This window comes from Bacillus sp. LJBS17 (assembly GCF_019334685.1).
GTDB classification, from domain to species: Bacteria; Bacillota; Bacilli; order Bacillales; family Bacillaceae; genus Bacillus; species Bacillus subtilis.
This window is the reverse complement of sequence record NZ_CP079759.1, coordinates 862,913-920,583: the sequence shown is the minus strand read 5'-3', so window position 1 is coordinate 920,583 and position 57,671 is coordinate 862,913. Positions and strand designations below refer to the sequence as shown.

General features: G+C 45.3%; 58 protein-coding genes (1 of these 58 cut by a window edge). 16 read left to right on the top strand and 42 right to left on the bottom strand.

Annotated elements, in window-relative coordinates; all coding sequences use genetic code 11:
- The 5 genes from KXZ66_RS04625 to fabL form a co-directional block, all read right to left on the bottom strand.
- Window positions 1-1,119, bottom strand: partial view of an ABC transporter ATP-binding protein gene (locus tag KXZ66_RS04625; protein WP_009966836.1) — the 5' portion only. It extends 624 nt beyond the left edge of the window; the window shows 1,119 of its 1,743 coding nt (coding positions 1-1,119); the start codon lies at window positions 1,117-1,119; its stop codon lies beyond the left edge, outside the window.
- An 86-nt stretch (window positions 1,120-1,205) separates the two neighbouring features.
- Window positions 1,206-1,736: a nucleoside tri-diphosphate phosphatase gene (locus KXZ66_RS04620; RefSeq protein WP_003223272.1), complete on the bottom strand. Its 531-nt coding sequence runs from the start codon at window positions 1,734-1,736 to the stop codon at window positions 1,206-1,208.
- A gap of 143 nt (window positions 1,737-1,879) precedes the next feature.
- Window positions 1,880-2,140, bottom strand: a complete 261-nt coding sequence (locus KXZ66_RS04615; protein ID WP_031315502.1) for a YgaB family protein — start codon at window positions 2,138-2,140, stop codon at window positions 1,880-1,882.
- A 172-nt stretch (window positions 2,141-2,312) separates the two neighbouring features.
- Window positions 2,313-2,567, bottom strand: coding sequence for a gamma type acid-soluble spore protein SspE (gene sspE, locus KXZ66_RS04610; RefSeq protein ID WP_014476214.1), 255 nt, complete (start codon window positions 2,565-2,567; stop codon window positions 2,313-2,315).
- 68 nt (window positions 2,568-2,635) lie between these two features.
- Entirely contained in the window at window positions 2,636-3,388 is a 753-nt protein-coding gene (fabL, locus tag KXZ66_RS04605) for an enoyl-[acyl-carrier-protein] reductase FabL (protein ID WP_003223262.1), read from the bottom strand.
- 81 nt (window positions 3,389-3,469) lie between these two features.
- Between fabL and KXZ66_RS04600 the strand changes: the two genes are divergently transcribed.
- Window positions 3,470-3,694: a hypothetical protein gene (locus KXZ66_RS04600; RefSeq protein WP_003233542.1), complete on the top strand. Its 225-nt coding sequence runs from the start codon at window positions 3,470-3,472 to the stop codon at window positions 3,692-3,694.
- Window positions 3,695-3,701: 7 nt separating this feature from the next.
- Here the strand turns inward: KXZ66_RS04600 and mutY are convergent, their stop codons facing one another.
- On the bottom strand, window positions 3,702-4,811 hold the full coding sequence (gene mutY, locus KXZ66_RS04595) for an A/G-specific adenine glycosylase (RefSeq protein WP_014479222.1): 1,110 nt from the start codon (window positions 4,809-4,811) through the stop codon (window positions 3,702-3,704).
- Between the two features lie 215 nt (window positions 4,812-5,026).
- On the opposite strand from mutY, the gene KXZ66_RS04590 reads away from it, so the two are divergent.
- Window positions 5,027-6,010, top strand: coding sequence for a metal-dependent hydrolase (locus tag KXZ66_RS04590; protein ID WP_014476212.1), 984 nt, complete (start codon window positions 5,027-5,029; stop codon window positions 6,008-6,010).
- Here the strand turns inward: KXZ66_RS04590 and KXZ66_RS04585 are convergent.
- The 6 genes from KXZ66_RS04585 to KXZ66_RS04560 all read right to left on the bottom strand — a co-directional run bounded on the left by KXZ66_RS04585 (window position 6,003) and on the right by KXZ66_RS04560 (window position 12,077).
- A complete protein-coding gene (locus KXZ66_RS04585; RefSeq protein ID WP_049140589.1) occupies window positions 6,003-8,588 on the bottom strand; it encodes a YfhO family protein in 2,586 nt (861 codons plus the stop codon). The genes KXZ66_RS04590 and KXZ66_RS04585 overlap by 8 nt on opposite strands.
- A gap of 71 nt (window positions 8,589-8,659) precedes the next feature.
- A complete protein-coding gene (locus KXZ66_RS04580) occupies window positions 8,660-9,649 on the bottom strand; it encodes a glycosyltransferase family 2 protein (protein WP_038829475.1) in 990 nt (329 codons plus the stop codon).
- Between the two features lie 231 nt (window positions 9,650-9,880).
- Window positions 9,881-10,741, bottom strand: a complete 861-nt coding sequence (ephM, locus tag KXZ66_RS04575; RefSeq protein ID WP_014479220.1) for an epoxide hydrolase EphM — start codon at window positions 10,739-10,741, stop codon at window positions 9,881-9,883.
- Window positions 10,728-11,060: an SdpC immunity protein SpdL gene (gene spdL, locus KXZ66_RS04570; protein WP_049140590.1), complete on the bottom strand. Its 333-nt coding sequence runs from the start codon at window positions 11,058-11,060 to the stop codon at window positions 10,728-10,730. The genes ephM and spdL overlap by 14 nt, the downstream gene beginning before the upstream one ends.
- A gap of 84 nt (window positions 11,061-11,144) precedes the next feature.
- Window positions 11,145-11,663, bottom strand: coding sequence for an SH3 domain-containing protein (locus tag KXZ66_RS04565; RefSeq protein ID WP_049140591.1), 519 nt, complete (start codon window positions 11,661-11,663; stop codon window positions 11,145-11,147).
- 144 nt (window positions 11,664-11,807) lie between these two features.
- Window positions 11,808-12,077, bottom strand: coding sequence for a YfhJ family protein (locus KXZ66_RS04560; RefSeq protein WP_003243789.1), 270 nt, complete (start codon window positions 12,075-12,077; stop codon window positions 11,808-11,810).
- Window positions 12,078-12,201: 124 nt separating this feature from the next.
- On the opposite strand from KXZ66_RS04560, the gene KXZ66_RS04555 reads away from it, so the two are divergent.
- On the top strand, window positions 12,202-12,354 hold the full coding sequence (locus KXZ66_RS04555) for a small, acid-soluble spore protein K (protein WP_003223241.1): 153 nt from the start codon (window positions 12,202-12,204) through the stop codon (window positions 12,352-12,354).
- 31 nt (window positions 12,355-12,385) lie between these two features.
- Here the strand turns inward: KXZ66_RS04555 and KXZ66_RS04550 are convergent, their stop codons facing one another.
- From KXZ66_RS04550 to recX, 3 genes are all read right to left on the bottom strand, one after another.
- Window positions 12,386-13,579, bottom strand: a complete 1,194-nt coding sequence (locus KXZ66_RS04550; RefSeq protein WP_219144831.1) for an MFS transporter — start codon at window positions 13,577-13,579, stop codon at window positions 12,386-12,388.
- Window positions 13,580-13,721: 142 nt separating this feature from the next.
- Complete coding sequence (locus tag KXZ66_RS04545; protein ID WP_049140592.1) at window positions 13,722-14,036, bottom strand: YfhH family protein; 315 nt, start codon at window positions 14,034-14,036, stop codon at window positions 13,722-13,724.
- A 1-nt stretch (window position 14,037) separates the two neighbouring features.
- On the bottom strand, window positions 14,038-14,832 hold the full coding sequence (gene recX, locus KXZ66_RS04540) for a recombination regulator RecX (RefSeq protein ID WP_029726844.1): 795 nt from the start codon (window positions 14,830-14,832) through the stop codon (window positions 14,038-14,040).
- Between the two features lie 88 nt (window positions 14,833-14,920).
- On the opposite strand from recX, the gene KXZ66_RS04535 reads away from it, so the two are divergent.
- From KXZ66_RS04535 to KXZ66_RS04525, 3 genes are all read left to right on the top strand, one after another.
- The gene (locus KXZ66_RS04535; protein WP_032726611.1) at window positions 14,921-15,832 is read left to right on the top strand and encodes a TIGR01777 family oxidoreductase; all 912 of its coding nucleotides are present in this window, start codon (window positions 14,921-14,923) and stop codon (window positions 15,830-15,832) included.
- 54 nt (window positions 15,833-15,886) lie between these two features.
- Window positions 15,887-15,997 carry a YfhE family protein gene (locus KXZ66_RS04530; protein WP_003223230.1) on the top strand — a complete coding sequence of 37 codons (111 nt, stop codon included), beginning with the start codon at window positions 15,887-15,889 and terminating at the stop codon, window positions 15,995-15,997.
- 66 nt (window positions 15,998-16,063) lie between these two features.
- Entirely contained in the window at window positions 16,064-16,255 is a 192-nt protein-coding gene (locus KXZ66_RS04525) for a YfhD family protein (RefSeq protein WP_003233561.1), read from the top strand.
- 38 nt (window positions 16,256-16,293) lie between these two features.
- Here KXZ66_RS04525 and KXZ66_RS04520 read toward each other — a convergent pair whose 3' ends face one another.
- From KXZ66_RS04520 to KXZ66_RS04505, 4 genes are all read right to left on the bottom strand, one after another.
- Window positions 16,294-16,878, bottom strand: a complete 585-nt coding sequence (locus KXZ66_RS04520; RefSeq protein WP_015252518.1) for an NAD(P)H nitroreductase — start codon at window positions 16,876-16,878, stop codon at window positions 16,294-16,296.
- Window positions 16,879-16,965: 87 nt separating this feature from the next.
- A complete protein-coding gene (locus KXZ66_RS04515; RefSeq protein WP_038829483.1) occupies window positions 16,966-17,847 on the bottom strand; it encodes a PhzF family phenazine biosynthesis isomerase in 882 nt (293 codons plus the stop codon).
- A 114-nt stretch (window positions 17,848-17,961) separates the two neighbouring features.
- Window positions 17,962-18,993, bottom strand: coding sequence for a FecCD family ABC transporter permease (locus KXZ66_RS04510; protein WP_049140593.1), 1,032 nt, complete (start codon window positions 18,991-18,993; stop codon window positions 17,962-17,964).
- Window positions 18,990-19,991 (bottom strand): FecCD family ABC transporter permease, encoded by a 1,002-nt coding sequence (locus KXZ66_RS04505; RefSeq protein ID WP_003233570.1) that lies wholly within the window; start codon window positions 19,989-19,991, stop codon window positions 18,990-18,992. The genes KXZ66_RS04510 and KXZ66_RS04505 overlap by 4 nt, the downstream gene beginning before the upstream one ends.
- A 130-nt stretch (window positions 19,992-20,121) precedes the next feature.
- Here KXZ66_RS04505 and KXZ66_RS04500 point away from each other — a divergent pair, with 130 nt between their 5' ends.
- The gene (locus KXZ66_RS04500; RefSeq protein WP_014476203.1) at window positions 20,122-21,099 is read left to right on the top strand and encodes an ABC transporter substrate-binding protein; all 978 of its coding nucleotides are present in this window, start codon (window positions 20,122-20,124) and stop codon (window positions 21,097-21,099) included.
- Between the two features lie 18 nt (window positions 21,100-21,117).
- Here KXZ66_RS04500 and mprF read toward each other — a convergent pair whose 3' ends face one another.
- Window positions 21,118-23,688, bottom strand: coding sequence for a bifunctional lysylphosphatidylglycerol flippase/synthetase MprF (gene mprF / locus KXZ66_RS04495; protein ID WP_219144830.1), 2,571 nt, complete (start codon window positions 23,686-23,688; stop codon window positions 21,118-21,120).
- A 170-nt stretch (window positions 23,689-23,858) separates the two neighbouring features.
- On the opposite strand from mprF, the gene KXZ66_RS04490 reads away from it, so the two are divergent.
- Complete coding sequence (locus KXZ66_RS04490; RefSeq protein WP_003233577.1) at window positions 23,859-24,341, top strand: MarR family transcriptional regulator; 483 nt, start codon at window positions 23,859-23,861, stop codon at window positions 24,339-24,341.
- 111 nt (window positions 24,342-24,452) lie between these two features.
- The gene (locus KXZ66_RS04485) at window positions 24,453-26,009 is read left to right on the top strand and encodes an MFS transporter (protein ID WP_021481173.1); all 1,557 of its coding nucleotides are present in this window, start codon (window positions 24,453-24,455) and stop codon (window positions 26,007-26,009) included.
- Here KXZ66_RS04485 and bstA read toward each other — a convergent pair.
- From bstA to estB, 3 genes are all read right to left on the bottom strand, one after another.
- Window positions 26,006-26,542: a bacillithiol transferase BstA gene (gene bstA, locus KXZ66_RS04480; RefSeq protein ID WP_015252524.1), complete on the bottom strand. Its 537-nt coding sequence runs from the start codon at window positions 26,540-26,542 to the stop codon at window positions 26,006-26,008. The two genes, KXZ66_RS04485 and bstA, sit on opposite strands and share 4 nt — an antisense overlap.
- Window positions 26,543-26,653: 111 nt before the next feature.
- The gene (locus KXZ66_RS04475) at window positions 26,654-27,742 is read right to left on the bottom strand and encodes an acyltransferase family protein (protein WP_029317461.1); all 1,089 of its coding nucleotides are present in this window, start codon (window positions 27,740-27,742) and stop codon (window positions 26,654-26,656) included.
- Between the two features lie 218 nt (window positions 27,743-27,960).
- Window positions 27,961-28,593 carry an esterase EstB gene (gene estB, locus KXZ66_RS04470; protein WP_003243184.1) on the bottom strand — a complete coding sequence of 211 codons (633 nt, stop codon included), beginning with the start codon at window positions 28,591-28,593 and terminating at the stop codon, window positions 27,961-27,963.
- A 272-nt stretch (window positions 28,594-28,865) separates the two neighbouring features.
- Here estB and padR point away from each other — a divergent pair, with 272 nt between their 5' ends.
- Window positions 28,866-29,414: a transcriptional regulator PadR gene (gene padR, locus KXZ66_RS04465; protein WP_003233588.1), complete on the top strand. Its 549-nt coding sequence runs from the start codon at window positions 28,866-28,868 to the stop codon at window positions 29,412-29,414.
- Between the two features lie 72 nt (window positions 29,415-29,486).
- On the opposite strand, the gene lnrN is transcribed toward padR, so the two are convergent.
- From lnrN to glvA, 13 genes are all read right to left on the bottom strand, one after another.
- A complete protein-coding gene (lnrN, locus tag KXZ66_RS04460) occupies window positions 29,487-30,644 on the bottom strand; it encodes a linearmycin resistance permease LnrN (protein ID WP_049140595.1) in 1,158 nt (385 codons plus the stop codon).
- Window positions 30,645-30,657: 13 nt separating this feature from the next.
- Window positions 30,658-31,848 carry a linearmycin resistance permease LnrM gene (gene lnrM, locus KXZ66_RS04455; protein WP_032726620.1) on the bottom strand — a complete coding sequence of 397 codons (1,191 nt, stop codon included), beginning with the start codon at window positions 31,846-31,848 and terminating at the stop codon, window positions 30,658-30,660.
- Window positions 31,849-31,860: 12 nt separating this feature from the next.
- Entirely contained in the window at window positions 31,861-32,796 is a 936-nt protein-coding gene (lnrL, locus tag KXZ66_RS04450; RefSeq protein WP_024572985.1) for a linearmycin resistance ATP-binding protein LnrL, read from the bottom strand.
- A gap of 142 nt (window positions 32,797-32,938) precedes the next feature.
- Window positions 32,939-33,601, bottom strand: coding sequence for a two-component system response regulator LnrK (gene lnrK, locus KXZ66_RS04445; protein WP_032726622.1), 663 nt, complete (start codon window positions 33,599-33,601; stop codon window positions 32,939-32,941).
- The gene (locus tag KXZ66_RS04440) at window positions 33,598-34,800 is read right to left on the bottom strand and encodes a sensor histidine kinase (RefSeq protein WP_080351437.1); all 1,203 of its coding nucleotides are present in this window, start codon (window positions 34,798-34,800) and stop codon (window positions 33,598-33,600) included. The genes lnrK and KXZ66_RS04440 overlap by 4 nt, the downstream gene beginning before the upstream one ends.
- 117 nt (window positions 34,801-34,917) lie before the next feature.
- Window positions 34,918-35,775, bottom strand: a complete 858-nt coding sequence (catE, locus tag KXZ66_RS04435) for a catechol 2,3-dioxygenase (protein WP_049140597.1) — start codon at window positions 35,773-35,775, stop codon at window positions 34,918-34,920.
- Window positions 35,776-35,792: 17 nt separating this feature from the next.
- On the bottom strand, window positions 35,793-36,197 hold the full coding sequence (catD, locus tag KXZ66_RS04430) for a DoxX family oxidoreductase CatD (protein ID WP_049140598.1): 405 nt from the start codon (window positions 36,195-36,197) through the stop codon (window positions 35,793-35,795).
- A gap of 153 nt (window positions 36,198-36,350) precedes the next feature.
- Window positions 36,351-38,165: an ABC transporter ATP-binding protein gene (locus KXZ66_RS04425; RefSeq protein WP_219144829.1), complete on the bottom strand. Its 1,815-nt coding sequence runs from the start codon at window positions 38,163-38,165 to the stop codon at window positions 36,351-36,353.
- On the bottom strand, window positions 38,159-39,880 hold the full coding sequence (locus tag KXZ66_RS04420) for an ABC transporter ATP-binding protein (RefSeq protein WP_219144828.1): 1,722 nt from the start codon (window positions 39,878-39,880) through the stop codon (window positions 38,159-38,161). The genes KXZ66_RS04425 and KXZ66_RS04420 overlap by 7 nt, the downstream gene beginning before the upstream one ends.
- A 414-nt stretch (window positions 39,881-40,294) precedes the next feature.
- Window positions 40,295-42,628, bottom strand: a complete 2,334-nt coding sequence (locus KXZ66_RS04415) for a peptidase G2 autoproteolytic cleavage domain-containing protein (protein ID WP_043940076.1) — start codon at window positions 42,626-42,628, stop codon at window positions 40,295-40,297.
- A 123-nt stretch (window positions 42,629-42,751) separates the two neighbouring features.
- Window positions 42,752-44,335: a PTS maltose transporter subunit IIBC gene (malP, locus tag KXZ66_RS04410; RefSeq protein ID WP_042978116.1), complete on the bottom strand. Its 1,584-nt coding sequence runs from the start codon at window positions 44,333-44,335 to the stop codon at window positions 42,752-42,754.
- Between the two features lie 14 nt (window positions 44,336-44,349).
- Complete coding sequence (glvR, locus tag KXZ66_RS04405; protein ID WP_014476181.1) at window positions 44,350-45,114, bottom strand: MurR/RpiR family transcriptional regulator GlvR; 765 nt, start codon at window positions 45,112-45,114, stop codon at window positions 44,350-44,352.
- A 64-nt stretch (window positions 45,115-45,178) separates the two neighbouring features.
- Window positions 45,179-46,528: a maltose-6'-phosphate glucosidase gene (glvA, locus tag KXZ66_RS04400; RefSeq protein ID WP_219144827.1), complete on the bottom strand. Its 1,350-nt coding sequence runs from the start codon at window positions 46,526-46,528 to the stop codon at window positions 45,179-45,181.
- A 335-nt stretch (window positions 46,529-46,863) separates the two neighbouring features.
- Between glvA and KXZ66_RS04395 the strand changes: the two genes are divergently transcribed.
- Genes KXZ66_RS04395 through KXZ66_RS04370 form a run of 6 tightly spaced genes read left to right on the top strand, consistent with a single transcriptional unit; the run spans window position 46,864 to window position 50,706 of the window.
- Window positions 46,864-47,178, top strand: a complete 315-nt coding sequence (locus KXZ66_RS04395; RefSeq protein WP_003243177.1) for a WXG100 family type VII secretion target — start codon at window positions 46,864-46,866, stop codon at window positions 47,176-47,178.
- Window positions 47,179-47,183: 5 nt separating this feature from the next.
- Window positions 47,184-48,407, top strand: a complete 1,224-nt coding sequence (locus KXZ66_RS04390) for a hypothetical protein (protein ID WP_014476173.1) — start codon at window positions 47,184-47,186, stop codon at window positions 48,405-48,407.
- Window positions 48,408-48,418: 11 nt separating this feature from the next.
- Entirely contained in the window at window positions 48,419-49,186 is a 768-nt protein-coding gene (locus KXZ66_RS04385) for a hypothetical protein (protein WP_003243767.1), read from the top strand.
- A 31-nt stretch (window positions 49,187-49,217) separates the two neighbouring features.
- A complete protein-coding gene (locus KXZ66_RS04380) occupies window positions 49,218-49,775 on the top strand; it encodes a YfjD family protein (RefSeq protein ID WP_219144826.1) in 558 nt (185 codons plus the stop codon).
- Between the two features lie 9 nt (window positions 49,776-49,784).
- Window positions 49,785-50,327, top strand: a complete 543-nt coding sequence (locus tag KXZ66_RS04375; protein ID WP_063335700.1) for a YfjD family protein — start codon at window positions 49,785-49,787, stop codon at window positions 50,325-50,327.
- A 49-nt stretch (window positions 50,328-50,376) separates the two neighbouring features.
- Window positions 50,377-50,706, top strand: coding sequence for a YnfA family protein (locus KXZ66_RS04370; protein WP_010886445.1), 330 nt, complete (start codon window positions 50,377-50,379; stop codon window positions 50,704-50,706).
- 35 nt (window positions 50,707-50,741) lie between these two features.
- On the opposite strand, the gene KXZ66_RS04365 is transcribed toward KXZ66_RS04370, so the two are convergent.
- The 6 genes from KXZ66_RS04365 to acoA form a co-directional block, all read right to left on the bottom strand.
- Entirely contained in the window at window positions 50,742-50,921 is a 180-nt protein-coding gene (locus KXZ66_RS04365) for a small acid-soluble spore protein H (RefSeq protein ID WP_003244276.1), read from the bottom strand.
- A 53-nt stretch (window positions 50,922-50,974) separates the two neighbouring features.
- Window positions 50,975-52,792, bottom strand: coding sequence for an acetoin dehydrogenase operon transcriptional activator AcoR (gene acoR, locus KXZ66_RS04360; RefSeq protein WP_219144825.1), 1,818 nt, complete (start codon window positions 52,790-52,792; stop codon window positions 50,975-50,977).
- A 117-nt stretch (window positions 52,793-52,909) separates the two neighbouring features.
- The gene (acoL, locus tag KXZ66_RS04355; RefSeq protein WP_219144824.1) at window positions 52,910-54,286 is read right to left on the bottom strand and encodes an acetoin dehydrogenase complex dihydrolipoyl dehydrogenase; all 1,377 of its coding nucleotides are present in this window, start codon (window positions 54,284-54,286) and stop codon (window positions 52,910-52,912) included.
- A 20-nt stretch (window positions 54,287-54,306) separates the two neighbouring features.
- On the bottom strand, window positions 54,307-55,503 hold the full coding sequence (gene acoC / locus KXZ66_RS04350; RefSeq protein ID WP_219144823.1) for an acetoin dehydrogenase complex dihydrolipoyllysine-residue acetyltransferase: 1,197 nt from the start codon (window positions 55,501-55,503) through the stop codon (window positions 54,307-54,309).
- Between the two features lie 13 nt (window positions 55,504-55,516).
- Window positions 55,517-56,545: an acetoin:2,6-dichlorophenolindophenol oxidoreductase subunit beta gene (gene acoB, locus KXZ66_RS04345; protein ID WP_219144822.1), complete on the bottom strand. Its 1,029-nt coding sequence runs from the start codon at window positions 56,543-56,545 to the stop codon at window positions 55,517-55,519.
- Window positions 56,546-56,548: 3 nt separating this feature from the next.
- Window positions 56,549-57,550, bottom strand: a complete 1,002-nt coding sequence (acoA, locus tag KXZ66_RS04340) for an acetoin:2,6-dichlorophenolindophenol oxidoreductase subunit alpha (protein WP_003242898.1) — start codon at window positions 57,548-57,550, stop codon at window positions 56,549-56,551.
- Window positions 57,551-57,671: the final 121 nt, after the last annotated feature.

Below are 57,671 nucleotides of genomic sequence, written 5' to 3'. Positions count from 1 at the left end.
GAGAGCTACAGTTTCTCCTCTATTTACTTTTAAGGATACATCATGAAGAATATTTTCTTTGTCCTTCTCATATTGAAACGAAACGTTTTGAAACTCCACTCCTCCGCGAATCTGATCGGCCTTTATCGCATTTGGTTTGTCAGTGAGTTCATAGGGCTCGTCAATAAATTCAAATACCCTGTCCATTGATGCGATTGACTGTGTCAAAGTTGTAGAGGAATTGATCAGCCTTCTAACAGGGTTGTACATTCTGTCAATATATCCGACAAACGCGACCATTGTTCCGACTGTCAGCGGTCCATTAATGACAAAATACCCGGCGCACGCTATGACGATGAGCGGCGCCAAATCTGTAATGGTATTAACGACCGCAAAGGTTTTGGCGTTCCAATTCGTGTGTCGGATGGCTTTATCTAAGAAATGACCGTTTTTCTCATTAAATTGAGCCTGTTCATGATCTTCTATCGCAAAGCTTCTGATGACAGGCATGCCTTGAATGCGTTCGTGCAAATGCCCCTGCACTTGAGCAAGAGCCTGTGAGCGCTCCCTTGTCAGCTTTCGTAAACGGCCGTAAAAATACTTCACTGATATTCCGTATAATGGGAATAATACGATAGAGATCAGCGTTAATTTAACGTCCAGTGTGAGCATGATCGAGATTACAATCAAAATCGTCAGCATATCGAGCCATATATTCATCAGCCCTGTGATGACGAAATCCTTTGTTTGTTCTACATCATTAATCACTCGGGAAATGACTTCCCCTGTTCTTGTATTCGCGTAAAAACGCAGGCTCAGTTTTTGTATATGGTCAAACAGCTTAGCTCTTATATCATAAAGCACCTTGCTGGCAGTCCACTGGGCAAAATATTGCCGGTAATATTCAACAGGCGGGCGCAAAATTAAAAATAAGGCGAACATGATCGCCATAATCGTGAACAATGACGTTGTTTTGTCACTAGCCGTGCCGCCTCCTTGAATAATGTCGTCAACTACGTACTTCAGAAGCAATGGGAGAGCAAGCGGAATGGAGAATTTTACGATCCCGATTAACACTGTAACGAAAATTTGCTTCTTATAAGGTTTGACGAATTGCATGTAGCGTTTCATAACCCCCACGTTGATTCCCCCTCTCTCTTTATCATGATGTGTGTGAGCCCATGTGAAAAACCTGTTGTACCCCGCAACAGGTTTTTACGTAACCATTATTTTGTGTAGCGCAAATACCGTTCATACCACATATCGACAAACTCGGGCGCAAACGGTCCCTGACGCTGGTGAATCCAATGGAGCAGCGTATTTAAGTAGTCTCTTAAAATACTGTCGATTTCTTTTGGATAATTCATGGCTTTCCGATGATCATCATATTCGTCTTCATCGAGAATATTGTAGGTCATGTCAGGAAAAACCTTAACATCTAAGTCATAATCAATATATTTAATTGCTTCGCCATCATAGGCAAACGGAGAACTGATGTTGCAATAATAATGAACCCCGTCTTCCCTCAGCATCCCGATGACATTAAACCATTGTCTTGCGTGAAAATAACAGATTGCGGGCTCTCTGGTTATCCATGTCCGGCCGTCTGATTCGGTTACCATCGTCCGGTCATTGGCTCCGATGACACACATTTCTGTACTTTTTAAGATTGTTGTCTCATTCCAAATTCTATGAATCAGCCCGTTGTGCTTATAGCTGTGAATTTGAATGGTTTCTCCTTCCTTGGGATAGCCCATATTTCTCCCCTACTTTCTATAAAGCCCTACAGTTAGTATGTCCAAATTTGCTTACCGACAACGTCTTTTACCTATTATAACGTTACAAATTGAAAAATGAAAATAAAAGAGCCATTCCGGCCGGGGAATGGCACATTCCTGCACTACACAAAGGAAGACGGCTTTTCTGAGCTGCGATATGAACGAATGACCTGCTCTGTCTGCTTTTGAAACATATCCTGTATATCGGCAAGGTGTTTCCGTTTTACCGCAATTTCAGCCTGAATCCCACGCAGCTTTGCATCCCTTTCCAAATGCCGGAGTTCCGCCTCAATTTGTTTGCAGCGGTCGAGCTCTGATTGGAGATCGAGAAGCTTATCCATCGTTTTCATCTGTTCACTTACCAGCTTTTCAAATTCCGTCATCGGTTCCTCCTTCAGCCTGATGAAAGTATAAACATTTCCTCCTTTAATCATTTCGATCTCCATAAAGCAAACCCTTTGACTCATTCTGTAGACCTTCCACAAGTTTTGTCGTTTTTCAAACAGAAAAAAGCACTTCCACCCGAAGATGAAGTGCTTTTTTCTGTTTCAGTGATTAGCTGTTTTGTTGTTTGTTTTGTTCAGCAGATTGGTTTTGCTGTCTTACCTGCTGTACGTCAGTTTCACTAGCGAATTCAGTGCCGAATTGACCTTGTTGGCCAGCTGATTGCTGGTTTTGTTTTCTGACTTGCTGAGCGTTTGTTTCGCTAGCAAATTCAGTGCCAAATTGACCTTGACCAGCAGCTGATTGTTGGTTTTGTTTTCTAACTTGTTGAGCGTTTGTTTTGCTGAAGTTATTTGAGTTAGCCATTGTTATCACCTCCACGGTCATTAGAATGTGCAGGTGATCGTATAGCTATTCCTCTTTTTTAAAAATTTTTAAACGAGCAGTGAGCGTCCGCCGTCAACGATAATTGTCTGTCCGCGGATCATGTCAGCCTTGGAAGACACTAGAAACTCCACAGTATCAACCATGTCTTTAATTTCGACCATGCGTCCCGCCGGCGTATTTTGGCGCGCATCCTCAAGCAGATCTTCTCTATTCGGGAAGTGCTTCAGCGCATCTGTGTCGATCGCTCCGCCTGAAACAGCATTGACGATAATTTGTTTTGGTGAAAGCTCAACGGCAAGATAACGGGTTAAAGCCTCTAACGCTGCTTTTGATACACCGACCGTGGTGTAGTTTTCAAGATAGCGGATAGAGCCTAATGAACTGATGCTGACAATATGTCCGCCACCGTTCTTCTCCATTAGCTTGGCAGCTTCCTGAGCGCAGAAAAGCAATGCTTTCGCATTAATGTTCATCGTCCAGTCCCAGTGTGTTTCTTCTAATTCCATGACAGGTCTTAGTACTCCTGATGCGGCATTATTGACAAAAACATCAAGTCTGCCGAACGTTTCATCAATTTGCTGAAACATTTCTTTGATTTTTGCAGGCTGTCCTACGTTTGCTTTTACGACAAGAACTTTAACGCCAAGCTTTTCGATTTCTTCCGCTGTTTCTAATGCTGCTTTTTTGCTGCGTGCATAGTTAATGACGATGTTATAGCCGTTCTCAGCAAGTCTGATCGCGGCCGCTTTTCCGACACCGCGGCTGCTTCCTGTTACGAGTGCACATTTATTTTGTTCCATTTTTCCTCATCTCCTTGTAGCGTATAGTTCTTTTATTTCCACAAACAATAATGGCAAGAACTTTAAAGGGGGTCTTCTGTTATGTATGTCGGACGTGATATGAGCGAATTGAACATGGTTTCCAAAAAAGATTGGAAGAACAGTGAACTCGCTTATTTTCATCATGCCTTTCAGCAAATTATGCCTTATTTGAACGAAGAAGGCCAATCAAAATACCGGGAGTTAACGCAAGAAATTGAAGCGCGCGGCGGAATGAAGCGCAATGAAGCGGACTACAGCCACGGCACGCGCGTCTCTTACGATTAAGAATGGTTTACGGAGCAGCCGAGATGGCGGCTGCTTCTACTGCCATCTTCCAGATTTTTTGATGTGACACCGGGAACGCAAATTGTTCGAGCTCTTCTTTCGTTACTTTTTTCAGCTTGCTGGTATCCGACACTTGTTTTACTTTACCGAAAAACACTGAAATATTCCATACCAGGTGGGTGAAAACATGCTCGACTACACCTTGCAGATCACTGATATCAGCTTGTATGCCATATTCGTTTTCTAAGAAAGCAATGAGCTGTTCACGCTCAGTTTTGATCCCTTTTTGTGTTTCAAGATTAGGGAATTCCCACAGGTTGGCGAGCAAACCTTTAGACGGCCGTTTGTGGATATACACTTGTCCGTCTTCATCAGTCAGTACGATCGCGGCCATGGTTTTGATCCCGGGCTTTTTCTTTTTGCTTTTTACCGGAAGCTCCCGTTCAGTGCCTTCTTCAAATGCTGAGCAATGCTGCTGAACCGGGCATAGCAGGCATGAGGGTGATTTTGGCGTACAGATCAAGGCTCCAAGCTCCATCAAGCCCTGATTAAATTCAGATGGTTTTTCTTTGGAAATAAAAGCTCGTATGGCGTCTTCAAAGATCGTTCTTGTTTTTGGTTTGGCAATATCATCCCAAATAGAAAGAATTCTGGACATGACACGCATCACATTTCCGTCAACTGCGGGAATGGGTTTATTGTAGGCAATGCTGAGCACCGCTCCCTTTGTATAAGGGCCGACGCCTTTTAACCCGCCAAAATCTTTCTCGTCTGGAGGGACAATGCCGCCGTATTCCTGTTTCACTTCTTTTACCGCGCTTTGCAGGTTTCTAACTCGCGAATAATAGCCGAGCCCTTCCCATGCTTTGAGCACCTTTTCTTCATCAGCATCAGCGAGCGCTTCCACTGTCGGGAATTGTTCCACAAACCGGAGAAAGTAAGGAATCACTGTCTCTACTCTCGTTTGCTGTAGCATCACTTCAGATACCCACACCTTATATGGATCTTGGTCCTCTCTCCACGGCAGAACGCGCTGCTCTCGTTCAAACCATGAGATTAAATCATCGCGAAATTGCTGTATGTCTTTTTGTTTTAATTTGTCTTCAAGTACGTTCATATGTGTTTCTCCCCAGTCTTTCGCGCCCCGCTTTTCTTTAGACTGTTTTTTGTTGTACACTAAGGGCACAGTACGATAATATGTTACATTAAATAGTAATAAAGAAAAAGCGGAAACATATGAGAACGATTGAATCAGTTTAAAAATTGGGTATATGAAAATGGGGAATTTCTTACAAAGTGAATGTGCAGGATCATCCTGCAAGGAGGTCACCTATGGATACGGGCACACATGTCGTTATGGGCATCGCACTGGGCGGTATTGCGACGCTTGATCCTGTTGTCGGATCAGATCCGGCAATGGCTCACGCTGTTATGATCGCAACGCTTGCGGGCTCTCAGGCTCCGGATATTGATACTGTGTTAAAGCTTAAAAACAATGCTGTTTATATAAGGAATCACAGAGGATTTACCCATTCAATTCCCGCCGTTTTGTTTTGGTCTGTCATCATCCCGGCGATTCTGTATTTATTTTATCCTCAGGCCGATTTTCTGCACCTGTGGCTGTGGACACTGCTGGCAGTCGTTCTGCATGTCTTTGTTGATATATTCAACGCCTATGGAACACAAGCCATTCGTCCGTTTTCGAAAAAATGGGTTGCGCTCGGGCTGATTAATACGTTTGATCCGTTTATTTTTATCAGCCATCTGGCAGCTATCGCGATTTGGTATGCAGGCGGGAGTCCCGGCATCACGTTTCTCAGCTTATATATCATATTGGCAGGCTATTATTTGGTGCGCCTGATCATGCAGCTGAGAATTAAACGGAAGCTTCATGAGATGATTCATGATGAGATCGAAAGCATTATTATTTCTCCAACGATGAAATTCAGGCAATGGCGAATCGCAGTGACGACAGCACATGCTTTCTATGTAGGAAGAAGCATGGAAGGACATGTCGTGATTCTGGATACATTTAATCGGGTGCCTGTTCCTGAAACCGATGTAATGCATGCGGCAAAGCAGGATGATAACATCGCGGCGTTTCTGTCCTTTTCTCCGGTTTACCGGTGGGAAGTGGATACGTTTAAAGATCATTATGAGGTGAGATTTATCGACCTGCGTTATCGGAGCAAAGGCCATTATCCGTTTGTCGCGATTGTTCATATCGGCCATGATCTCACGATCCGTTCGTCCTATACGGGATGGATATTCAGCGAAGAAAAACTTCAGAAAAAATTAAAGCTCGGCTCTATATAGAGCCGGGCTTTTTACGTCTTATATAGAAAACAGCAAGCAGCAGACTGACGAGAGATATGATCGCCGATATTTTGAAGTATGGCGGATAGTAAGTCAGCTCAATGTGATTGTCTCCCTTTTGCGCCTTGAAGCCTATAAAAGCATAATCCGCTTTTTCGATCTTCTGTGTTTTTCCGTTGATCTTCAGCTCCCAGCCTTTTTCATATGGGATCGGAAGCATGATGTACTGGTCTTTTGACAGATGATAGGCAAAGGTCAGTCGATTTTTGTTCCAATTCAGTTTGTCTGCTTTCTCTGTTTTATTTTGCATTACAGCGTTTTTCAGCGTTTGGTAATTTTCTTCATAGAGCGCTAAGTTTCTCAGCTCATAGGTTCCTTTCGGAAGATTGATTGAGATATGGCCTGATTTAGGCACTCTTACCGTTATATTATTTACTCCGGTTTTATATATCGATTTGTTCGATTTCCTTGTTGTGACATAATCATTTACCTTTAACGTAAATCCTCTGTCTTTTGCTTTGCTTTTCAAATAAAAGCTGACATAGTAGTCTCCCGGAGCGGATGATGGCTGTTTCGGGGTGATGATCAGCTCTCCTCCGTTTTCTCCAGTTACGGTTAGCAGCCCGTTTTGATACTGGGCTTGTTTTGCGGTAATGTCCGACTTGGTGATCATATTGGACGGTTTTGGTGTCTGCTCCGTTTTTCCTGATGGATCTTTTAATATGATTCCTTTCAACATCGCCTGTTCTTTCGCAAGAGCGGGCAATCGGTCCAGCTCACTTTCGCTGTATATGGCATCCGCTGTTTTGACGAATGGAAGCATGTACTGATTCTCATAAACTGCATAATGCTCTGTTTCTAAATGCTTTTTGAAGCCGTACGGAACGCTGGCTTCGTTTGTTTTTTCGGTCATATAATATTTGCCGTAAAGCAGGCTGTATAAATTCGCCCTGTCTCCCAATGACGCGTAACGGCTGACGCTTTCCCTGCCCATATCGATGCTTAAATCATTCCAATAGAAGGCCAGCAGATCTTTGTTTAAAATGCTGGAATAGGCGCTGAAGCCATTAAACCCGTAAATGATTGGCGTATTATTGCGGACCCCGTTCATCCAGTCGATTCTCATGAGCGGATCATCGTTTTCCTTCTGTAAACGTCTGATGAGCTCAGATGATTCCCGCCCTCTGTATTCCTCACTTGTAAGATATTCTTTTGTCACACTATCCAAATCGCCGCCTTCTGAGAGCGCGTATTTTTGATAGGAGTTGGCGACAAACAGCGAAGAAAGAATGATTATACCGTACACAGCCATTTTTGCCCGTTTTTTCGCAAAAGCTGCAGCAAACAAGGCTGCGATTGTCATGAGTAAGAGCAATAGAATACTTTCATTCGCAGGCTTCCATATATCGAGCTTATACCTTTGAATATGATACAAGTAAAGAAGCAGGACGACAGCTGCGGCCGGGAGCAGTTCTTTCCGTTTCAATTCAGACAGCTGTGACAAACCAGCCGCAGCTGCTCCCGCAATGGTAAAGGCCAGAATATATTCAAACCGGTTTTGCGGGGCGGAAAAACCGTTAAAGACGCTTGCCGCATACGGACTGAAATGAAACAGAATAAACAGCAGGCTCAACCCGGCAAAGAGACGAAACACACGGTTTTTGTAAAAAGAAATCATAAACAAAAACAGCAGAAAAGCGGCCGGCACAATGATGATCCGGCTCGAAAATAAGATATTATCATCGAAATTGAGCCACTCTATTTTCTGGCTGTATGGAGGGCGCAGGTTGTTTAAAAAACCGTATACTACCGGCACAAACGCCGCCGCACTGATGCCAAAAGAAATGAAGCCTGAAACGAGAAATAATCTGATTTGAATCCATCTTTTCTCTTCATGTGGTTCCAAACTAATCAGCCATCTGAACAGCACATAGATTCCGATGAATATAAGGTTTATGTATGCAAAGTAAAAATTGTTGATTAACGTCAGCGAACACGCAACGATAAACCACGCCGGACGCCGCTCTCTAATAATTTTTTCTGCGCCAAGCACAAGCAGCGGAAGCCAAACCATTGTATCGGTGAAAAATTCCCAATACGCTTCGTGACGGAAATAAATAATTGAGACGCCGTATAACACGGCTCCCGTGAACGATGCCGCCCTGTGCTTAATAAGATAATGAAAAACAGAAGCGGACGTAAAGATGATCAAGCTCAATTTGAAAATACTGATAAAAACAGCTGACTCAGCCCAAAAAAGCGTATCCGCTTCTCCGATCAGCTGGACGGCTTGAAGCATCCAAACAGCGGCGGATACAGCAAGAAAAAGAAAAGACGCAGAAAAATAATAGCCGAGCTGACTGAATGTGCCGCCGCCAAGTCCGAATGAATAATTGTAGAAAAAATTCCCGTGTGTATATTGGTCAAATAATAATTTTTTAAATACGATCATTTGCGCAAGCCCGTCACCCGGACCTGTCATATACCTGCCTTCCGCCCATTCTTTCACAAAAAAAGCGTGTGCCAGAACGGACACCAGCAAACTGGCCGCATAGATCATGATATGTTTTCTTTTCATATGAATTCTCCAGTCTTGCTTTTAAGATAATAGACACGCAAAAAAAGCACTGCCAATGGCGCTTGGTATTTTCAGTGCATTTTTGTCAGACGCCGCATGCTTTTTAATTCGTTCGTTTCAGGCAGGTCTTTGTTCGGGATATTCGCTTCTTTGATCAAATAATGCGGGCGTTTTTTTGTTTCATAATAGATTCGGCCGATATATTCGCCTATAATTCCGAGGCTTAACAGCTGTACTCCGCCGAGAAATAACACTGCTGAGATAATGGTGAAATACCCAGGCACAGAAATACCGTTAGTCAGAATTTTAACGAATGTGGCAATGATATAAATGATGGAAAGCAGCAGGATGAAAATGCCTGTATAAAAACATAATCTCAGCGGCTTATGATTAAATGAAACGACGCCGTCCATTCCGTAGTTAAACAGACTGCTGAACGACCATTTGGAAGTGCCGTTTTTTCGTTCGACATTTTCATAAAATACAATTTTCTGATCAAAGCCAATCCAGCAAAAAAGGCCTTTTGAAAAGCGGTTTCCTTCGCTCAGCTTCAAAAGTGCATTCACAGCTTGGCGGCTTAACAATCTGAAGTCACCGACACCGTCACGCAAATCGACTTCCACCGCTTTATTAATGAACTTGTAATACATAGATGATAAGAGTGAGCGGACAAAGCTGTCCCCTTTTCTGTTCCTTTGGGCAATGACTTGGTCATACCCTTCTTCGTAGCCTTTGATAAATTCCTGCAGCAAATATGTCGGATGCTGCAGATCGGCATCCATTACAATAACCGCCTCGCCCTGAACATGCTCAAAGCCCGCCAAAATTGCGGCTTCTTTTCCAAAGTTTCGAGAAAAAGATATATATTTTACCCGGCTGCACGTCGCTGCCAAGTCTTTGATCTGCTGAAGCGTGTCATCAACACTTCCGTCGTTTATGAAGAATATTTCATAGTCATAATGAATGTTTTTAAATTCCTTTTTTAAAGATTCATGAATGAGTTTGACATTATACCCTTCATTGTAAGACGGGATAATAATCGAGATTAATCCTTGCTTCATTAAGGCACCTTCTTTTTTTTATTCTTTTTAAGTATTGCCTTAGGGGAGTTTTACACAAATCTTCAGTAAGGCTATTCCTTTTTTTAAAGTCGTTTAAACCTGTTTTTTGTTACAATTTTATGGTGACATTCATGATTTTTAATGTTATTTTGTCATGTTTAAAACAGACTATGAAAAAAACGCACAGAAAAAGTCTGCCATTATGACAGACGGATGGAGAGAAATTTTGGCTTATTGGTTCTTAAGATATTCCAAAATCAGCTGATTGACGATGGCTGGCTTTTCGTGGTTAATCCAATGGGAAGCTTCATCAACAAAGATGAGATGTCCATTCGGGCAATGCCTTTCCGTCTCTTTCGCAAGCTTTCTGCTCAAAAAGCGGTCTTCCATTCCCCAGATCATTCGGTAAGGTACTGTTTCGTAAGAGGGTTTCTCTGCCAAGCTTCCTTTTCTGAGGGCTCTGTACCAGTTCAGCATAGCTGTCAGCGCGCCCGGCTGTTTCCACGCTTCTTTGTACCTGCTGACATCCTCGGATGTAAAAAGCGCGGGACGGTCGGATAATCCAATCGCTTTGTCTAATGTTTCATAATCATTTTCCCTTAGTGATGCCTCCGGTATATCGGGGAGCTGGAAGTATGCGATATACGAGCTTTTCAGCCATTGCGGCGGATAAAGCGGCGTTACGGTTTTCATGACGTGCGGGTGCGGGATATTGATCGCGATTAGTTTTTCAAGATATTCCGGGCGTGTGGAGGCCAAATGCCATGCAACAGCCCCTCCCCAGTCATGCCCGATGACAATTGCTTTTTCATCAGTGAATTGCGTAATAAGCCCGATGATATCATCTCTTAATGTATCAATCCGATACGAATCAATTCCTTCCGGTTTGTCACTGAGATTGTAGCCCCGCTGATCAGGAGCAATGACCCGGTAACCCGCATCAACAAGCGGTTTGATTTGATTTTTCCAGCCGTACCAAAACTCAGGAAATCCATGGAGCAGGACAATTAACGGGCCATCTTCCGGTCCTGCGGCTGCAACGTGGAGCGTGATTCCGTTCGTATTGACAAACTGGCATTTAACTCCGTCCACTTCTATCTCCTCCTTGACTGTGCGTCATGATTTTCAGCCTTTTCTCCGTCAGCATAAATGTTATGACACAGGCGGCAATCAGCAGGATAAGCTGAAGAATAAACAAGTTTGATCCCAGCAGCAAACCCATTCCCGCAATCACCAAGCCTGACAGGATCATTAATGATGCACTGTAACGGTTCGCTTCATTCCATAATCTTTGATCTGACATTGAGCGTCTCGTTCTGTATCCGAGCACACTGTTGATCGATTTGGGAGGAAACAGTTTGATCAGTATGCCAGCAATGATCATAAGCCCTCCGCCGACTAAACCCGTCATATCCTCATCTCCTTTCTCATTGTTACGTGCAGAAAGGAGAAATGTTTCATGCATAGGCAAAAAGACAAGCCTCGGCCTGCCTTTTTATCGCATTTGTAAATCCTTTGTGTGAATATAGCCTTTAACTCCGCCATAATCCACGAACGCCCAAGTGAAGTCAAATCCGCCGTTTTCACTGAATCCCCACCCAAGTATTGTCACCTCTGTTCCAGATGGGAGCTGTTTAGCTTTTCCATTTTCGGGCGTCGGTGCATAGAAGGCTGTCTGTTTCATTGTTTTCGCTTGGCTTGCGGTTTTCATTAAAAAGTGGGTTGAAATATACGCTTTTTTTCCTTTGAAATGAATTTGAGCCCAATCGGCATTTACAAATCCATAGACTTTTACTTTTTGTTCTGATGATACAGTGCCGAGAATGTCACCTTTATGATTTGGCTCAGTCCGGACATTCAGCTTTCCTGTTTTTATGATGTAAGAATCGGATGATGGCATGCTGACAGATATGTCGTGAAGGGGCGCAGCTTTTGCTGCGGGAGCGGAATGAAGTGCTGTCAAACCCAGTCCTGCGGCAGCTGTTAAAGCGAGCATTACTTGTTTCTTTTTCATATAAAGCTCCTCCTCGCATTTTGACAAGATATTAGTGGTATTCCCTGATTGACAGGCTGGTGAAACATGTTTTGTTTATGATTTCTTCCTTTTAAGGTAATTTTAAGAAAATGAAAAAACCTGCCGGTCGTTAACGGCAGGTTTTTAGTGCAAAAGGCCTCTGCTTTGATTTAAGTAATCATTCACGTCGTTACGGGAGCTTTGAAAAAGGTGGAGCTGGCCGCCATAGTTTTCAATCCATTGTGTGACGATTTTTTCAGTCATTTTTTCACCTTGATAGGCGTGTCCGGCTTTTGCATAGGTTGCTTCGAAATCGCTCCATAACAATTCCACCCACGTTTTTGCCTGTATATAGCTGATCATCTCGTTCTTTTCCAGAAGCAGATTAGTCAGTTTCTCAATGTACATATTCATGTGTGCAGTCTCCTTTCTTCAGGAAAAAAATAACGCTTTATTACGTGGTGTTCTCCATATACTAACCTTACGTCTTCATCTGGAAAGACGCAACTTTTTGATCTCGAACCTAGGGGGATATGACATGGTCCGAAATAAAGAAAAAGGATTTCCTTACGAAAACGAAAACAAATTTCAGGGTGAACCGAGAGCAAAGGACGACTATGCTTCAAAGCGTGCTGACGGATCTATCAATCAGCATCCTCAAGAAAGAATGAGAGCCTCAGGCAAACGGTAAAGAAGAACAGCTGCATACACTGCAGCTGTTTTTACCCTTTATTGACTTGATATTCGTAGACGCTTTTCTTTTCTGATAAGTGTGCGAAGGTAGAAAGCACAAGTCCGCATGCGGTCATAAGCGCACCTCCTGCAAACAGCCAGGAATAAGAGCCTGTTCCGTTTAAAATCATTCCGCCGATCCATGCACCAAGGGCATTGGCAAGGTTAAATGCTGATACGCTGACAGCTGCGGCAATGGTTGTGCCGCCCTCAGATGAGGAAATGACCTTTGTTTGCAGAAGAGGCGGCGTGCCGAATGCGCATGCCCCGAATAGGAACGTTGCCACAATGGCTGCAGCCGGGTAAATGGCGATGTAAGGAAATACAGCCAGAACACCAATTAAACCGATCATTACGCCGATCATCGTCCGAGTCAGCAAAGGCAGCGGTACTTTTCCAGCAAAGAAATTCCCGGCAACGCCTCCCAATCCATACGCAAAGAGAGCACCTGTAATGCCAACCGTGCTGAATCCGGCTGAATGCCTTAAAATGGGTTCGATAAAGGTGTAGGCGATAAAGACACCGGAATAGCCTAAAATGGTAATCGCGAAGGAAAACAGCACTTGTTTGTGTTTAAAAACCCCCCACTCACTCATAAGCATTGGGATCACTTTTGGTTTTCTGTTCGGCACGGCAGCCATAAGGCCTAAAAATCCGATGACACCAAGTGCCGTAATGATGGAAAACACCGCTCTCCAATTCAGGACATCTCCGAGATAAGAGCTGAATGGAACACCAAGCATTAGAGCCACTGTCAGTCCGCCGTTCATTGAAGCAGCAGCTGCAGCACGCTTTTCCGGCGGAACCATTTCACTTGCGAATACCATGGCAATAGCGAAGAAAGCGCCGTGAATGGACGCAGATAAAATTCTTGAAATGGCCAATACCGCAAAATTCGGCGCCAGTGCGCTCATCAGGTTTGAAAGGATAAATATCGCCATAAGCCCAAGAAGCACAGGCTTTCTCGGAAGCTTGACGGAAATGATGGTGACGAGCGGTCCTGTCAAACAAACGCTTGCCGCATAAGCCGTGACAAGAAGCCCTGCGGATGAAACCTGTATATGAAAGTCATTGGCAATCGACGTCAAAATACCCATCACCGCGTATTCTGTATAGCCGATTGAAAATGTACAAATCATAAGAACAAATATAATAAATTTTACAGATGGGTTTTTGATACTCAACGTCATCGCCTCCTTTGATTTTAAAAAACAACGAGTTTCATCTTAAAAGATTTTTCAAGTGAATTCAATGATTTTTTCTTTAAGAATTCGTGTAAATGTGCTGCAAACAAAAAGAGGCTGATCATCAGCCTCCTGTTACGCTTTATTCTTTTTCTTGCAATACTGAGATTGGCAGCGCTTCCTCTTGCTGGGGGGAAGAGGTCCTGTACCCCCATGCGAAAACGCCATTTAAATAACTGATGGTAAACTCGTCCTCAGTGTCTTCCACACGATATGTTTCTCCCGGTGAGTAATCTTCCGGGTTCAGTAAATATGCTTTTGCCATCGTAATTTTCCGTTCGAGCACTGCCAGTTCGTTTATGATTCCATGCTGTTCGGCTTTTCTTGCTTTTTCAGAAAGTAATGCGATTTCGGTATTGAGTTCGTGAGGTGTCATTTGACTGTATCGTTTCTCCATTTCAGTACTCCTCTTCCTGCAGTAATTGCTCGATTAAATCGAGTGAGAATCCTTTGCGGAATAAAAATTGTTTGACCTTCATGGCGCTTTCATATGAGCCGTCATAGCGGTATTTTCTAAACGCTTTTTCCGCGTGAAGGCGCAGCGCTTCTTTCTCTGTGTCTTCATCATTTTCATATTCAATCTGATCCATCGCCGCGCTGATAACATCAAATGAGAAGCCCTTGCGCTGAAGCTGCAGCTGGGCGCGCTGTTTGAATTCTTTCGTCGAAAGCTTTTTATCTTTTTTGAGAAGCTTTTCAACATGCTTGACCGCTTCTCTTGTCTGATCTTCAAAGGAAAAGGAACTTAGCGCCTCCTTAATTGTATCGTCATCAATTCCCTTCGCTCTTAGCTCTCTGAACAAAACATCAGGGCCTTTTCCGTTTGTTTTTTTGTGAGTGCTGACATAGGCTGCGGCAAATTCCTGGTCGTTTAAGTACTTGTAATCGTTAAGCCTATGGATGACTTCCGCAATGACGGGGGGCGAGGTTTCTTTTTTCTTTAAGTGGTCCTCGACCTCTTTCGTCGACCGCATTCGATAGGATAAAAAGTCAAGCGCACGGTTGAAGCCTTTCTTCACTTCATCGCCGTATTGAATCTCAATGATGTCAAGATCATCGAGTTCTTTTCCCTTCTTGAGCTCAAATTTCACGAGCACATCCGCGTCCACACTGAAGGCGTATTTATCATCCAGAAAAATATTGAAGCGTTCCGTATTCTTTTTTTGCGTTGATATTTTTGTAATAAACGGCATCTTAATCTCCCTTCTCAGGCCTGAAACGCGTTTTCTTTTATTACAATGAGGTAAAGTATATTTATTAGAACGATGAGGAGAGATGTTCATGAATATCGCAATGACGGGCGGAACCGGTTTTCTCGGCCAGCATCTGACAGGCGTTCTTACCCGCCAGGGACACCATGTTTATATTTTATCAAGAAACGCAAGGGAAACTGAACAAAAAAATATGACATATGTCCAATGGCTGACGGAAGGAGCCGCCCCGGAGCAGGAACTTCCTCATATTGATGTCTGGATAAACCTTGCGGGAAAATCGATTTTTGGCCGCTGGACAAATAAAACAAAGCAGCACATTCTCTCCAGCCGTATCAATGCGACGCGTGAAGTGCAGCGGCTTATTCAGAAACAGAAGGAGAAGCCGAAGACATTGATCCAAGCCAGTGCCGTGGGCATTTACGGCACAAGCCTTGAGAAAACTTTCACAGAGGATTCTGCAACGTCAGATGAGGATTTTCTCAGTCATACTGCACACCTGTGGGAAAAGGAAGGACAGCATATTGAAGCGATGGGTATCCGGACAGTTTATGCGAGATTTGGCGTGATGCTTGGAGAAAAAGGCGCTTTACCGCTTATGGTTCTCCCCTATAAGTTTCTGGCCGGCGGAACGATTGGAACGGGAAGGCAGTGGCTGTCATGGATTCATGTCGAGGATGCGGCCCAGATGATCCGATATGCGGTGGAAAACGCCGGCATCTCAGGCCCAATGAATGTCACCGCACCCAATCCTGTGGACATGAAGCAATTCGGAAAAGCGATTGCACGGGTGAAGCACCGCCCGCACTGGCTCCCCGTCCCGGAATTCTTTTTATCAAAAGCATTGGGTGAAATGAGTCTTTTGATTGTGAAAGGACAGCGCGCTCTTCCTAAAAAAGCGATAACCTCTGGATTTCGTTTTACATATTCGGATCTTGAATTTGCACTCTCACAGCTGATAGCGGACCGAAAGACTGTATAAAAACAGCAGGAAGCGTCAACCTTAAGAATAACATGGTTGAAGGAGGTCCTTTATATGGAAAAAAAGAGGGAGAAGCACCAGCAAGGCGCCAACCTGAAAAAAATGCAGGAAGTTCTTTATTCAGGCGAATTTAAAAAAGCGGAAAAAGCTGCTAAGCGAAAGTAGGAATACATAGCTCCTTAAAACCAAATACTATCTTTGTTTGATATCACTTTTTAGGGGGAATTTGATATGGGCAGAAATCATATCCACAAAAACCGTGATAAAAACAAACAAAAGCTTCCACAAGTTCCCGATGCATTAAAAAGGGAAACTGACGGCGTTTACGAAGAATATTCAACCGAGCTTGCTGATGCAGATGACCGCGAAGCGCAAGAGCGTGCGAAAGCAGCCGACAACAGAGCGAAAAAGAAATCTCGTTAATGAAAAACCCCTTGTCTCCGTTTGAGACAAGGGGTTTTTTACATTTCAGTGAACCGGTCGCGGATCGGTGTGCGTTTTTTCACTTCCGGCGCCTCGTCAGGATAACCTGTTTGTATGATGGCGGCGAAACGCTCATTATCCTGCAAACCAAAGGCCTGATGGACTTCTTTGTCATAAAGGATTTTTCCGCTTTTCCAAACCATGCCGATTCCTTTTTCCCAAGCAAGAAGCTGAAGATTTTGAATCAACGAGCTTGTTGCCGCAAAATCGTCGTCCCGCGCTCTTTCGTTTTCATCTTCCTGAAACACGACGAGGAGAAATCCCGGAACGCGCCCAAGTGTGTTTTTGAAATTTTGAAGCTTTTCCTCTGTCATATCCGGCTTGGATTTCTTAGAGAACGCTGCAAATGTATTGATGAGGTTCGCTTTACCTGACTCACTGGAAACGTAAATAAATCTCCATGGCTCTGTCACTCTGTGATTTGGCGCATATTTTGCCGTTTCAAGCATGTCAAGAATGACTGCTGAAGGTACTGGCTCTTGTTTAAACTTTCGAATCGATCTTCTGCTGCGTATGATGTCCCGCAGTACTGAATGCTGATGTATTTGTTCGGTTTGAGGCATACCGTCTCACCTTCCTATGCAATTGAAAATGATTATCATTTCATAATGATAACGGAAAGTGCATCTTTTTGTAAACCATCATCCGTATTAGATTTTAAGAATACGGGTTTCTGAGTAAACGGCTGTTCCTGTCATGTTCACTTTCACATGGCCGCCGGCTTCGTTCATTTCGATCTCCACTTTTCCGTCTTTTCCAATTTCCTGCCCTTGTTCAATGATAAATTTATGCTGCTCGGCATTGCCATAATGTTTCATATAAGCCCCCATCACGCCGGATGCTGTGCCGGTCACGGGGTCTTCAATCGTTCCCGAATACGGGGATGAAAAGTGGCGTCCGTGCAGGTCGCTGTCGGGATGAACGGTTTCAAAGGTAAACGGATGGACTGAAGCTTTTGGCAGATCAATTAACACTTCCGGAAATTGTTTGTTATCTGGCACCATTTTTTTGGAAGCCTCCAATGATTTAAGCGGAACGATGGCTGTCCATATGCCAGTGCTGCCAAACACAATCGGAAGGTCTTCATGAAAATCTTCATCGGTGATACCCAGTGCGTCCGCAAGTTTTTTCCGATCGCCTGTAAATGGTTTGAATTGCGGAGAGGCCTGTTCAAGCGTGATATGAATGCGGCCATCTTTTTCAGAAATCTTCACAGGCAGGATACCCGCTTTCGTTTGGATGCTGTACGTTTTACCGCTCTCCAGCATTCCTTTCTCACATAATGCGTAAAGAGAAGCAACTGTCGCATGACCGCACAAATTCATTTCGTGTCCAGGGGTAAAGTAACGGAGTTCAAGATCGGCCGACTCGCTTTTTCGGATAAAGGAGGTTTCTGAATACCCGGCACGCTCAGCTATGATCTGCATCTCGTCTTCCGTATAATCGTCTCCCTGCAATACGACGCCTGCGGGGTTTCCTTTGCCGGGACTGCTTGTAAATGCTTCATATTTTAATACCTCTGCTTCTTTCATTCATCTGCCGCCCTTTCTTTATCAATGTCTCTGTCAGTATAGCAAAAATAATTACGAATCTTCAGTCATTATCATAAAAACCCATTTTCTTTTTTAAGAAAATGGGTGTAACGATCAAGAATTTCTTGTTTTATAGAGCAAATAAATAAAATAAGGTGCGCCGATAGCCGCTGTAAAGACGCCGGCCGGCACTTCCACCGGAGCAAATAAGGTTCTGCCGACGATATCAGCTGTTAAAACGAGCAGAGCTCCAATAAGTGCCGACGTTGGGAGCAGCGCGCCATAAGATGAGCCGACAAGCCGTCTTGCAATATGGGGCGCCATCAGCCCGACAAAACCGATTGTGCCGGCAACTGAAACTGCACAACCCGTAAGAGCCGTACTCAAAAGGAGCAAGAAAAAACGATTTCGCTGCACAGCGTTTCCTGCACCCGCCGCAATATCTTCACCCAGCACCTGTATATTCATATTTTTTAGCGCGACAAAACAAATGAATAAGAGAATGACAGATAAGATAATAGCTATTTTTACATGCTGCCAGTTTGACCCATAAACTGACCCAGTGATATATACATTGGCTTGTGATGCCCGGTAAATCGGGCCTTTGATCATCAACAGGGTAGTCATCGCCTGCGCCGACATTGAAAATCCGATTCCGATAAGCACCAGCCGAAATGTGGAGGCGCCATTTTTGTATGCCAGTAAATAGACGATGAGCCCGACAGCCGATGCGCCGATAAATGCGGCTGCTGGAAGCCATGACAGACTGATCGTAAGTGAACTGCTGCGGTCTGAGAAGAACATCATTAAAAGCACGACCGCTACCGCCGCTCCTCCTGTTATTCCGATAATATCCGGAGATGCGAGAGGGTTTCTGACGAGCCCCTGCAATATCGCGCCTGCCGCTGCCAAGCAGACACCGGCGCATAAAGCCGTCAAAATTCTTGGCATGCGGAACGACATGATCATCAGTTCATCCAGCTTGGAACCTGCACCAAAGAATGTTTTTGCTACATCCCAGGGAGGAATAAACCTTTGTCCGAGACCTGCGCTTATGATGAGTACAGCAGCTGTTAACCCCAGTAAAATTAAAAAGACGATCCATGCTTTCTTTTCAGCCGCAGTAACGCCAAAACGAAGTTTCATAGCTTCGCCCCCCTTCTTGCGATGTACACAAACACAGGCATTCCGATGATGGCGGTCATGACCCCGACAGGAACTTCCTGAGGCATAATGATATATCGCGCACCGATATCCGCGCAAACAAGCAAAATGGCACCCAAAACAGCGGAAAATGGCAGAACCCAGCGATAATCATTACCAACGACAAAGCGGGCAAAATGCGGAATAATGATGCCGATAAAAGAAATCGGCCCGGCAATGGCGACAGCAGACCCTGCAAGCATGACAACACAAAGCGCCATCACAAATTTTAACAGACCCGTTTTTTGGCCGAGTCCTTTTGCCACATCTTCTCCCATAACGAGGAGATTAATTTTTTGGCCGAGAAAGAAGCAGATTACCAGCGCTGCCGCTGCATATGGAAACATCGTCATCAACAGATCCAGACTCCGGCCCTGCACAGAGCCAGTCAGCCAAAAAAGCACCTGGGCAAGCTCGAGTTCGTTGACAGACAGCAAGCCCTGTGTCAGAGAAGAAAACATGGCTGCCATGGCAGCTCCCGCCAGCGTCAGTTTGATTGGCGTCAGCCCTTCCCTCCCAAGCGAGCCTGCTGCATAGACGATCGCGGCGGTAAATGCTGCCCCCAGAAACGAGCTCCATACTAATGCCTGAGGTGACTGAATATGCAGAAAAAACGATCCGGCAACAATAAAAAAACCTGCACCGGCGTTAATCCCGAAAATCCCCGGTGACGCAAGCGGATTTTTTGTGAGCGCCTGCATGAGAGCGCCTGCGGCTGCAAGCGAGGCGCCGACGACTGTCGCAACCAAAGCGCGCGGAAGCCTGACATCCTTGATGATGACATGCTCATTTGTTCCATTGAAGGAAGTAAACGCCTGATAGACCTGTCTCCATGACGTACCTGTATAGCCGTACACGACGCTTGCGCAGACAGCCGCCAGTAAAATGAAAATCAGACATACTAACACAATCCATTTTGAAGATGCCTTTTTGCAGATCATGATCTAATTCTCCTAGTTATTTACTATGTAATGTTTGTTTTTGAGAATAATCCTCAATTAGGGATTGACACTCTTAACACTGCTTATTATGATCTAAATGATAATGAATTTCAATATTGGGAGGAAAAAGATGAAAAAGCATATCAGCATGCTATTCGTATTTTTAATGGCCGTTATGGTACTTTCTGCCTGTAATAGTTCAGAAAGTTCAAGCAACAGCGAGGGGTCAAGCAGCAAAACAAGAACGGTCAAACATGCAATGGGGACATCAGACAACATTCCCGCCAATCCAAAACGGATTGTTGTTTTAACTAATGAAGGAACAGAGGCGCTCTTAGCGCTTGGCATTAAGCCGGTCGGAGCCGTAAAGTCATGGAAGGGCGACCCGTGGTATGACTATCTGAAAGATGACATGAAAGGTGTTAAAAACGTCGGTCTTGAAACGGAACCGAATGTGGAAGCCATCGCAGAATTAAAGCCTGATTTGATTATTGGAAACAAAGTGCGCCAGGAAAAAATTTATGATCAGTTAAATGCGATTGCGCCGACTGTTTTTGCTGAATCTTTGGCCGGGAACTGGAAGGATAACCTGACTCTATACGCCAACGCGGTGAATAAGGCGGACAAAGGCAAGGAAGTCATTGCCGATTTTGATAAACGTGTTTCTGATTTAAAAAACAAGCTGGGCGACCAGACAAACAAAACCGTTTCAGTCGTACGCTTTTTATCCGGTGAATCAAGAATCTATTATACCGATTCATTCTCAGGGATTATTTTAGACCAGCTTGGCTTCAAACGCCCTGAAAAACAAGTAGAACTGTTCAAGAAACAAAAGGACCAATTTACGTTCTCAACTGACAGTAAAGAATCTATTCCTGATATGGATGCTGATGTGCTGTTTTATTTCACTTATAAAGCCGATAATGCAAAGGAAAATGAAAAATGGGCCAATCAGTGGACAAGCAGTTCACTATGGAAAAACCTAAAGGCCGTGAAATCAGGTAATGCGCATGAAGTCGATGACGTCGTATGGACAACCGCAGGCGGAATTAAAGCCGCAAACTACCTGCTTGATGATATTGAAACCTACTTCTTAAAAACGAAATAAAAAAAAGACTCCGTCTTATTAGACGGAGTCTTTTTTGCTTTTGCCAATCAGACGTGTAACGAGGAACATGGTAACAGAAAGAGATCTGTTTTTCCGATACGCTAAGTATTTCCCTCGCCACTCCGGTTTGTATTTTTCTTTAAAGGCTCTTAGGCCGCTGAAGCTGTACATGTATCTGACATTATTAAAAATGACAGCGGCAAACCTTTCGGACCAGAAGGATGTAAAGGCAGTGCCGACATTAGCCAAGGGTGCCATCCCCATATTAAATGACGTGCAGCCCTCTTCCTTTGCCCATAAAAACATGCGGATAAACAATGCGTCCATAATGCCATTTGGAGCGTCGCCGCGATAGCGCATTAGGTCAACCGATATCTCTCCCTCCTGGTACATCGGCATGACATTTGCGAATGCAACGATCTCTCCTTCTGCATTTTTCATATAGGCGATCGGCGCTTTCTGTAAATAGGAAGGATCAAAAAATCCGAGCGAGAATCCCTTCTCCTTTTTCGAGCCGAGCCATTCGTCTGTGATTTGCTTCAGCTCCTCCAAAAACGCATCAGAAAATGGGGGATGATCCACATGGAAAGTATACTCCTCCCGCTCAAAGCGGTTATTGATTGCCCGAAGGCCAGCTTTTTTCTTCCCAGTCAAGGTGAATGTATTTAAATCTACATATGCTTCCTCGCCAAGTTTAAAGAAGTTGTAGCCAAAATCGTGATACAGCGCCATGTCCTCTCGTTCAATTTGATAGAACAAAACACTGAATCCCTTCTGATGCGCTTCGTTCAGAAATTCTTCCAGCACGAGCGGGAATGATTCTCTTTGGCCAGACGGATCGCCGAGCACGACCAGCCTTCTGGCGATTTTCCCGAATAGAAGCAGTGCATTCCCATCACTGGAAAAATAAAACCGCTTATCTCCAAGAAAACCAAGATGGCTCAGCGCGTTGCCGCCTTTTTCATTAAGAAACGCAGCAAGACGCTCAGGGTCAGCTTTCTCTCCGATCGGTTTCGTTCTCTTATGATAGACCACTGTAAATATCAAGAAGAACAGCGGCACAATAATGATCGCCATGATGGTTGCATGTGTAATATGCGAGGTGCTGTGGACGAAATATTCGTGACGCAGCACCTTCTTCATCCGGTCCCAAATAAAGCCCGCGATCAGATTGTAGTTAAAGAGCGCCACAGTAAACAGCGCCACAGCGAATATCAATTGTCCCAGTGTATAGGATGCCTGTTCGCGGACAAATTGTTTTTTCAATAGCACAAGCAATACGATAATCATCGGCAGTACGAATATCGCGCTGATGTTAAGCCCTTTTAAAAAGCTGAACACAAAGCCGCCGACAAGCGCTGTAATGGCCATCGTATAGGAACGTTTTGTCCGTTTATAAAGCTCAATCGGCAAAATTAGCAGAATGAGCGCTGAGCTTAAGGACAGGCCGTTGAACAGCAAAAGCGCCGGGCGCGGAATGTGCGGTATAACCGTCAGCCTGTCAATCGGCAAGGAAACAGAGGCCAAGACAATCAGACCTGCTACGAACACAATAAGGGAAAGCGAGCCTTGCAAAATTCTCACTAATACCGCACGCTGAACAACAAGCAGAACGTTTGTCGTCTCAATTGCCGGTGCGATGCGCGGGTTCGTTTCGAGCCGCTTCATTGTATTTTCCGTCAGGTCGCCGGCGGCAAAGAACAGCCCCAAGATAAATGGGATAAATGAGTAGGCGAGCCTGTACAACACAATAGAAGTAACGATGGCCTCCTGATGATAGCCAAGCTGCTCCATCCCCAGCAAAAATAAAAGGTCAAACGAGCCGAAGCCGCCCGGCACGAGGCTGATCATTCCTCCGATCGCCGCAATGACGAACACCCCGAACACATACCTGATATCTGCATGAATGCCCATAGCGAACAAAGCAAAATAGATGACGATCCCGGCCATGAGCCATTCAACAACTGAAGCTCCAATATATGCGAAAATCGGATTTTTCACTTTATCCGCATTCTCTTCGTCCCCAGCTTTGCGGTCTTTTATTTTGGACACCGCCAAAGACAGCGGCAATATCAGCGCAAAACCGATAACGACCGCCCATAGCCAAGGCTTTTCATGAATCACTTCATCCACTGGCAGCACTCTCGCAGCGACGAAAATGCTGAAAACAGATAATCCGAGCAGCATAGATGATGTGAGCCAGGCGATTCCTTTCACGAGTGCCTTATGGTCTTTCGTATGCTCCTTATAGAACATCATTCTTAACCCGACGCCGGCTAAACCGCCGAAGCCCAGCACATTATTAAATGAATTGGCGATCCAGGAAACCCTGAATACTTTTCCGTTTGTGATCGATAGGCGCAGTGAGTATTTCAGGACGTAATCATACAGCGACATGGCCGCAACAGCCAGCAAGCCGATCAACACAAGCATGAATAAGTCCGTTCGTTCCAGTCCGTTGATGACCATGAGCGTACGTTTGAAAGACAGATTTGTCAGTTCTTTTTTCGATTGATAAATAACAAATAGCAAAACAGCAATAGGAAAAACGATTTTTAATATTGATAAAGCATTCTTTTTAATCAGCAATGGTCTCTCCAATCATATTCTAGTTCGATCCTCTCCCCCAATAATCTCCAACTCATTATACACTACCGTTATTTTTCGGACAAAGTCCCGCATGCGGTTTTGCTCACTTTCTTTCAGGAGTGAAAATCGAGTAATATGGTAAGAGGAGTGAATGATGAGGAAGTGATGAAATGGAATATAATTTACACGATACAACAGTATTAAACGAAAACATTCTTTCATCGGAGGAACGGGAAATATGGGTGCTCTATATGAAAGTCTTAACTTCCGCCGGGCTCGGTGATGTGTCCGAGTGGATGAAGCTGGATATGAGCATGCCGCAAATGAAGGTGCTGATGCTATTAAACAACCATGGAACATTGAAAGTGAGCGACATTGCTGAAAAAATGGGGGCTTCCCTGTCCAATACAACTGGGCTGCTTGACCGGCTTGAAAAATCAGGATTTGTCAAACGCTCACATTCTGAAGAGGACCGCCGCTCTGTAGTTGTTCAGTTGACAGAGAATGCGAAAAAGATTTTCCGGGGTTTGTATGAAAAAGGCCACCTGAAATTGAAGCGTTCATTAGAGCTGCTGTCCCCTGAAGAAAAGCAGGCGGTTTCCGAAGGGCTGTCTATCCTTTCAAGAGCATTAGAAAAAGCGAAAAAAGAATAAATCTGTAAGTCTGTCATCCGCAAACTGCGGGAGCAGGCTTTTTTTATTTGACATTTAGTTCATTTAAAATGAATAATATACTTTGAATGAATAAAAAAGGGGTTGATGAATATGTCTGAATCATTAACAGAGCAGAAAGGCCAAAAGTGGGCGATCAGCCTGTTTACGATTGGTGTATTTATGGCTGCGCTAGATAACGGAATTATTTCAGCTGCCTTAACAACGATAAACGAGTCGTTTTCCGTTTCTCCTTCCTGGGGATCATGGGGCATTACCCTTTATACGCTTGGTCTTAGCGTCAGTGTGCCAATCGTCGGAAAGCTTTCCGACCGCTACGGCAGAAAAAAACTCTTTCTCATTGAGGTTTGCCTGTTCGGACTTGGTTCTTTGCTTGTTGCTTTGAGCCAAAGCTTCCCGCTCTTTCTGATATCGCGGCTGATTCAGGCGCTTGGAGGCGGCGGGATTTTCATCATCGGCAGCTCTCACATTCTCGCGACTCTCCCAAAGGAAAAACAGGGGAAGGCCCTTGGGCTGCTTGGCGCAATGAACGGGATGGCCGCTGTGCTAGGGCCAAATATCGGAAGCTTTCTGCTTGATTGGACCGGGTCTTGGCATTGGCTATTTTTGATTAATTTGCCGATTGCAGTGCTATTGGTTGTTTTCGGCGCATACTTTATCGCGGAAACAAAAGCACCTGAAGCTAAGCGCCTCGACACGGCCGGAATCTTCCTTCTATCCCTGTCGATTTTAGCCGTGATGTACGGCATGACGAACCTTGACGGGGCAAATCTCTTACACAGCTTGGGGAATCCGGAGGTTTATGGATGTATTATTTTTGGCATACTTTGTTTTGCAGCGCTTATCTCGTATGAAAAGAGAGTTGAAATGCGAGGAGGCGATCCCATTTTGGCGTATTCTCTGCTGCGAAACCATATGTTTCAGCGCACGCTTATCATCGGTTTGTTATCCGGGGGGCTCTTGGCGGCAGTCATTTTTATCCCGTCATATGTCGAGCAGTATTTGGGTGTCCCTGCCGCAAAAGCAGGCTATTGGATGACACCGCTTGCGTTGGCTTCCGGAATCGGCGCTTGGCTTGGCGGAGCGCTTACCGACAAAAAAGGTCCTGTAAAAACCGTTATTCTTTCGGGAATCATCTCATGTGCGGGGTTTGCTTTATTTCCGCTCTGGGTGACGGAAAAATGGGAGTTTGTGATCGCAAGTGTGGCAGCTGGGATCGGTTTTGGCTTTCTGTTAGGCGCTCCGCTGAACGTCCTTGTATCAGAAGCGGCAAAAACAAATAAGGGTACAGCTCTTGGCACGCTTTCATTAGTAAGGCAAATTGGACTGACCTTGGCGCCTACTCTTTATGCAGGTTTTATCACAGCCGGGTTTGACCAAATAGGTGATGAGATCAGCAGCCACTTATCGGACAGCGGATATTCAGAAAAGGCGATGCAGATGATTCCGGAGATCGACAGTTCTGATGTTTCTTCTTTACAAGAACAAATCGAACGCATTCCCGTTCCTGAAGTCAAAACCGCGATAAGCGACGCCATTCATGCGAGTGTCGCCAGCGGCTATGATCATTTATATGCAGCGGCTGCTGTGATCTCACTTCTGGTGATTGCTGCTATCAGTATTCCGGCTTTCCGCCGGCAAAAGCGTTAAGACCACCCCATCCGTCTGGAAAGCTCCGTAATATGAGCGATATGGTGATGTGAGTGCCAGACATACAGGCCGAGCGCGTTCTCCAGGGTAATGATCTCCTTTGTATCAGGGTGATAAAATCCGCGCTTAAATTGCTGATCCGTCAGGGTGCGGAGCAGAGCCGTCCATCTTCCGTGAAGCTCCTGCAAAAGCGAAAGTGAGCCGCTCGGATCTGCCGTTTTCGAGTCTTTTAGCTCCGACCATGCTTTTTCATCATACGGACGGATAGCCGGTGTCTCTTCCGTCAAGCTCAATTTAAAACGAATATAGCTGTTCATATGACTGTCAGCCAGATGATGAATAACTTGCCGAACGGTCCATCCACCGTCCCGATACGGTGTGTCAAGCTGGCTGTCCGTCATGCCCTCTACAGCTTGCTTCAATTTTGCCGGCACTTCTTCAAGCACTTGAATCCACTTATCTTTTTGCTCCTTCGATATGGATTCCCTCGGCTTGTATTCTCCTATTGGGTAGCTTAGATTGACTGATGTCATGCATGTTCTCCCTTCTTTTCACTCTTATCTTTTATTTTACAAGAAAAAGATTGTGTATGCTGTATGATTTAATACACAACAAGCGGCAGGAGCCCTCCTGCCGCTTGCTTTTCACCCTGCGTGATCACGCACTTCGACTGTTACCTTCTTCTGTTTTGGCTGATAAATTTTCCCCACAAATAAATACCCGTATTTGAATTTATTCAGTGCCCACGAGGTCAGAATCGGGCCGGCTGTACACACGGCAAACAGCAGGAGAACAGCCGGTACGGCAGGAATTTCGGGCATATTCAAAAGCAACACGTAGCCTATAATCATAAAATAGGCATGAAGCAGATAAATCGAAAAGGAATAGTTGCTGATAAACATCATGATTTTCGGCACATGCTTCATTTTGGAAAACAAGTGAAAACACAGGAAAATCATGCTTGTTGAATACAGCATGATATCAGGCCGCTTCGAGCTGATCATGCCGATTTCACCGACATAAGAAACAGTGACAACCAGCGCCCCAGAAGCAATTGCAGCGCCGTACACCACCCAGCGGTATTGGTTCAGCAGCGCTAAAAAACGCTTGTATTCTTTTCCGCAATAGTAGGCTAGACAAAAGTAGAAAAGCCAGCCTGCGAACGGAACCCAGAAGAACGGAAATGCCCCTCCCTCTTCAGAAGCAGGAGCCGGGCTGGCTGCGGAGAAATAGCCTAAATAAGCGGCTGTCACCACAAATGAGATAGACAGCACCCATTTCGGCGATGCTTTTTTCAAATACTCATGAAACATCATATGCAGCATGTAAAATTGAAAGATGACGAGAATGAAGTATCCGATAAAGTTTCCTAAGAATACGTTCTCCAGATATTTTTGCACAAACGCGAGAAAGGTTACCTCTCCCCCCATCGCACTGGTCATCAGCAGCGCATCGATGGCCGCGATAAATAGAAAAGGAACAAAAATCACTTTTCCCCGCTTCTTTAAAAAACCGTCAGGCACCCCATCAGGATAAGAACGGGCCAGTAAAAATTCAGAGATGAAAATAAAAGCGGGCGTGCTGAACATCAGGAGTGTGCGGAAAGAATCAACAGTGTGAGAAATATCTGCAAGAGCTTCTGCCTGAAGCATCAGGACCATTGAAATGATATGGAGCAAGACGACACTTAAGCACGAAATGCAGCGGATCATAAAAATTTCTTTAATTTGCATAACAGCGCTCCTTTTATTTCAAATTGATAGAAATCGATGGTTGTACCTTAACATGTCCGCTCTATTTGAAAAAGTGCCTGATGTCATAAATTGACGTATGCATGATAGACTAAGGTCATAAACCCCTCTGGCTTATTGGTGTATCTTTCTCAGACGAGATTGCTAGAAAAATGCAAAAAACCTGCCGTAACGGAGACTGCAGGTTTTTTATGAAGATATTAATTTGTATTGAGGCCTCCGCCATTCAGCCCTTCTTTGATATAGCCGTTCACTTGGCTATTAGAGAGCAAGCCAATATGACCGATGCCATAAAGCTGGATGTTTCGCGCTCCTTGTAACCGAGACAAGCTATTGATGACAATTTGATCATTGAGACTGTAAATAGATGTATAGAGGATCTTTTGATTAGGATCTGTACCCGGCAGCGCGGTTGATGACACTAAACCATTAGCCCCTCCAAGCGTTACGACATTTTGAATCTTATTGCCTCCGCCTAAATATTTAATATAGTACAGCGTATTGGCGCCTCCCATACTATGAGCCACAATATCTACTTTTTTTGCCCCCGTCTCTTTTAAAACACGGTCAACATATGAAGCAAGCTGCGGGCCGTTATTTAGGTTATTTCCTGTTTTATCATAAAAATCAATTGCGTACAGTTTGTTGCTTTGCCAGCCTTGAGAAATTAAGTAGTTTTTAATAGCGAAAAAGTTGTATGATGCACCACTTATTCCATGAACAAGAACGACAGGATTATGTACTGATTCAGCTTTTGCGCCAGACGGCGGAGCGGCTAAAACAGATAGAATCAGCGATAAACAAATAATGAATGCCATAAGTACTTTTTTCAAGTTTATTCCCCCTTAAAATGTTGATAACACCAATTTCCTATTATACATAAAAAATCAATATGGTTAATATTTTTTCTGAAAATTAAATTTAAATCTCTTTTATATTGACGGAGATAAATCGGATACCTACTGACAAACCTTTTATCTTCATTTCCAAAGAGCCCGGTTGTGTTCCCTTCCTCCCTTTTCTATAATAAGGGGAATAGGCAGTTAGAATCACAGTTGAGCACCGGCTCATCTGTTTTGCGAAACAGCCAGACACGGAGGATAGCATGAGAGTATTAAAATACGCCATATTAGGGCTTTTGCGAAAAGGCGAATTGAGTGGATACGATATTACGAGTTATTTTAAAGAGGAGCTCGGCCAGTTTTGGAGCGCCAAGCACAGCCAGATTTACCCTGAGCTCAAAAAGCTGACGGATGAAGGATTTATCACGTTCCGGACAACGATTCAGGGCACAAAGCTGGAGAAAAAGATGTACACCCTGACAGACAGCGGAAAGCAGGAGCTGCATGACTGGCTGATCCGCCACCAGCCGATACCCGAGACGGTGAAGGATGAATTTATGCTGAAGGCTTATTTCATTTCTTGTCTATCGCGCCAGGAGGCTTCTGATTTGTTCAAAGACCAGCTGCAAAAACGCCAGGCCAAGCTTTCTGACTTACAGGGAAGCTATGAAAAGCTTATGGCTTCAGCAGAGCCGATGTCATTTTCTTCACCGGACTTCGGCCACTATCTTGTGCTGACGAAAGCGCTGGAGCGGGAGAAAAATTACGTTTCTTGGCTGGAATCAATTTTAGCTATGATAGATAAGGATTAACCGCAGTTCAGGCTGCACCCATACGAATGTACCCACATGCAAAAAAACATCTGCCTAAACGGCAGATGTTTTTTAGGCTCGGAGCGCCTTAAGCCCCGCTACGAAAGTGATCGCAGCAAATGAAAGCAAAATGCCGCTGATTCCGAGAATATCTGTGACGCGGGCACCGTTAGCGATAATCTCTGTCAGCCCGCTCATCGCCCACTTTTGCGGAAGAAATTCAGCGATGGATTGCATCAATTTCGGTTCAATGTCGATCGGCCAATACATCCCGCTCACCATACATGTTGCGATGACGAACAAGTTACCGAACGCAAGCTGCTGTTCTGGCGTTCTGACATTGGCCGCAATCATCAATCCAATGCCGACAACGGTCAATAGAAAAAGTGACACTAATACAATAACTGCAGCCGGATCCCCCCAGTTGATGCCAAACAGCCAATGGGTTGCGAGAAGCAATATGCCAAATTGAATCCAGCCAATGACAAAGAAGGACAGCACATACCCAGCACCGATTTCGGCTCGGCTGACAGAGGCTGTAAGCAATCTGGACCATACGCCGTTTTTTCTTGCTTCTAAAATGGTTCCAGCCGCTCCCATCATGGTCAGCATGACAAACAGGATGGAAAACCCTGCTGCTCTGGAGGCTGTGTCACTTGCTTCCGCACCCTCTTTTTTATCACTGAGCGTCTGTCGTGTTACAGCCGGAACTGTATCTTCATGTTTTTTGGCGAAAACGGTTTTATACGCAGCCTTCCAGTTCTCTCCAGCTGTCTGCGATGCCGTTTTTGCCGCGGTCACCTGAATATTGAGCGTTGCCAATGTGCTTTCTGCATATTGTTTGACCATCGGCGCTTCCGACAGCTCAGGGCCGTGACGGAAAATCAGTTCAGGATGTTTGTCTTTTTCCAGCTGTGTCTGGAACGAGCGGGAAATGACGATGATCCCGGCAATTTTCTTTTGTTTCAGCTTTTCTGACGCTTTGCTTTCAGACATGTTTTCGAATACATACATATCATCGTGTGCCTTCAGCTGCCGAATATAATGCTGTGAGAGAATCGTATCGTCCTGATCAACGATTGCAAGCCGCACCTTATCATCATTGCCGCTGAGCATACTCCCAAATACAAAGGTAAGCAAAAGCGGGGCAGCAAACATGATCAAATAGTTCTGTGGCTTCTTAAAAATGAGAGAAAGCTCAATGCCGCAAATGGCTAGAATTTTTTTCACCTTTTGTACCTCCTTATCTTGTATGAAGCCGTCTGATACCAATTACAAGTGAACAAAAGCCGATCGCCGCAAAAAGAAGCACAGGCTTTTGAAGGTCAGCCCAGCCTCCCCCTTCCATTAAAGAAAGAAAGCCGTCAAGCGCCCAGCGATTTGGCACCGCTTTGGATACAGACTGCAAGACGTCCGGAAATTGGTACAGCGGCAGCATGGACCCGCCGAGAACCGCAAGCAATTGAATGCCGAAGCCGCCTATCGCATCTGCAGTTTTCATATCGCTGATGCACGACGCAAGCAGCATTGAAATACCAGATACAGCTGCGGCGTAAGAAAGCCCGAGTACACTCACGAACAGCAGATTACCGCCCCAGTCCACACCAAATACATTGATTGTGACGATCAGAAATATGAAAAATTGTATGATGGCAAACAGATACGTCCCAAGCCATTTTCCGAAGAGAATGACGGATTTTTGCGCAGGCGTCATCAGCATTCTGGCAAGCGTCTCCGTATCCTTTTCCTGTAAAAATGATTTCGCCCCGACTGTGATATGAAACAGCATAAACATGCAAAGCATTGCCGCCGAATAGTATTGAAAACTGTTAACGGCTTTGCTGCCCACAGATTTTTCCGCAATAGTCAGCTTGTCACCTGTTTCTTTTTCTAGCATCTTTGCCAGCTTTTCTGCAAACTGTGCAGGGTCAAGTTTTCCTTGCTGTACAGCTTCCGTTTTGCTGATGTAGTCCATTGAGGCTGACGCGGCTTCCTTTACCGCTTTATATTGCTCTATAAAAGAGCTTGCAGCTGTTTCGATGATGGAAGTTTTCAATGTTTGATCAGGAGCGGCATAAACAACAGCTGAGGTTTTGCCGGCTTCCCAATTTTTTGGGATGACGATACCTACATCGATTTTCTTTTCATCAAGCAGTTTTTTCATCTTGTCTTCGCTGCCGGCTTTTGTGGCCTTTATCGACTTCATTTTTTTGAGAACATCTTTTGTAAACATGTTTGCTGCATCTGACTGGTCTGATTGAATGTAGCCGACTTTGATGTCATCAATCCGGCTGCCTCCGTCAACAACTGATCCGAGCGCCGCCCCTAAAATACACGTTAGGATCAGCGGCATTAGGATAAGCATCATAAACCCTTTTCTGTCCGTGATTCTGATTTTGACATCTTTCCATGCGATCCATATGCTTTTTTTCATGGCCGTCCCTCCTCAATCCCGCAACGTGCGGCCGGTCAGATTCAGAAACAGGCGCTCCAGATTCGGTTCCTGCACCTGAAGGGACAGCAGGTTTATATGATGAGCAGCAGCTTCAGCAAGCAGACTTGTGACGACTTTCTCATGATGAGCCGCAGAAATGTCAATTTTGAGCTCTGACTCTTGGACTGTTACATCATTCACATGAGCCAGGGAACGGATCGCCAAAAGAAACGCTTCATCGATCCCGCTGACCGTGAGCTGAATGATGGTATCGCCCCCAAGGCGGCTGCACAAATCAGTTTTTGTGCCAATCGCAATCATTTCCCCCTGATCAATTATCCCGATCCTGTCGCATAAAAACTCAACTTCTTCCATGTAATGACTCGTATAGATCACCGTCATGCCCGTTTCGTTGAGCTGTTTAACCGTTTCTAAAATGTGATTTCTCGATTGAGGGTCAATACCGACAGTAGGTTCATCCATAATCAGCAGCTCGGGCTTATGCATTAAAGCCGCACCGATGTTGATTCTTCGTTTCATCCCCCCGGAGAATGTTTCAATCTTATCTTTAGCCCGCTCAGTCAGACCGACATATTCAAGGACCTCTGCCGATCTTTTTTTGGCCTCACCGTGCGTAAGTCCGTACATTTTCCCCCAAAACATAAGATTCTCATGAGCCGTCAGCGTCGGATATAATGCAATTTCCTGCGGAACAATGCCGATTTTTTGTTTCGCTTTGGCCGTTTCTTTTCCGATGACATAGCCGCCCACCGTGATGTTCCCGCTGTCATGCGGCACAAGGCCGGAAATCATCGAGATGGTTGTGGACTTCCCCGCACCGTTTGGCCCGAGCAGACCGAACGACTCCCCCTTTTGGAGGGAAAAAGAAATGCCTTTCACGATTGTTTTTTTCCCATATGCCTTTTTGATATTTTCTGCTTGCAGCACGTCGTCTCACTCCTTTTTTGATCCATTGCCATTGTAGAAGAAAGAAAGGCGTGCGGCATGTAGCGGCAGATAGAACATAGGGCATGAAAAAAAGGCCTGTAAAAGGCCTTTTCAGAGAAGCGTATATGCAAAACGTCATATGTCAAAAGACAGATACACCATATCTGACCGAGTAAATGGCGGCTTGGGTTCTGTCCCTGACAGCCAGCTTGCTGATAATATTTGAAACGTGGTTTTTGACTGTGCCTTCTGTAATGTAAAGCTTTTCGGCAATTTCTTTGTTATTCAGCCCGTACCCCAGCTCAGCCAGAACTTCGATTTCGCGCTCGGTCAGGCCGAGCAGCTCCTTAGGTTTTTCTATCTCATTTATTCCTTTCAGCTGTTTTTCACGCTTCCATTCATTCAGCATTTGAGCAGTCAATTCCGGCGGAAGCACCATTCCGCCAGAATGAACAGTCATCACCGCTTTTACAATCGTATCTGCCGACATATCCTTCAGCAGGTACCCGCTTGCTCCTTCTTCAAGCGCTTCAGCAATCAGCGCTGAATCCTTAAAGGTTGTCAGCATCAAAACCTTTACACCGGGCAGCGAGCTTGTGATTAATTTTGTTCCCTCCACCCCGTTGGAAACCGGCATGCGGATGTCCATTAATACGATATCCGGCTCCAGCTCTTTCGCCTTTTCGAATGCTTCCTGTCCGTTTCGCGCCGTTGCGATCACATCGAGCTCTTCTCGGAGCTGGAGCAGGGATGCCAGCCCTTCTCTGACAATATCCTGATCGTCGGTAATGATGATCTTAATCATGATAAACTCTCCTTTTGCTGCACGGGCCTGAAGCTCCATTTTTTATTGGCGAGTGAAAATTCTGCATTCACAGTAAATCCTTGATCCCGTTCGCTTTCAAAGCGGATCATTCCGCCATGTTCCGCTGCCCGCTTTTTCATATTCAAGAGGCCAAAACCAAGTGCTGCCTCGGGATTGCCTTTGCCGTCATCCTTAATGACAAGGCTGATGCTGTCCGTTGTGCAGGCAAGCTGTATCGAACAAGCTGTGGCGCCGCCGTGCCGTTTGGCATTGGTCAGTGCTTCCTGCGCCGTTCTGATCAGGGTCGGATGGAGAGACAGCGGGATGATTGCAGGATCGCCGCTGACCGCAAATTCTGTTGTGACTCCTGCATTTTTGCAAAAGTCCTCTGTCAGCTGTTTCAGCGATTCGATTAGCGAAGGATCGTTTTCAGTTTGCAGAGTGCGTACTGATAAGCGGACATCATCAAGCGCTTCACGGGCAAGTGTTTCACAGACACCTACTGTCTCATCCGCTTTTTGACTGTCTCTTTTTTGCCATTCACGCAAAAGCTGCAGCTGGACAAGAAGAGCCGTCATTTTATGCCCCACTGTATCATGGATTTCCCGCGCCATTCTGTTCCGCTCGTAAATGGCAGTCAGCTCTTCAACTTGCTTCGCATATAAATGGAGCTCCTGATGTGCAGCAGACAGCGCCAGATGGGACTCCGTCAGTTCCTGAAACTGCTGTTTTGCCGTATCCTGAGCCTCCAACAGCTTGCGGATTAATTTGCCCACGACACCGCAGAAGACAACGAATGTCATGCTGATGCAATGATCCATCACATATTCATCACCAAGCATATGATATGTGCGTAATAGAACAATCAGCCACATCATAAAACAAAAACACAGGACAGACCATACAGTTTTTCGGTCAAATCCCTTCAGAAAAAAGGTAACTGCAACCGGGCTGAGCAATGTAATATATAAACCTGTACCCGGAAACATGAAACCGAACGAAAAGCCAACTGCAATATCAATTAGACAAAAAATAATTGCATATTTCTGTACCCTTAATAAGAGATGATTTGCTAAGAATACACTTGCACCGCCAGCGATGAACAAATACTCAAACCAGCTGTCATCCTCTACAAGAAAAAAATAAACCGAACAGCTTACCATTAAGGTGAAAATCCTAGTAAAAAAAAGAGCCTTCACGCTCATCACTCCCGATACCCAATTCCCTTCTTATCATACCTGCCTGAGGGCATTTTTGACAGGAGTTTCTGGAAAATAAAAAATCCCCCTGCCGTTTTTTCGGCAAGGGGATTGCAGTTAAATCACAAATGTAATATAGGCGCCGGAAACAGGGTCTTTCACACGAAAACTGTTTTCCGTCTCTTCAATCGAATACCCGGCATGTTTGACTCGGTTCGCCACTAAAACCAGCTCCTCTTGGTGAGGCAGGACAACAGTGTAATAGTCTAGTCCGCTGGCATTTGTCGGTTTAGGCGGCGCATTTCTTCCCGCCCAAATGTTTAAGCCGATATGATGGTGGTACCCCCCGGCTGAAACGAAGAGGGCGGACATGCCCGCATAGTTTCCGACAATGTCAAAGCCCAGTACATCTGTGTAAAACGCCTTTGCTTCTTTCAAATCACTGACATGCAGATGAATGTGTCCGATGATTGTATCGTTCGGAAGCGATGCTTTCCGCTCATCTCCTGCCTCTTCCAGAAGGCCCTCAATGTCAACAGCGGTTGTCGTCATGACATAGTTTCCTTCCAGATCACGCTGCCACGTGCTGCGGGGGCGGTCAGCATACATTTCAATGCCGTTTCCGTCAGGATCAGACAGGTAGAGCGCTTCGCTGACAGCATGGTCCCCATGTCCGATAGCAATGCCGTGTTCAATCAAGCGGGCGAGCGCGATCCCAAGTTCCTTCCTGTCCGGAAGAAGAATCGCAAAGTGATAAAGGCCTGTCACAGACCGTTCAGGAAAGACGACAGCGCTCGGATTTTCTTCAAGAATAAGCAGTACGCGTTTCCCGTCAGCCGTTAATTCAGCTTGGCGATCCGTCTTTTTTAAGACTTGAAAACCGATGACGTTACAGTAGAACTGAAGCGAACGCTCCAGACTGCGAATTGTGAGTTTGGCATAGCCAATGTGTGTATCCTCATGAATGCTGGTCATGCTGCATGCCTCTTTTCTTATGCTGAAACGTTTCCGTTCTTTTTTCCTTTAAACACAAATGGATCCAGCGCCAGAAATCGACTTCCAGTAAGCGCCAGGTGAATGGATGTCAAAAGCAGAAGGTAATCAAATTCTGCATTGCCCATGAATGGCGCTTTCAGCTTAACAGTGATGATGGCGCCGATCAGTGTAAGGGCGAACAGTACACCGACAATACGTGTAGCCAATCCGAAGAAGACAAGCACTCCGCCAATGAGTTCAATCGCTGCGATGACATACGCCATAAAGCTTGGAAGGCCTATGCTGCCGAAAAATTGGATGGTGCCCTCCATTCCCTGAAACTTTGATAAACCGTGAACAAAAAAGATAATACCTGTAATAAGCCTTAAAAGTAATGTGCCAATTTCAAATGATTTATTCATTTTATCCTCCTTGATAAAAGTTATCACTTACTTAATGTAAGCTAGTATATATACATAACTTGTTTACGTCAAGTAATTTCGTTACATTTTACGAAAATGAAATAAAAGTACTATAAAACTGTAACAAAAAAGACCTCTGTGCAGGACAAAGGTCTATTTCTCAAATTGGCTTTCATATAAGTCACTGTAAAATCCTTTTTGCCGAATCAGCTCGTCATGGCTGCCTTTTTCAATCATTTCACCATCTTTTAGCACCACAATCTGGTCCGCTCTTTGAATGGTGTTCAGCCTGTGGGCAATGATGACGCTTGTTCTTCCTTCCATTAAACGGGCGAGCGCTTCTTGAATGTTGACTTCTGTAACGGTATCAATGTTGCTTGTCGCTTCATCCAAAATGAGAAGAACCGGATCGGCAAGCACCGCCCTCGCTATAGAAATCAACTGCTTCTGTCCTTGACTGATGCCCGAACCGTTTTGCGTCAGCACGGTGTCATACCCTTTTGGCAGCCTTTCAATAAAACTATGGGCATTCGCTGTTTTTGCAGCGGCTTCGACTTCCTGATCAGAAGCATCAAGCCTGCCGTAGCGAATGTTTTCTCTGATCGTTCCCTGAAATAAGAAAGAATCCTGAAGAACAAACCCCATGTTTTTTCTCAGGCTTGCTCTAGTAAGGGTTTTAATATCTATACCGTCGATTAAAATTTTTCCATCGTTAGGCTCGTAAAAACGGGCGATAAGGTTAGTGACGGTTGTCTTCCCCGCCCCCGTCGGTCCGACAAACGCGATGGACTGCCCTGCAGGCACGGTAAACTGTAAATGCTTCAGTGTCTGCTGCCCTTTATCGTAACCGAAGGACACATCGCGGAATTCAATGCTGCCTGTTTGGATGGGCTGATGCATGGCGTTCTTTTCATCCTCGCGCTCTTCTTTTTCATCAAGCACGTCAAACACCCGTTCAGCGCCGGCGATTGCGGACAGCATCGTATTAAACTGGTTGGCCAGATCGTTTAAAGGGCGTGTAAATTGTCTTGAATACTCGGCAAAGACGACGATGGAGCCGATCGAGATCCAGCCTTTCAGCGCAAACAAACCGCCGATTGCCGCTATCATTGTAAAGCTTAAGTTATTCAAAGAGTTCATGACCTTCGGGATAAACCCGGAAATCGTCTGCGCCCAAAAGCCCGACGTCTTGAGTGCAGCGTTTTTTTCGAGAAATTCAGCAGTAATCTGCTTCTCACGTGAATATGCTTTGATGACCTTTGCGCCTGAAACAGATTCCTCAATATACCCATTCAGATCACCAAGGTTTTTCTGCTGTTCTTTAAACAGCTTTCCCGTTCGGTTGGTGATCCATTTCAGGCTCGCTGCCATCACCGGAATAATGGTCAGCGTAATCAATGTAAGGAGCGGGCTCATGTACAGCATCACCGCAATCGTCCCGACAAAGGTGATCACACTTGACAAAATTTGAATGACTGACGTGTTTAAGGTAGAACTGACATTTTCGATGTCATTCGTCACCCGGCTCATCAGCTCGCCGTGCCGCTGTTTATCAAAAAATGGAATCGGCAGCTCATGCAGATGGGTGAACAATTCGCTTCTCATTCTGAAAACCGTGCCCTGCGAGATCGTAATCATCCAATAGTTTTGAAACCAAAGCGACAGGGACTGAATGATATAGATAGCGAGCAGAAGAAGCAAAACAGGAATCAAGCCGCTGACCGTTTTCCCGACGATAAAATGGTCGATGGCCTTTCCGATCACAAAGGGGCCAAGGAGCCCGAATATGGCGCTGATGACAACCATCAGCATGACAAGTATGAGCAGTCCTTTTCTTTCAGCCAAGTAAGACCAGATTCGTCTCAGTGTGCCCTTTGTATCCTTTGCTTTCGCCCGCTTTTTCGCGCCTTCTTTTTTGTCAATTGGCAGTTTGGGATATTGGAAAGGCTTGCGGATGTCTTTTAGCATGACTCGCTCCCCTCCCTTCCGAATTGTGACTCGTAAATGCGCTTGTATAACTGAGATGCAGAAAGCAGCTCACTGTGAGTGCCTTTTTCAATCAGTTCGCCGTCCTCAAGCAGCAAAATCTGATCAGCTTTCATCGCCGTGGTTATTTTTTGTGTAATGATCAAAGTTGTGCAATGGTATGTGCTGATTGCTTCAAGCAGCTTCGCCTCCGTTTGCAGATCAAGCGCGCTTGTGCTGTCATCTAATAGAAGGATAGCCGGTTTTCGAATCAGTGCCCGCGCAATGGAAATTCGCTGTTTTTGGCCGCCGGACAGGTTGACGCCTCTTTGTCCCAAAACTGTGTCATATCCATTTGGGAGCTTCAAAATCGTTTCATGAATTTGCGCATGTTTGGCCGCATCCATTATTTCATCTAGTGAAGCATTTTCTTTGCCCCAAGCGATGTTTTCTTTGATTGTGCCGGAAAACAAGAGGACTTCCTGCGGTACATATCCAATTTGCCTGCGCAGCCCTTCAGCCGGAATATCTTGAACCGGCTTTTCATCTATGTAAATGCGGCCTGAATCCGGCTGATAAAGCCGCGGAATGAGCTGAAAAAGCGTGGACTTGCCCGAGCCCGTCGCACCGAGAATCGCAATCGTTTCTCTTGGCTTTGCGGAAAATGAGACATCCCTGAGCGCTTCTCTGTCCATTTCAGGATAGCGAAAGGATACATGCTGAAACTCAATCCGTCCTGACAAACGATCAGATATGATGCCTTCCTCCCGCTCATCGCCTTCTGTTTCAAGCACCTCGCCGATTCTATCCCCTGAAGCTTTCGCCCTGGTGAAAATCATAATCAAAAACGGAAACATCGAAAGCGCGCCTGTAATTCGTGTTGCGTAGTTAATTATCGCAACAACATCGCCAACCTGAGTGCTTCCGCTCGTAATACTGTAGGACCCCGCCCACAAAATCAAAAGGATGCAGAGATTCATCAAAAGCATCAGTACAGGCATCGTGAATTCCACAAGCTGAAAGGCCGAAACCGTTTTTTCCATCAGCCTTGTGTTGGCTTTGATAAATCGTTTGACTTCGTGGCTGCCGCGAAGCAGCGCTTTGATCAGCTTGATTGCAGTTAAATTTTCCTGCATGATAGTGTTCACTTGATCCAGCCTTTTCTGCACTGAGCGGAACAGTGCCCCGCCTTTCCTTAATACCCATAGCAAAAACAAGATCAGGATCGGAATGGTCACAAGCAGAAAAAAGCCGAGTTTCACATTAACGGCAAGCGATAGCACAATGCCGCCTGCAATCATTAAGGGAGCCCGCAGCATAAACCGCAAACTCATAAAAATCATATTTTGAACCTGTGTGACGTCGTTCGTCAGCCTTGTAATATAAGAAGAGGACGAAAACTGTCCAAATGTGGAATAGGAGAAGGACTGGATTTTTTGAAAAAGCCCTTTTCTCGTATCATAGGAAAAGCTTTGGCTGACATGGGCGGCATAAAAAGAATTCAGCATCCCCGCCGCAAAGGATAACACGGTCAGCCCGATCATGACCGCGCCCCATATCCATACATGCCGCAGATCTTGCTTCAATATCCCATCGTCGATGATTTTTGCAATCAATAAAGGCTGCATCAGTTCAACTGCAAGCTCCGTCAGCATAAGAATCAGAGCAATTCCCGCCAGCAATGAATATGGTTTTAAAAACGACAAAGCTTTTTGCATGTAAAAGCCTCCAAACCCCTTTTAGCAATATGTACTTTTTATTTTAATTGTTTATAGGGTTTGATGAAAGAATTTTACTGTCATGAAGTGTTATGAAAGCATAGAAAAGCACTGAATTTATCGATAACCAAAATCACTTTATCTTTTATTCGAGAGCTATTCACTGCTGATCTGCGTTCATTAAAAAATATCAAAGATTTTACTCTACTCAAGTTGAGGTGCTGGATAGACTTAGATAAATTAGGAAGATTGCTGGAACCGTAGGAATAATGAAAAATATAAATTTTAAAACGAAGACCTTTTTGCGAGGAATATAATCTGATAAAAATGCGGTGAAAAATTTCTAAAATCTAATTAAAACTCTAAATAGAGTGCATTGTTAAGCACTCTATTTAGAATCTGTACATTTTAATGTTACCGAATAAAAACTAAAACCACTCCATATCCCTTACTTTTGTCGAACTCTTTGATGACTCTCATGACCTGCCACCTTTGTTTAGGAGATACCGTTTTTGTAGCAATTCCGTTGTTATGCGCTTGAATAAAGTCTCCGGCTTCTACTGTGCTGTCGCATCTTACATAAACCTGTCCTACAAGGCCCACAACATTCCATTCATCCCTCTCTTCCCTAGAGGCATAGTTCTTATCTGGCTTATAATCAGGGTTTTCCATAGGCGCCATGACGATTTGGCCATTGGCACCTTTCTGTTTTTCATAAATATACCCGCCAAAATCATTCTTCAGGTATCTTCCAGACCAATGGAAGCTTGACTCACCAAGTATCACACCAGCTGTTTCAGAAATAACTCCAAGCATAAAGTCACCTTTTTTTGCAGGTCTAATTTTATCACCCTCCAAAGTAACTAGGGTTCCTGCCGGAATTTTTTCACCGCTTAGGCTCTCGAAATATTCAGCGTAATCCGAGAACGTTTGGGAACTTTTTATGCTTCCTGAAGCCTTAATCGTTCCATCTTTTGCATGAAATTCTATCTTTCTGTTTGATGAGGATGGTGTGCTCCCACTTGCCCATCCTAGAGCAACTGAGTCTGAGTTCGGATTGATCGTATTATATGAGGCTATCACAGAAGATTGAGCAGCCCCAGTTGCTCTGCTTCGAACAGATCCAGCTACAAAATTATTATTTCCAGTAGCGTGGGAATCACGAGAGCCAATAATCCCGCTTCCTTTATGTTTAAACAAAAAGTACGGCGTCACGACGCCGCCAATCTTAAAATCTGTTTCATAGCCTGAAAAGTCACAATTAGAAACATTAAGATCAGGGTCAACAGAAAAAATTCCAACTGTACCACTGTTATTTTTAGGCGATCTTTGCCCCCATACATTACTAACTACAGACTCGTACATACCGCTCCCAAAAACAACACCCTTTTCGGCTGAATCGATCAATGTCACACCATCAATCATTACCTTACCGACAGAATTGTCGCCACCTACAATATAAAGATCATTATCAGCAGTTTTAAATCCTCGAATCGTTATATTCTTTAAATTGATTAGACGCCCTTTATAATACACGCTTACGACTGAATTTCCCTTATAGTTAATGGAGGAATCATCGCATATAGCATGAAAATTAACCACATTGACGCCATCGTAACCTGAAATTTGCAATGCATTCGGCCCTGCCCCTTTGTACAGATCACTCGGCTTAGGGTTATATGCGATACAGTTAGCCAGCTGAACGTCATGAGCTGATGCTGATTGAGGATCACTTGCTGTGTGGTGTCCTATATGCCGAATGCAAAAACTAATTGCATTTTCATAGGCACGGCAGTTCACAAGTTGAACTCTTTTTGCAGCCGGAGCATAATCATGAGCTTTAATTTCAAATCCTCGAACTCCTCCAATTGCGATGCAGCTATCAACCATTACATCCTGAGAGCCATCATCGATTTCAAAACAGTTTGTATTTGAAGACCCATCATTTAACCCCATCGGATGGTAAGAAAGACAATGACTAAAAGTCGTATGCTTTCCAAAGTGACATGTGAAATTATCATCGCCAGAGCCTGTTGCTTCGCAATATGAGAAGGTTACAAAGTTGCAGCCACCAGGCTGATAAAAGGTAGGATCATCATTTTCTCCGTGTCTGTTATAATTAGGGCTTGTAGCATCAAACCCGTGAAGGCCGGCATTTTTTGCAAAAACATGCTCTACAAAAGAGTAATCCACATTTGCAAAAAGCAAGCAGCTTGAAGTGGGCCCCTTAGGGATCTTCCATCCAGCAGGACGCGTATCTTTATTCCAGTCCAGTGTCAAATGTCCAATGTAGATATTTTCATTACCATTTGTATGATCACTATTGGTGAGTACAGAGTGACCAACTGGCGTATCGTCTAATAACTTAATGATGGTCCTTTTTTTACCCGCTCCAACCAGCATTGTATTCGAAGGAACGAGCAAGCCAGATACCCTAAATACGCCTGCAGGGACTTTTATGAGATAACCGCCTTCGGCCATCGCATCATGAAATGCTTGCGTATCATCTGTGACCCCGTCTCCTTTAGCTCCATAATCCATTACGTTTCGTTCATCAAGGTACTCAAATCTGTTCTCATACATTTTGAGTCTTTCATTTAAGTTTTCAAAAGTTGTTATTCCATTACTTAATGCAATCCCAATTTTACTATCAATCGTTTCGAAATTCTCGGCAAGCTTGGAATCAATTTCAATACTTTCAGTGCTTTCAGGTTTGTAAAGACCTAAAAACGTTGTATAATTTTCCATTTTTACTCCCCCTATTGGTTTCAGTTTTTAAGAAACATAACATCCCTTGCACTTATAAGTGGCAAACGTATGACAAACAAAAAAGCGCTGTCTTTAAACAGCGCACTGATCAAATAATTTCACCTATTCATTTAGTAATTTTTCCACACGCTCCCGCATCTGCGGCACGCTTAATCCGATAATCACCTGAAACGCCTTCCCGTTCCTGACGACGCCGTGTGCGCCAAGCGCGCGGAAAACGCTGTCGGGTTCAACCTTTGTTTCATCCTTGACACTGACTCTGAGGCGGGTGGCGCAGTTTGTGACTTCAGTGATGTTGTCTTTTCCGCCCAGCGCTTCAATATACAGAAAAGCGGTGTCATCAGCCGTTTCAGCAGCGGAGGCCGTTTCATCCTTGTTTTTTCGTTCTCTGTATTCCTTTTTCGAATACAGCTTTGTTTCCTGCTGTTCATCCTTTTCCCGTCCTGGTGTAGCGATATTGAATTTGAGGATTAAAAATCTGAAGACGAAAAAATAAATTGCTGTAAACGAGAGCCCGATCAAAATTTGATACACATATGTCATACCGTGGCTGCCAAAGAGCGGAATCCAGTTCAAGGTCACCGCCTCAATCAGTCCGCCTCCCATATTTCCGACGACGCCGGCCATATACATAACTGTCGACATTGTGGCGGCAAGCACGGCGTGAACCGCAAATAAGAAAGGTGAAATGAATAAGAACGTAAACTCAATTGGCTCTGTAATACCGGCGACAATCGCTGTCAGTGTGACAGGAATCAGCAGCCCTGCGACGAGTTTTTTCTTTTCCTTTTTGGCTGTCACATAAAAAGCCAGGGCGATACCCGGAATACCGAAGATTTTCGAGTTGCCGTGAAGCGCGAATCCGCCTTGCGGAAAGAGCTCCTTCAGCGGTTTGGCGCTTTGCGAATATTCGCCGAGATGCTGTGCCCAATACGTGACGATCCCGCCTTCCGCTACAGCCGGGCCATAAATAAACGGCGTGTAAATAAAGTGATGAAGGCCGGTCGGAATTAAAATCCGTTCCAAAAACGTGTATATCCAAACGCCCACCGCCCCAGAAGCAACCAGGAAGCTTTGAAGCGAGCCGATTCCCGATTGAACCATCGGCCAAATATAAGACACAGCCAAGGCAATTGGGATCATAATAAAGAAGGAAATCATCACGATATATGTTGAGCCTTGAAAGATGCCGAGAAAATCGGGCAGTTTTTTATCAAAATAGCGATTATGCAAAAAGACGACAATCGAAGAAATAAAGATGGCTCCGATAATGTTGGTATCGAGCGTTTTTATGCCCGCAATCATCGTTAACCCGCTCGTTCCGCCGACCTCTTGATTCATGTCGACGCCAAATGCTCCTCCCCATACCGTCAATATCGCGCTGACAAAATAGTTGAATGTCAGGTAAACAGTAAGCGCTTCCAAACAAGCGCGTGCCTGAGCTTTCTTCGCCAAAGCAACCGGGATGCCAATGGCGAATAAGAGCGGCATTTGGTTAAAGACAGTCCAGCCGCCCTGCTCAATGATATACCAGCACTGATACCAAAAACCGTCAGGATCGGCGAGCGGTCCCATGAGGGTTTTATTTTTAAAGAGCGTGCTGATACCGACGATAATGCCGGCGAACGCGAATAATAAAACAGGCACAAACATCGCGCTTCCAAAGCGCTGAATTTTTTGCATCATACCAGAACCCCCTGCTACTCATTGTCATTTTTTTCTGCCTCTTTGTAATCAACATATGCGCGGAACAATGCTTCGCCAACGAGAAAAAACGGTGCAAAAGCGACAATTTCCGTTTTATCGCTTAATGTCACAGGTTTGCTTGTCGCATAAAGATTATGCGGAGTCAGCTGGGCGAGGACATTGTTTTTTAAATTCGTAATGGAAATAAAGGGAATACCCTTTGCAGAAAGCATTCTTGCCTGAGGAATCAGCTCCGGTGTTTCTCCGGAAAGAGAAATGATGATAAACAGATCGTTCACTTTAAAATCCCCGCGCATCAGATTAAATTCATTTGTGTCTTCAATTAAAATAAGATAGCGATGGCGCGGAATAAACATTCTTTGCAGGTCGCGGGCGCATATCTTTTGCGCATTTCCAGAACCGTAGACGAAAATGCGGTCAGCTTCATCAATCAGCTGGCACATGTCCGTCATGTCCTTTGTCCTTAAGAACTTCAAATTTGCTTCAATATCATCAAGCAGCTTTTCAAAACTCATACTCTCGCCTTCTTCCGGCTGATCTTCCCACTTTAAAAAGACGCGAAATTCACTGTAGCCACTGAAACCGAGCTTTTGGGCAAGCCGTAAAATTGAGGAACGCGATACACTGCAAGCTTTGGCCAGCGCGTCGATTCCAAGGTGATAGCATGTGTGCTTATGATTCAATATATATTTTAAAATATGAAAATCGTTGTCATTCAATTTGCTGTAGTGCTGATTGATCAGTTCTTCGAGCTGCATATCAGATCCCCCCATTTTCTTTCTATTATATACAATTACAGATTCGAAAATGGGGGAATTTCAGTTATGATATACGGGTCGGGCTTTGATCAAGCTCAGGCCAGAAGTCTTTGTTGGCCTCCATTAAATCCTCGAGAATGAGTCTTGCCACACGCGCGTTCGGCACTGTTTTTGACAAAATTAGCGCCTGCCACAGCTTTTGGAACGATTTCTCCGCCCATGCTTCAACAGTCAGCTTCTCAACGGATACCTGCTGCTCCATAAGCCCTTTTTGGAATTGCGGAATGGTGCCGACGGTAATCGGTTCAGGCCCATTTGAGCCGACAATGCATGGCACCTCGACCATCGCAGTCGGGTCGAAGTTCGCAATTGTGCCGTTATTTTCAACGATCAACAGCATTCTTTCACCTGTGTTGTAGGCAATCGCCCGGGCAAGATCAACGATATATGATGCGTGGTCATCGATTTTGATTTCGCTGTTTTCTGTGGACTGCTCACGTGTAATCATGTCACATTGGCTGAAAATAAAAGCTTCGCGCCCTTCCATCACTTCATTTGCCCGCGTATGATTCGGATTTGATTTTTTCACCATATCATCCGGGAACAAATAATATTGCAAATACGTATTCGGCAGTGTGTCAGGATCTGCGGCCTGCACGTCACGCGCTTTGGCGAATGTGTCATTCCAGCTCGCCTCCACCGCTTCAGCCTCTGTTTTCGGAATATAGCCGTATTGAGATACATGCTCCTTCAGCTTCGGCATTAAATCGTTGCCCTCTTGATCCTGAATTGATGTCCACCAGCCGAAATGATTTAATCCGTAATAGCGGACCTTCATTTCTTTTCTTGAGGATAAGCCAAGAATTTGCGCCATCCGGTCTTCGATCCCAACCGGCATATCACAGATATTAAGAATTTTAGAATTCGGTCTAAGGCGTCTCGTAGCTTCAGCCACAATCGCCGCCGGATTGGAATAATTGAGCATCCACGCATCAGGCGAGTATTTTTCCATGTAATCTAATATTTCAAGCACACCGCCGATCGAACGCATACCGTATGCGATCCCGCCCGGCCCGCACGTCTCCTGGCCGACAACTCCGTACTTTAACGGAATTTGCTCATCAAGCGCACGCATCGCGTATTTCCCTACTCTGATGTGCGCCATAACAAAATCGACATCTGTAAAAGCTTCTACCGGGTCAGTCGTCGCTGCAAATTCAATATCCGGCGCTTTTTCTCTGATAAAAACGTCACAGGCGCCTGCAATTCGATCCTGTCTCTCCTTATCATTATCATACAGCTTCAGCTTTCTGATCGGAAACTCCTCCAAATGGTCCAAGAGCATGAGTACGATCCCTGGAGTGAAAGTGCTCCCTCCGCCCGCTATTACGATTGAGAATGATTTTTTCTTCATATGACGACCTCCTTGATAACGTTTACAATTCCATTTATACCATGAGATAGCCCGTCCCGTAACACGTTTGGCGCACTTAGGTCATTTGATCAACTTTAGTGTTTTTTCCCATAGAGCGGGAAATTTCTCATTTGCCTTATGTCTGAGAGATTTGGTTTTTTTACCTTTTTTGTAATCTTAAAGTCTCACCAACTGTGAATTTTAAGTGAATATACGCCCTTCCAATTCTTATGAAAAGGTTCTTTTGTACGATTCGGATACATGCCGAATTATTTATAATCATTTATATAAAACATCCAATTGTGCGTGAATTTAGAAAAGGCAGGGGACAAAAGTTGGACTCATATAAAGTCATTGAGCTGGCAAACAAGTATAGTGCGGCCGCAGAAGAGGTCAGAAGCTCCAAAATGCTGCTTGAATCCCGGTTATCTGCATTGGGAGATGCTTGGCAGGGCAAAGCAAGAGATTCGTTTGACCAGGATTTCGAGGAAACAAAAGCCGCCTACGATCAATTCGAACAGGAGCTGCTTGAAACAAGCCAAGAGCTGAAGGCTGCCGCTGTCAAAATAGAAGAACGAAAAGCTGAAATTGCCAGAATGGAAGAACTGGAGCGTAAAGCAAGAGAGGAAAGACATAAACTCGGGAGGTGAACGGTGTGTCAGGAAACATTGCAGTTGATCCGGATAAGCTCGAACAGCTTGCAAATGATGTAGTCACTGAATTAACTGATATGGAAAACAAATATAAGGACCTGCATGTGGAGCTGGGGCAGATGATTTTGCAATGCGATCCCCGCTACAGCAGCTGTTTTTCCGGAGTGGGCGATGCGTGGAGCTCAGGAAAAGCGCTCGTCACTAAGCTAAGTGACAATGAGATTTTCATCAGAAAAACGGGCGATAAATTTGTGGAACAAGATGATATTTTGCGAAAGCTCTACAATGCCTACGACAAATACGGTACGTTGACAAGCTTAACCGCCCTTATGCTGACGCAGGGAAAATATTACGGATTAGGGCTTACGAAATTTGTGAAACAGCCAAGCGGCTTGCATACAGCACAGCACTCAAAACTGCTCTTGGATATTTCCAGGGCCGTTGACAGCTCACGTTATCAAAAAGCGGCAAGAGTGCTTTTGAATCCTAAATATTTGTTGAAAAAGACAAACCGTCCTTTTTCAGATTTGGTACATAAAAAGTTTACAAAATACTTCCCTCAGGACACGGTGGATTTTTCAAACAGCGTCAGAAGCTACACAAAAGGATTTCTTAATGAAGCCGGCGTACGCTCCACTTTGAAGGATGTGGGAAAAACGGGCTTGAGATTCGCGAAAGGAAATGCCATTACCGCCACACTGATTACCGGTGCAACCGAAACATTCGGAGCAGGCGTGAAAATTGCTGAAAATTATGCAAAATACCAGGACAAACCCGAAGTTCTCAAGCGTGAAAACGCCAAGGCCGTCGGTAATGCTGTGAATAATACGATTTTTGTTGCCGGCGGTGCGACAGCTGGTGCTGTCATCGGCGGTGCAATCGGAAGCTTTGCAGGACCTGTGGGTACTGTCCTTCTTGGGGCAGCAGGTTCATACATTGGCGGAGTCGTCGGAGAACAAATCGCCAAATATACAGCCGGTTTTGCTGAAAAAGCAGCCTTAAAGCTGAAAGAACCGATCCATGCTGTCGTTGATACAGCCAAAAAAGGGCTGGAATCAGCCGGCAAAGTCGTCAAATCAGTGAATGACGGCATAGATGCGGCGAATAAATCGATACATAAAGGGATAGACAGCGCGAAAAAAGGAATGGAAAAAGCAAAGAAAACAGCGGATTCGCTCATACACGGCGCAACCCATTTCCTTAAAGGGAAATTTTCATTTGGATAGGAGAATAAACAATGAAGCAGTTTACAATTAGCATAGAAGAACTCTTATTTTGCTTTTACAGCGAAGGGTTTTTTGAACAGGGGATGGCCTTGAAGCAGGCCTATTTTCCGGAAATAGAAGATGAACAGCTCGGCGCTTTGTTCGAAGCAGCTTGCCGCTCACTCTTAGCTAAGGATGCAGCGGAATATCGGAACCATCAATATCGGTTAAAGGACGAGTACTGTCCGTTTATCCATGTATTAAACGACGCTGACTATACAGTGAAGCTTTCTAAATTTAACGGGCAAGGCGCCGAACAGAATGTGTCCTGCCATGTATCAAAATTCGGCACCTACTCTCACGAACTCCTTTTTGATGAACAAGTCCATCGCATTACAAAAATGGAATCAAGTGAAGGGTTACTTGCTAAGACAGATGAGTTTTTACATATAATAGATACAGAGGATAAAAGAGAATCGATTGTGACATTGACATCAAATGAATTTGAAAAACTCTTGGAGGGCGCTTCAGACAACCCTTCATATCTAAAAGAGTTCCTTGAAAAACATGACCACCAAGAGGACGTTACCCGATTTGCAAATGATCTGGCTTTGCGGAAAGGGAAAATGGATACACTTATGCGTCTGGCATATGGCAAAGATAACACTCCTGAAGTGGCTGACATGGCATTTGTCCTGCCGGGGGCCCACCATACTTGGCTTGTCACAGGCATCACCCAGAATGAATTTTCTATCCTCCCTGCTCATAAGGATGTTGTAAATCAAATCATTTCAAAATGATAAGAATTGAATTAACAAAAGGAGAAAAGCATTGAAAAACCAAGAAATCATTGAAGTCAAAAGCAAAATGTTCCTGAGAATATGGGCTTTTGTCGGATCTGCCGGTATGGGATTAGCATGTTTTTGGCTCTTTTATATGGGTATTACGTTTCAAACGAAATATTACCTATTAGCCATTCCTGCTGGCTTTCTGTTCACCTTGTTTTGTTTATATTTATTTATCATCTTCTTTCCGGCTTTCACCCCGCGGGGAAATACCATTTTCCGCATCAAGACAGGAAAAAATGGAGAAGTGTTCACTGACAAAGTGTCTGTTACGTTTACTGATATCAAGAAAATTGAGATGAGCCGCCATAAATTTAGTCTAAAAGGAATTTTCCAGGAAGATATATTGATCCAAACCGTTGATCAGAAGACCATTCGCATTCCCACTTGGAACATCATTCCGAATCCGTTGTTTTTCGAAGCGGTTGAACGCTATATCCTTCCACATCTGAATGAAGAGGCGAAAAGCAATTGGATCGGACAGTTTACAGACATCCAACGCAGTGCGTATTTGAAGGAATTTGAGAATCATCCGAAGCTTTAGGGGCAGCACATGATTGAAGTAAAAAGCATGATGTTTCTAAGGGCTTGGCTGTTCCTCGCTACAGGGGGCGCCTTTATTGTGGGAGTCTGGCTGGTGTCTGAAGCCCTCACGTTTGAATCTAAATATGCCCTGCTTTATTTGGGCGGCGGATTACTGGCGATGATTTATGGATTGATCACATTCTTTATGGCTTTTCCTGCGTTCACAAGCCGTGGAAATGTCATTTTCACCATAAAGACCGGACCTAGTGGCGAAATCTTCTCGAGAAAGCGCAGCGTGCTGTTTTCCGAGGTGAAGCGGCTTTATATGGGACGCCATCAATACAGTTTGAAAGGGATCTTTTTTGAGGATATTATCATCGAGAAAACAGACGGCAAAATCGTTCGAATCCCGACCTGGAACATCATCGCGAATCCGCTGTTTTTCGAAGCGGTTGAACGCTATATCCTTCCCCATTTGAATGAAGAGGCTCAAAACAATTGGATCAGCCAATTTACAGAGGTTCAGCGAAAAGCGTATTTGAAGGAATTTGAGAATCATCCGAAGCTTTAAAAGCTCTCCTCCTCTATAATGAAAGATAAATGCAAATTGAGGAGTGCTCATGATGCTGATTACCATTCTTTTATTTCTCGCGGCAGGGCTTGCCGAAATTGGCGGCGGATATCTGGTTTGGCTATGGCTGAGAGAGGCAAAGCCAGCCGGCTACGGAATCGCCGGGGCGCTGATCCTCATTGTATACGGCATTCTTCCGACGTTTCAGTCCTTCCCATCTTTCGGCCGTGTATACGCCGCTTATGGCGGAGTATTCATCGTGCTTGCGGTCCTGTGGGGATGGCTTGTTGACCGGAAAACACCTGATCTGTATGACTGGATCGGCGCATTCATTTGTCTCATCGGTGTCTGTGTTATTTTATTTGCGCCGCGCGGATAACAAAATGGCCTGCTTATGAAGCGGGCCATTTTTGTTTAATCCTCTTTTAAGCTGTTCAGCTGCACTTCATGCTCCTCTTGCGGTTCGTCAAGCGGATAAATTCTTGCTGTTCCAGTTTCTTCATTTACGTGCTGAATGTAAATAGGAACGCCGTTATATGTTACTTTCTTCATGTCGGGAGATTCTACAATTTCTTTCGCCCTTTGAATATTCATCGTAACACCCTCCTTCAATACATAACGTTTCCATTTCCTGAAGGAAGTATGCTTTATGATTCAGCGGACAAGTTGAATTTTTTCAGGCGTTTGTAGAAAGTGCTTCGGGGGATCCCGCTGATTTTTGCGGCTTGAGAGACGTTTCCTTTTGCAGATTCAAGCGCTTTAATCATCATATCTTTTTGGATTTGCTCACGAAAAGTAAGCACGCCGGCAGCAGCCGGCTTTTTTTCTGCAGAGCTGGCCTGCAATCCAGCGGCTTCCAGTAAAGCGGGAAGCGATTCATCCCTCAGCCGGCCGTCCGGAAATCTGATAGAAAGACGTTCAAACACATTAAACAGCTCACGGATATTCCCCGGCCACTTCCATTGCTTCAGCACATTACAAAAATCAGAAGGAAGTTCGCCTGGCCAATGATTCTTCTGTTTGTAGTACTCAAAGAGATCCGGGATATCCTCGGTGCGATCGCGTAATGGAGGGAGTTCAATTGGATAGACATGAAGACGGTAAAACAAGTCCTCTCTGATTTTTCCGTTTTCGGCAAGCTCGCGTAAATCACAATGTGTGGCGGCAATAACTCTGATATCAACCGGAATTTCTTTCGTCCCGCCGATTGGCGTTATTTTGCGTTCCTGAAGCACCCGTAAAAGTGCAACCTGCATCGAGTGGGAAATTTCTCCGATTTCATCTAAAAACAATGTGCCTTGATTCGCTTTTTGAAAGGCGCCTTTATAGCCATTTCGTTTCGCTCCCGTAAAAGCGCCCTCTGCATATCCGAACAGTTCGCTCTCAATCAAATCAGACGGAATCGCTCCGCAATTGACAGCAACAAACGGACCGTGCCGTCTCTCACTGTTCTCATGAAGCGCGCGAGCCGCGACTTCCTTTCCCGTACCAGTTTCGCCCGACAAACAGACCGTTGCATCTGCCGCAGCTGCACGTTCAAGGTTCATCAGCATCGCTTGCGATCGACCGCTTTTCCCGATCACTCCATTGAATCGAAACACCTTCTTTTTCTTATGTTCCGAAAGATAAAAACAAGTGCCGCCATCTCCTATGGTGACAGCTTTTTCGATTGAGTAGCCCCGTTCCTTCAACTCATACAGGTGCCGGCCCTGCCAATCAGGCATTGAGGTTCGAATCGGTATGCTCGCACTGATGATGTGCTGCTTGTTATTGCATAGCACCATCGGCACACTGGATGCAGCCCTCTCTCCAAAACGGCTGATCAGCTCGAGCTCTTTCTCACGGCTTTTAGCTGCGAGCTCCCGTTCAGCTGCATAGGCGATCGCAGTGGCAATACCGAGCATATGAGGATGAGCGCCTGCCGCCGGACACGATATGTCAATCACACCCGCAAGGCTGCCATCCTCATGGTGAATCGGAGCGGCTGAACAGTTCCAAAGATGGGAAGCAATGGAGTAATGCTCTGATCCTTGTATCGCAACCGGCTCGCTAATGTGGAGCGCCGTGCCAATCGCATTTGTTCCGACAGCCGTTTCCGTCCAGCATGCCCCTTCGACAAAGTTGATGCGTTTGGCTTCATAGAGCGCGCGGGAATGGCCGTCCAATGCCAGAACAACACCGTCTGAATCAATTAGCAGCGCCATCATTTCCATTTCTTTTATGGCAGGCAGCAGTTTTTCGAGGTAAGGCTTTGCGGTCGTCAAGTAGAATGAATGTTTTTTTGACTGCTGATCCAGCTCCGTTTGCTGTAAAACCTTCGGGCCTTTTTCTAAATAAGGATTGACCTCAGCTTTTTTGCAGCGATGCCATGACTCGGCAATCCGTTTTCTTAATCGGGCTTCGTCAAGCACACCGTCTTTCACAAAACGTTTCCAGGTTTGCAAATCGTTTGGGACCGAATTCATTTCCTTGATCGCTCCTCCCTTACACGCCGTTTTCATCTATTGTAGGGGAAAAATAAAGCGCTTTCAACAATAAAAAAAAGCAGGCGCCTTATATCCATGCACCTGCTTTTTCCTTTATTATGCATGTACTGCAAGGCCGATCGTGCTTAACAGCGCCTCATGCAATGTTTCCGATAAAGTCGGATGGGCGGCGATAAAATGCTCCGCCATATCTGTCGTCATCTCACCATTCATGATCGCTGCCGCTTGGCCGATGAGCTCGGTTACATCCGGGCCAATCATCGAGACACCTACGATTTCGCCGAATTCCGGTTCAGCCACGATTTTGACCTTTCCTTCCGCTTGCTGTTTAATGAGTGCCTTGCCGTTTGCGGAAAAAGGAAATTCGCCAATTTTCACATCGCCGTATATGCTTCTTGCCTGACGTTCTGTCATTCCGATACACGCGATTTCCGGGGACGTATAGATGCAGCGCGGCACATGTTTCTCATTGATTTTGACATCCTTTCCGGAAGCATGAGAAGCAGCGATGATGCCCTCATGAAAAGCGGCATGCGCGAGCTGAATGCCCCCTATAGCATCTCCGCACGCGTAAATATGAGGCACGTTCGTCTGCATGTACCCATTCACCGGAATGCCCTTTGGAGAAAAATCAACTTCGGCCTGTTCAAGCTGTAATCCGTCAAGACGGGGTTTTCTGCCGATAGCCACCAGCACATAATCGGCCTTCGTTTTAAACTCTCGCTGACCGCTTTTCCATATTGCCGTTTTGGCCGTCCGATCCACCCGCTCTAATCTGGATGAGGTATGCACTTCGACACCGTCTTCCTCAAGTTTCTCCTGAAAAAGACGGGCAATATCTTCGTCTTCAGCCGGGATCAGCTGGTCCGCTGTTTCAATGATGGTCACCTTCGATCCCAATCTGGCGAACAGCCCTGCATACTCACACCCGATGACACCGCCGCCGACAATGACTAGTGAAGACGGAATCTCGGAAAGAGAAAGCGCGTCTTTGCTGTCGAGGATCCATTCGCCGTCAAACGGGGCAAAAGGCAGCTCGATTGGCTCTGATCCGGAGGCAATCAATACTTGGTCCGCCTCTCTGATTTCTTTTCCTTTTTCTCCTTCGATCAAGAGCTTTCTTTCAGAAAGAAAGGAGGCTGTTCCCTTTACAACCTGTATTTGATTTTTCTTCATTAGGTACTGAACGCCTTGGACAAGCTGACTGACAACCTGTTGTTTCCGGCTTTGCATTTTACTCCAATCGACTGATATCGCACCTGCCGGAAGTTCGATTCCAAAGCTGTCGGCATGCTTGATTTTATCAAGAACGTTTGCGCTTTCTAACAAAGACTTTGTCGGGATGCAGCCTTCATTCAGGCAGGTCCCCCCAAGCTTGCCTTTGTCAATGAGCAGCACGTTTCTGCCCTGCTGTGCCGCGGAAACCGCAGCCGCATAGCCTGCAGGTCCGCCGCCGATAATGGCTAATGTCATGTCGTTTTCACCTGCTTTTCCTATAAAATTAATGCTGCGGGTTCTTCCAAATATGTTTTCATCGCCTTCAGGAATGCAGCGGCTGGGGCGCCGTCACACGCTCTGTGATCAAATGTCAGGCTGAGCGGCAGGATTGTGCTTCTGACGATCTCCTCCCCTTGATACACCGGCGTATCATAGCTTGCTCCGATGCCGAGAATGCCTGTTTCCGGCGGATTTAGTATCGGTGTGAAATGCTCAACTCCAAACGCGCCAAGGTTTGTAATGGAGAAGGTAGAGCCTTGCAGTTCTTCGCTTCCCTTACGTCCCTCGCGTGCTTTTTTGGCATTTTCTGAGATAGATTGAGCCAGTTCAATCAGCGATAGCTTTTCAGCATGGCGGATCACAGGCACCACTAAGCCATTTTCCAAGGCTACAGCCATACCAAGGTGCACATGAGGATGTGTGATGATGCGCTCATTTTGATAAAAGCTGTTCAGCACAGGGTGAGCTTGCAGAGCGAGAACGGCGGCTCTTGAGACAAAATGAGTGATCGTCAGTTTTGTGCCGTATCTCTCTTCCGCAGTTGGTGAAAGCTGTTTTTGAAGAGTGGCAAGCTTGGTGATATCAGCTTTCATCGTGATCGTCAGCTGCGCGCTGTTTGCCAAGCTTTCCTGCATTCGGGCAGCGATGACCTTTCTCATGCCTGTCACCGGGATTTCCTGCGCTTTCTGCTCCGACACAGGCTTTGCCTGATCTTTTTTCTGTTCAGCAAGGGCCTTTGTCACGTCATCCTTCACGATTCGTCCGCCTGGTCCAGTTCCTTTCAGCTGTTTTAGGTCTAATCCTGCTTTTTCTGCTATTTTCCTGGCGACTGGAGATATTTTCATTCGATCTTTTTTGGAGGCTGCGGGTTTGTTTTCTTGTTTGACGGGCTGGATGGCTTGCGGCACACTGTCTTCAGCAACAGGCGCGCTCGCCTCTTCCTGCACCGACTCATTGGCGTCCCCGATATAGCAGATTGCTGTGCCGGGCGGAACCTCTTCTCCCTCTTTCACTTTGATATCGATCAGCGTTCCTTTTTCAGGCGCTTCGATCTCCATTTCAATTTTCTCCGATTGAATGCTGGCAATGCTTTCTCCCTTTTCAACCGGGTCGCCTACTTTTTTATTCCATATCGATACTTCCCCTTGTTTCATAGCCATTCCCAATTTTGGCATCACTACTTTTACCGCCATTTGTGTCCCCCCTTTAATTCATTGCCGGCTCGCCAAGCAATTCAAGCGTGACGCTGACAATTTTATCTGGTGTCGGCAAATATTGATCTTCAAGCACTGGTGAAAACGGAACCGGTGTATGCGGCGCTGTAATCCGTTTAATCGGCGCATCAAGCAAATCAAAGCCCTTGTCAGCGACAATCGCAGCAATATCCGTGGCAATGCTGCATCGCGGATTGGCTTCATCAATGATGATCAGCCGGTTTGTTTTTTCTAACGATGTGAAAATCGCATCCTCATCCAGAGGGGACAGACTGCGCGGATCAAGGACCTCGGCTTCGATGCCCCTCTCTGAAAGCTGTGCAGCCGCTTCAAGCGCAGTATTGACCTGCTTGCCGACTGCAAAGAGCGTAACATCATTGCCCTCGCGTTTGATGTCCGCCTTTCCGAGCGGAATTGTATAATAATCTTCCGGCACCTCGCCCTTCATGTTGTAGGACGTTTTGTCTTCAAAGAAGAACACCGGATCATTATCTTCTATTGCTGAAAGCAGAAGACCTTTGGCATCATACGGATTGGATGGAACAACTGTCTTCAGTCCAGGGATGCTCGTGAAAAGGCCATACAGCGCTTGTGAATGCTGGGCAGCGGCCCGGAACCCTGCTCCGTATGTGGTGCGGACGGTAATCGGCACTTGCGCTTTTCCGCCGAACATGTAACGGAATTTCGCCCCTTGGTTGATCACCTGGTCAAAGCACGTGCCGATAAAATCGTTAAACATCAGCTCGGCAATCGGTCTCAAACCGGTTGATGCCGCAGCCATAGCCGCACCCATATAGCCCGCCTCAGAAATCGGAGTGTCCAGCACTCTTGTGCGCCCGAATTCCTGTACGAGCCCCTTTGTGACCCCTAATACACCGCCCCATGCTTCATCATCCTGCAAATGATCGACCGCCGCTCCCCCGGCGACATCCTCACCGATCAAAAGTACATTTTCGTCTTTTCTCATCGCAAGATTCATTGCTTCATTGATCGCGTCTGACATGCTTATGACTCTCGCCATCTCTTACATTCCTCCTTTTTCATATGACACATACACATCTGTCAGCAGCTCCGAATCTTTTGGATATGGGCTGTCTTCGCTGAACGAGACGGCTTTTTCAATCGATTCGCTGACACGCTGTTCAATGTCTGACAGCTTATTAGCATCTGTTTCTTTTAAAAGGTAGTTTTTAAAACCTTGAATGGCATCCTTTTCTTCAAGGTGCTCAACTCTTTCATCCTTCGTTTTATAGGTTTGGGCATCTCCTTCGAAATGGCCGTAGTTTCTGTAGGTCATACATTCAATCAAAGATGGGCCTCCGCCGTTTCTTGCTCTTTCTATCGCTTCCTCGGCTGCCTGGTAAACTGCTAAAATATCTTTGCCGTCAACTGTAACCCCCGGCATGTTATAAGCAGCCGCCCGATCGGCGATTGAATCACAGGCTGATGCGTACTCAAATGGGGTGGCTTCGCCATAGCCGTTATTTTCGGCGACAAACACGACAGGAAGGTTCCATACAGCCGCTAAATTCAGCCCTTCGTGGAAGGTGCCTTGGTTATTTGCCCCGTCCCCGAAAAAGCAAACGCTTACATTTTTAGTCTGTTTATATTTAGCCGTGAGCGCTGATCCGCATGCGAGCGTAAAGCCGCCCCCGACGATTCCATTTGCGCCTAACATGCCTTTATCAAGATCCGCAATGTGCATAGAACCGCCCTTGCCTTTGCACAATCCGGTCGCTTTCCCGAAAATTTCCGCCATCATGCCGTCCAAATCACAGCCTTTGGCGATACAATGTCCATGTCCCCTGTGGGTGCTTGTAATGCTGTCGCCATCATGTAAATGAGCGCACACCCCTACAGCCACGGCTTCCTCACCGGCATATAAATGAACGAATCCGGGAAGCACTCCCTGTGCGAACAGTTCATGCACTTTGTCTTCAAAGCCCCTGATCTCCAGCATCTTTTGGTACATCCACAGCGCTTTTTCCTCAGTTAATGACAAGCCTTCTCGTTTTAACAATTTCATTTTGTGCGCCTCCTTCTATTTAGGGTTCACCATTATAAATGCAAGAAGTGTGCCAGTCTTTTGAACCCGTAAAATCAGTCTTCTCGTCTTCACTTTGGAGACAGTTTGAGACGTGTGTCTC

Coding starts and splice junctions, on each gene's coding strand:
- padR (WP_003233588.1), top strand. CDS start 28,866: ATGAGAGTATTAAAATACGCCATATTAGGGCTTTTGCGAAAAGGCGAA.
- KXZ66_RS04580 (WP_038829475.1), bottom strand. CDS start 9,649: ATGAAGCAAGGATTAATCTCGATTATTATCCCGTCTTACAATGAAGGG.
- acoR (WP_219144825.1), bottom strand. CDS start 52,792: ATGAATTCGGTCCCAAACGATTTGCAAACCTGGAAACGTTTTGTGAAA.
- acoA (WP_003242898.1), bottom strand. CDS start 57,550: ATGAAATTGTTAAAACGAGAAGGCTTGTCATTAACTGAGGAAAAAGCG.
- KXZ66_RS04515 (WP_038829483.1), bottom strand. CDS start 17,847: ATGAAAGAAGCAGAGGTATTAAAATATGAAGCATTTACAAGCAGTCCC.
- KXZ66_RS04615 (WP_031315502.1), bottom strand. CDS start 2,140: ATGACGGAATTTGAAAAGCTGGTAAGTGAACAGATGAAAACGATGGAT.
- KXZ66_RS04565 (WP_049140591.1), bottom strand. CDS start 11,663: ATGAAAAAGAAACAAGTAATGCTCGCTTTAACAGCTGCCGCAGGACTG.
- KXZ66_RS04545 (WP_049140592.1), bottom strand. CDS start 14,036: ATGGAGAAACGATACAGTCAAATGACACCTCACGAACTCAATACCGAA.
- bstA (WP_015252524.1), bottom strand. CDS start 26,542: ATGACATCAGTCAATCTAAGCTACCCAATAGGAGAATACAAGCCGAGG.
- spdL (WP_049140590.1), bottom strand. CDS start 11,060: ATGACGGGTTTAGTCGGCGGAGGGCTTATGATCATTGCTGGCATACTG.
- glvR (WP_014476181.1), bottom strand. CDS start 45,114: ATGCAGCTCGAAGAACTGATCAATCAGCACTACAGCAAATTGAATGAC.
- acoC (WP_219144823.1), bottom strand. CDS start 55,503: ATGGCGGTAAAAGTAGTGATGCCAAAATTGGGAATGGCTATGAAACAA.
- KXZ66_RS04620 (WP_003223272.1), bottom strand. CDS start 1,736: ATGGGCTATCCCAAGGAAGGAGAAACCATTCAAATTCACAGCTATAAG.
- KXZ66_RS04520 (WP_015252518.1), bottom strand. CDS start 16,878: ATGCCTCAAACCGAACAAATACATCAGCATTCAGTACTGCGGGACATC.
- KXZ66_RS04585 (WP_049140589.1), bottom strand. CDS start 8,588: ATGAAAAGAAAACATATCATGATCTATGCGGCCAGTTTGCTGGTGTCC.
- KXZ66_RS04485 (WP_021481173.1), top strand. CDS start 24,453: ATGTCTGAATCATTAACAGAGCAGAAAGGCCAAAAGTGGGCGATCAGC.
- catD (WP_049140598.1), bottom strand. CDS start 36,197: ATGAATAAATCATTTGAAATTGGCACATTACTTTTAAGGCTTATTACA.
- KXZ66_RS04425 (WP_219144829.1), bottom strand. CDS start 38,165: ATGCTAAAAGACATCCGCAAGCCTTTCCAATATCCCAAACTGCCAATT.
- KXZ66_RS04530 (WP_003223230.1), top strand. CDS start 15,887: ATGGAAAAAAAGAGGGAGAAGCACCAGCAAGGCGCCAACCTGAAAAAA.
- lnrK (WP_032726622.1), bottom strand. CDS start 33,601: ATGATTAAGATCATCATTACCGACGATCAGGATATTGTCAGAGAAGGG.
- KXZ66_RS04490 (WP_003233577.1), top strand. CDS start 23,859: ATGGAATATAATTTACACGATACAACAGTATTAAACGAAAACATTCTT.
- KXZ66_RS04535 (WP_032726611.1), top strand. CDS start 14,921: ATGAATATCGCAATGACGGGCGGAACCGGTTTTCTCGGCCAGCATCTG.
- glvA (WP_219144827.1), bottom strand. CDS start 46,528: ATGAAGAAAAAATCATTCTCAATCGTAATAGCGGGCGGAGGGAGCACT.
- KXZ66_RS04600 (WP_003233542.1), top strand. CDS start 3,470: ATGTATGTCGGACGTGATATGAGCGAATTGAACATGGTTTCCAAAAAA.
- recX (WP_029726844.1), bottom strand. CDS start 14,832: ATGCCGTTTATTACAAAAATATCAACGCAAAAAAAGAATACGGAACGC.
- fabL (WP_003223262.1), bottom strand. CDS start 3,388: ATGGAACAAAATAAATGTGCACTCGTAACAGGAAGCAGCCGCGGTGTC.
- KXZ66_RS04510 (WP_049140593.1), bottom strand. CDS start 18,993: ATGAAACTTCGTTTTGGCGTTACTGCGGCTGAAAAGAAAGCATGGATC.
- KXZ66_RS04365 (WP_003244276.1), bottom strand. CDS start 50,921: ATGAATATTCAAAGGGCGAAAGAAATTGTAGAATCTCCCGACATGAAG.
- KXZ66_RS04375 (WP_063335700.1), top strand. CDS start 49,785: ATGATTGAAGTAAAAAGCATGATGTTTCTAAGGGCTTGGCTGTTCCTC.
- acoL (WP_219144824.1), bottom strand. CDS start 54,286: ATGACATTAGCCATTATCGGCGGCGGACCTGCAGGCTATGCGGCTGCG.
- KXZ66_RS04560 (WP_003243789.1), bottom strand. CDS start 12,077: ATGAATATGTACATTGAGAAACTGACTAATCTGCTTCTGGAAAAGAAC.
- KXZ66_RS04420 (WP_219144828.1), bottom strand. CDS start 39,880: ATGCAAAAAGCTTTGTCGTTTTTAAAACCATATTCATTGCTGGCGGGA.
- KXZ66_RS04385 (WP_003243767.1), top strand. CDS start 48,419: ATGAAGCAGTTTACAATTAGCATAGAAGAACTCTTATTTTGCTTTTAC.
- lnrM (WP_032726620.1), bottom strand. CDS start 31,848: ATGAAAAAAAGCATATGGATCGCATGGAAAGATGTCAAAATCAGAATC.
- KXZ66_RS04555 (WP_003223241.1), top strand. CDS start 12,202: ATGGTCCGAAATAAAGAAAAAGGATTTCCTTACGAAAACGAAAACAAA.
- catE (WP_049140597.1), bottom strand. CDS start 35,775: ATGACCAGCATTCATGAGGATACACACATTGGCTATGCCAAACTCACA.
- acoB (WP_219144822.1), bottom strand. CDS start 56,545: ATGGCGAGAGTCATAAGCATGTCAGACGCGATCAATGAAGCAATGAAT.
- mutY (WP_014479222.1), bottom strand. CDS start 4,811: ATGAACGTACTTGAAGACAAATTAAAACAAAAAGACATACAGCAATTT.
- KXZ66_RS04525 (WP_003233561.1), top strand. CDS start 16,064: ATGGGCAGAAATCATATCCACAAAAACCGTGATAAAAACAAACAAAAG.
- KXZ66_RS04505 (WP_003233570.1), bottom strand. CDS start 19,991: ATGATCTGCAAAAAGGCATCTTCAAAATGGATTGTGTTAGTATGTCTG.
- KXZ66_RS04370 (WP_010886445.1), top strand. CDS start 50,377: ATGATGCTGATTACCATTCTTTTATTTCTCGCGGCAGGGCTTGCCGAA.
- KXZ66_RS04475 (WP_029317461.1), bottom strand. CDS start 27,742: ATGCAAATTAAAGAAATTTTTATGATCCGCTGCATTTCGTGCTTAAGT.
- malP (WP_042978116.1), bottom strand. CDS start 44,335: ATGATGCAAAAAATTCAGCGCTTTGGAAGCGCGATGTTTGTGCCTGTT.
- KXZ66_RS04590 (WP_014476212.1), top strand. CDS start 5,027: ATGGATACGGGCACACATGTCGTTATGGGCATCGCACTGGGCGGTATT.
- sspE (WP_014476214.1), bottom strand. CDS start 2,567: ATGGCTAACTCAAATAACTTCAGCAAAACAAACGCTCAACAAGTTAGA.
- KXZ66_RS04415 (WP_043940076.1), bottom strand. CDS start 42,628: ATGGAAAATTATACAACGTTTTTAGGTCTTTACAAACCTGAAAGCACT.
- KXZ66_RS04500 (WP_014476203.1), top strand. CDS start 20,122: ATGAAAAAGCATATCAGCATGCTATTCGTATTTTTAATGGCCGTTATG.